Origin of the sequence: Jeotgalibacillus proteolyticus (assembly GCF_002926065.1) — a bacterium.
GTDB lineage: Bacteria > Bacillota > Bacilli > Bacillales > Jeotgalibacillaceae > Jeotgalibacillus > Jeotgalibacillus proteolyticus.
On the sequence record NZ_PREZ01000002.1, the window covers coordinates 575,697 to 633,367 of the forward strand.

At 41.5% G+C, this 57,671-nt stretch carries 54 protein-coding genes, 1 pseudogene, 1 riboswitch and 1 other annotated feature (2 of these 57 cut by a window edge); of the genes and pseudogenes, 20 read left to right on the plus strand and 35 right to left on the minus strand.

Going from position 1 to position 57,671, the window contains the following annotated elements; all coding sequences use genetic code 11:
* The 5 genes from C4B60_RS06565 to C4B60_RS06585 all read right to left on the minus strand — a co-directional run.
* A protein-coding gene (locus tag C4B60_RS06565) for an ABC transporter permease (RefSeq protein WP_104057199.1) crosses the window boundary here: on the minus strand, nucleotides 1-417 show its 5' end (the start). The gene continues 588 nt to the left of window position 1, outside the view; the window shows 417 of its 1,005 coding nt (coding positions 1-417); the start codon lies at nucleotides 415-417; its stop codon lies beyond the left edge, outside the window.
* A 226-nt stretch (nucleotides 418-643) separates the two neighbouring features.
* A complete protein-coding gene (locus tag C4B60_RS06570) occupies nucleotides 644-1,975 on the minus strand; it encodes an ABC transporter substrate-binding protein (protein ID WP_104057200.1) in 1,332 nt (443 codons plus the stop codon).
* Nucleotides 1,976-1,987: 12 nt separating this feature from the next.
* Nucleotides 1,988-3,595, minus strand: coding sequence for a response regulator (locus C4B60_RS06575; protein WP_104057282.1), 1,608 nt, complete (start codon nucleotides 3,593-3,595; stop codon nucleotides 1,988-1,990).
* A complete protein-coding gene (locus tag C4B60_RS06580; RefSeq protein WP_104057201.1) occupies nucleotides 3,576-5,366 on the minus strand; it encodes a cache domain-containing sensor histidine kinase in 1,791 nt (596 codons plus the stop codon). Before C4B60_RS06580 ends, C4B60_RS06575 begins: the two co-directional genes overlap by 20 nt.
* 173 nt (nucleotides 5,367-5,539) lie before the next feature.
* On the minus strand, nucleotides 5,540-5,839 hold the full coding sequence (locus C4B60_RS06585) for a hypothetical protein (protein ID WP_104057202.1): 300 nt from the start codon (nucleotides 5,837-5,839) through the stop codon (nucleotides 5,540-5,542).
* 186 nt (nucleotides 5,840-6,025) lie between these two features.
* Here C4B60_RS06585 and C4B60_RS06590 point away from each other — a divergent pair, with 186 nt between their 5' ends.
* On the plus strand, nucleotides 6,026-7,483 hold the full coding sequence (locus C4B60_RS06590; RefSeq protein ID WP_104057203.1) for a DUF2254 domain-containing protein: 1,458 nt from the start codon (nucleotides 6,026-6,028) through the stop codon (nucleotides 7,481-7,483).
* 75 nt (nucleotides 7,484-7,558) lie between these two features.
* Here C4B60_RS06590 and C4B60_RS06595 read toward each other — a convergent pair whose 3' ends face one another.
* The 5 genes and pseudogenes from C4B60_RS06595 to C4B60_RS06615 all read right to left on the minus strand — a co-directional run bounded on the left by C4B60_RS06595 (nucleotide 7,559) and on the right by C4B60_RS06615 (nucleotide 14,611).
* Complete coding sequence (locus C4B60_RS06595) at nucleotides 7,559-8,983, minus strand: SLC13 family permease (protein WP_245153890.1); 1,425 nt, start codon at nucleotides 8,981-8,983, stop codon at nucleotides 7,559-7,561.
* 162 nt (nucleotides 8,984-9,145) lie between these two features.
* Nucleotides 9,146-10,019: pseudogene (locus C4B60_RS06600) on the minus strand (FAD-binding protein).
* Nucleotides 10,020-10,231: 212 nt separating this feature from the next.
* The gene (locus tag C4B60_RS06605; protein ID WP_104057205.1) at nucleotides 10,232-10,546 is read right to left on the minus strand and encodes a rhodanese-like domain-containing protein; all 315 of its coding nucleotides are present in this window, start codon (nucleotides 10,544-10,546) and stop codon (nucleotides 10,232-10,234) included.
* Nucleotides 10,547-10,642: 96 nt separating this feature from the next.
* A complete protein-coding gene (gene leuS / locus C4B60_RS06610; RefSeq protein ID WP_104057206.1) occupies nucleotides 10,643-13,054 on the minus strand; it encodes a leucine--tRNA ligase in 2,412 nt (803 codons plus the stop codon).
* A gap of 62 nt (nucleotides 13,055-13,116) precedes the next feature.
* Nucleotides 13,117-13,340 (minus strand) — a binding site (T-box leader).
* An 83-nt stretch (nucleotides 13,341-13,423) separates the two neighbouring features.
* Nucleotides 13,424-14,611 (minus strand): MDR family MFS transporter, encoded by a 1,188-nt coding sequence (locus tag C4B60_RS06615; RefSeq protein ID WP_104057207.1) that lies wholly within the window; start codon nucleotides 14,609-14,611, stop codon nucleotides 13,424-13,426.
* A gap of 290 nt (nucleotides 14,612-14,901) precedes the next feature.
* Here C4B60_RS06615 and mnmL point away from each other — a divergent pair, with 290 nt between their 5' ends.
* The 4 genes from mnmL (at nucleotide 14,902) to C4B60_RS06635 (ending at nucleotide 18,182) form a co-directional block, all read left to right on the plus strand.
* Nucleotides 14,902-15,864, plus strand: a complete 963-nt coding sequence (gene mnmL / locus C4B60_RS06620; protein WP_104057208.1) for a tRNA modification radical SAM protein MnmL/YtqA — start codon at nucleotides 14,902-14,904, stop codon at nucleotides 15,862-15,864.
* On the plus strand, nucleotides 15,861-16,445 hold the full coding sequence (gene mnmM, locus C4B60_RS06625) for a tRNA 5-(aminomethyl)-2-thiouridylate-methyltransferase MnmM (protein ID WP_104057209.1): 585 nt from the start codon (nucleotides 15,861-15,863) through the stop codon (nucleotides 16,443-16,445). Before mnmL ends, mnmM begins: the two co-directional genes overlap by 4 nt.
* A 610-nt stretch (nucleotides 16,446-17,055) precedes the next feature.
* A complete protein-coding gene (locus C4B60_RS06630; protein ID WP_342365029.1) occupies nucleotides 17,056-17,493 on the plus strand; it encodes a MarR family winged helix-turn-helix transcriptional regulator in 438 nt (145 codons plus the stop codon).
* A 62-nt stretch (nucleotides 17,494-17,555) separates the two neighbouring features.
* A complete protein-coding gene (locus C4B60_RS06635; protein WP_104057211.1) occupies nucleotides 17,556-18,182 on the plus strand; it encodes an FMN-dependent NADH-azoreductase in 627 nt (208 codons plus the stop codon).
* A 61-nt stretch (nucleotides 18,183-18,243) separates the two neighbouring features.
* On the opposite strand, the gene C4B60_RS06640 is transcribed toward C4B60_RS06635, so the two are convergent.
* The 5 genes from C4B60_RS06640 to C4B60_RS06660 all read right to left on the minus strand — a co-directional run bounded on the left by C4B60_RS06640 (nucleotide 18,244) and on the right by C4B60_RS06660 (nucleotide 22,203).
* A complete protein-coding gene (locus tag C4B60_RS06640; protein WP_104057212.1) occupies nucleotides 18,244-19,104 on the minus strand; it encodes a pirin family protein in 861 nt (286 codons plus the stop codon).
* Nucleotides 19,105-19,194: 90 nt separating this feature from the next.
* Complete coding sequence (locus tag C4B60_RS06645; RefSeq protein ID WP_104057213.1) at nucleotides 19,195-19,968, minus strand: class I SAM-dependent methyltransferase; 774 nt, start codon at nucleotides 19,966-19,968, stop codon at nucleotides 19,195-19,197.
* A 37-nt stretch (nucleotides 19,969-20,005) separates the two neighbouring features.
* Nucleotides 20,006-20,374, minus strand: a complete 369-nt coding sequence (locus C4B60_RS06650) for a VOC family protein (protein WP_104057214.1) — start codon at nucleotides 20,372-20,374, stop codon at nucleotides 20,006-20,008.
* 370 nt (nucleotides 20,375-20,744) lie between these two features.
* On the minus strand, nucleotides 20,745-21,218 hold the full coding sequence (locus C4B60_RS06655; RefSeq protein WP_104057215.1) for a GNAT family N-acetyltransferase: 474 nt from the start codon (nucleotides 21,216-21,218) through the stop codon (nucleotides 20,745-20,747).
* Nucleotides 21,219-21,420: 202 nt separating this feature from the next.
* Nucleotides 21,421-22,203 (minus strand): Cof-type HAD-IIB family hydrolase, encoded by a 783-nt coding sequence (locus C4B60_RS06660; protein WP_104057216.1) that lies wholly within the window; start codon nucleotides 22,201-22,203, stop codon nucleotides 21,421-21,423.
* Between the two features lie 335 nt (nucleotides 22,204-22,538).
* Between C4B60_RS06660 and C4B60_RS21595 the strand changes: the two genes are divergently transcribed.
* The 4 genes from C4B60_RS21595 (at nucleotide 22,539) to C4B60_RS06680 (ending at nucleotide 25,661) form a co-directional block, all read left to right on the plus strand.
* Complete coding sequence (locus tag C4B60_RS21595) at nucleotides 22,539-23,159, plus strand: hypothetical protein (protein WP_209020064.1); 621 nt, start codon at nucleotides 22,539-22,541, stop codon at nucleotides 23,157-23,159.
* A gap of 186 nt (nucleotides 23,160-23,345) precedes the next feature.
* Nucleotides 23,346-24,392, plus strand: coding sequence for a YkvI family membrane protein (locus C4B60_RS06670; protein WP_245153891.1), 1,047 nt, complete (start codon nucleotides 23,346-23,348; stop codon nucleotides 24,390-24,392).
* A gap of 147 nt (nucleotides 24,393-24,539) precedes the next feature.
* Nucleotides 24,540-25,136 carry a cell wall hydrolase gene (locus C4B60_RS06675; RefSeq protein WP_104057217.1) on the plus strand — a complete coding sequence of 199 codons (597 nt, stop codon included), beginning with the start codon at nucleotides 24,540-24,542 and terminating at the stop codon, nucleotides 25,134-25,136.
* 111 nt (nucleotides 25,137-25,247) lie between these two features.
* The gene (locus C4B60_RS06680; protein ID WP_104057218.1) at nucleotides 25,248-25,661 is read left to right on the plus strand and encodes a VOC family protein; all 414 of its coding nucleotides are present in this window, start codon (nucleotides 25,248-25,250) and stop codon (nucleotides 25,659-25,661) included.
* Nucleotides 25,662-25,727: 66 nt separating this feature from the next.
* Here C4B60_RS06680 and C4B60_RS06685 read toward each other — a convergent pair whose 3' ends face one another.
* From C4B60_RS06685 to htpX, 5 genes are all read right to left on the minus strand, one after another.
* On the minus strand, nucleotides 25,728-27,374 hold the full coding sequence (locus C4B60_RS06685) for a glycoside hydrolase family 13 protein (protein WP_104057219.1): 1,647 nt from the start codon (nucleotides 27,372-27,374) through the stop codon (nucleotides 25,728-25,730).
* A 126-nt stretch (nucleotides 27,375-27,500) separates the two neighbouring features.
* Complete coding sequence (locus C4B60_RS06690) at nucleotides 27,501-28,076, minus strand: hypothetical protein (protein ID WP_104057220.1); 576 nt, start codon at nucleotides 28,074-28,076, stop codon at nucleotides 27,501-27,503.
* A gap of 157 nt (nucleotides 28,077-28,233) precedes the next feature.
* Entirely contained in the window at nucleotides 28,234-29,709 is a 1,476-nt protein-coding gene (locus tag C4B60_RS06695) for a protein adenylyltransferase SelO (protein ID WP_104057221.1), read from the minus strand.
* Between the two features lie 190 nt (nucleotides 29,710-29,899).
* Nucleotides 29,900-30,901 carry an LLM class flavin-dependent oxidoreductase gene (locus C4B60_RS06700; RefSeq protein WP_104057222.1) on the minus strand — a complete coding sequence of 334 codons (1,002 nt, stop codon included), beginning with the start codon at nucleotides 30,899-30,901 and terminating at the stop codon, nucleotides 29,900-29,902.
* A 137-nt stretch (nucleotides 30,902-31,038) separates the two neighbouring features.
* Nucleotides 31,039-31,950 (minus strand): protease HtpX, encoded by a 912-nt coding sequence (htpX, locus tag C4B60_RS06705; protein ID WP_104057223.1) that lies wholly within the window; start codon nucleotides 31,948-31,950, stop codon nucleotides 31,039-31,041.
* 319 nt (nucleotides 31,951-32,269) lie between these two features.
* On the opposite strand from htpX, the gene C4B60_RS06710 reads away from it, so the two are divergent.
* Nucleotides 32,270-32,863 (plus strand): hypothetical protein, encoded by a 594-nt coding sequence (locus C4B60_RS06710; protein WP_104057224.1) that lies wholly within the window; start codon nucleotides 32,270-32,272, stop codon nucleotides 32,861-32,863.
* 55 nt (nucleotides 32,864-32,918) lie between these two features.
* Here the strand turns inward: C4B60_RS06710 and C4B60_RS06715 are convergent, their stop codons facing one another.
* Both C4B60_RS06715 and C4B60_RS06720 read right to left on the minus strand, forming a co-directional pair.
* The gene (locus tag C4B60_RS06715) at nucleotides 32,919-33,980 is read right to left on the minus strand and encodes a tetraprenyl-beta-curcumene synthase family protein (protein WP_280632256.1); all 1,062 of its coding nucleotides are present in this window, start codon (nucleotides 33,978-33,980) and stop codon (nucleotides 32,919-32,921) included.
* A gap of 45 nt (nucleotides 33,981-34,025) precedes the next feature.
* Complete coding sequence (locus C4B60_RS06720) at nucleotides 34,026-34,829, minus strand: alpha/beta fold hydrolase (RefSeq protein ID WP_104057226.1); 804 nt, start codon at nucleotides 34,827-34,829, stop codon at nucleotides 34,026-34,028.
* 167 nt (nucleotides 34,830-34,996) lie between these two features.
* Between C4B60_RS06720 and C4B60_RS06725 the strand changes: the two genes are divergently transcribed.
* On the plus strand, nucleotides 34,997-35,527 hold the full coding sequence (locus C4B60_RS06725) for a gamma carbonic anhydrase (RefSeq protein WP_104057284.1): 531 nt from the start codon (nucleotides 34,997-34,999) through the stop codon (nucleotides 35,525-35,527).
* A gap of 21 nt (nucleotides 35,528-35,548) precedes the next feature.
* Nucleotides 35,549-37,036, plus strand: coding sequence for a potassium/proton antiporter (locus C4B60_RS06730; RefSeq protein ID WP_209020065.1), 1,488 nt, complete (start codon nucleotides 35,549-35,551; stop codon nucleotides 37,034-37,036).
* A gap of 16 nt (nucleotides 37,037-37,052) precedes the next feature.
* Here C4B60_RS06730 and C4B60_RS06735 read toward each other — a convergent pair whose 3' ends face one another.
* Together C4B60_RS06735 and metK are read right to left on the minus strand one after the other, a co-directional pair.
* Nucleotides 37,053-39,188: a type IA DNA topoisomerase gene (locus C4B60_RS06735; protein ID WP_104057227.1), complete on the minus strand. Its 2,136-nt coding sequence runs from the start codon at nucleotides 39,186-39,188 to the stop codon at nucleotides 37,053-37,055.
* A gap of 461 nt (nucleotides 39,189-39,649) precedes the next feature.
* Nucleotides 39,650-40,849 (minus strand): methionine adenosyltransferase, encoded by a 1,200-nt coding sequence (gene metK, locus C4B60_RS06740; RefSeq protein WP_104057228.1) that lies wholly within the window; start codon nucleotides 40,847-40,849, stop codon nucleotides 39,650-39,652.
* 158 nt (nucleotides 40,850-41,007) lie between these two features.
* Nucleotides 41,008-41,150, minus strand: a riboswitch (SAM riboswitch).
* 185 nt (nucleotides 41,151-41,335) lie between these two features.
* Here metK and pckA point away from each other — a divergent pair.
* On the plus strand, nucleotides 41,336-42,928 hold the full coding sequence (pckA, locus tag C4B60_RS06745) for a phosphoenolpyruvate carboxykinase (ATP) (RefSeq protein ID WP_104057286.1): 1,593 nt from the start codon (nucleotides 41,336-41,338) through the stop codon (nucleotides 42,926-42,928).
* 41 nt (nucleotides 42,929-42,969) lie between these two features.
* Here the strand turns inward: pckA and C4B60_RS06750 are convergent, their stop codons facing one another.
* The 3 genes from C4B60_RS06750 to ytkD are packed head-to-tail and all read right to left on the minus strand — an operon-like array spanning nucleotide 42,970 to nucleotide 44,510.
* Nucleotides 42,970-43,212, minus strand: a complete 243-nt coding sequence (locus C4B60_RS06750) for a DUF2584 domain-containing protein (protein WP_104057229.1) — start codon at nucleotides 43,210-43,212, stop codon at nucleotides 42,970-42,972.
* 16 nt (nucleotides 43,213-43,228) lie between these two features.
* Nucleotides 43,229-44,029, minus strand: coding sequence for an alpha/beta hydrolase family protein (locus C4B60_RS06755; protein WP_104057230.1), 801 nt, complete (start codon nucleotides 44,027-44,029; stop codon nucleotides 43,229-43,231).
* A gap of 4 nt (nucleotides 44,030-44,033) precedes the next feature.
* Nucleotides 44,034-44,510 carry an RNA deprotection pyrophosphohydrolase gene (gene ytkD / locus C4B60_RS06760; RefSeq protein ID WP_104057231.1) on the minus strand — a complete coding sequence of 159 codons (477 nt, stop codon included), beginning with the start codon at nucleotides 44,508-44,510 and terminating at the stop codon, nucleotides 44,034-44,036.
* Between the two features lie 137 nt (nucleotides 44,511-44,647).
* Here ytkD and C4B60_RS06765 point away from each other — a divergent pair, with 137 nt between their 5' ends.
* Nucleotides 44,648-45,529, plus strand: coding sequence for a DUF6612 family protein (locus tag C4B60_RS06765; protein WP_104057232.1), 882 nt, complete (start codon nucleotides 44,648-44,650; stop codon nucleotides 45,527-45,529).
* A gap of 36 nt (nucleotides 45,530-45,565) precedes the next feature.
* Here C4B60_RS06765 and C4B60_RS06770 read toward each other — a convergent pair whose 3' ends face one another.
* Nucleotides 45,566-45,949 carry a hydrolase gene (locus tag C4B60_RS06770; RefSeq protein WP_104057233.1) on the minus strand — a complete coding sequence of 128 codons (384 nt, stop codon included), beginning with the start codon at nucleotides 45,947-45,949 and terminating at the stop codon, nucleotides 45,566-45,568.
* 151 nt (nucleotides 45,950-46,100) lie between these two features.
* On the opposite strand from C4B60_RS06770, the gene C4B60_RS06775 reads away from it, so the two are divergent.
* Entirely contained in the window at nucleotides 46,101-46,355 is a 255-nt protein-coding gene (locus tag C4B60_RS06775; protein ID WP_245153892.1) for a DUF6154 family protein, read from the plus strand.
* Between the two features lie 166 nt (nucleotides 46,356-46,521).
* Here the strand turns inward: C4B60_RS06775 and C4B60_RS06780 are convergent, their stop codons facing one another.
* Nucleotides 46,522-46,965, minus strand: coding sequence for a Dps family protein (locus C4B60_RS06780; RefSeq protein ID WP_104057235.1), 444 nt, complete (start codon nucleotides 46,963-46,965; stop codon nucleotides 46,522-46,524).
* 146 nt (nucleotides 46,966-47,111) lie between these two features.
* Between C4B60_RS06780 and ytzI the strand changes: the two genes are divergently transcribed.
* The 3 genes from ytzI to C4B60_RS06795 all read left to right on the plus strand — a co-directional run bounded on the left by ytzI (nucleotide 47,112) and on the right by C4B60_RS06795 (nucleotide 48,762).
* Nucleotides 47,112-47,282, plus strand: a complete 171-nt coding sequence (gene ytzI / locus C4B60_RS06785; RefSeq protein WP_104057236.1) for a YtzI protein — start codon at nucleotides 47,112-47,114, stop codon at nucleotides 47,280-47,282.
* 24 nt (nucleotides 47,283-47,306) lie between these two features.
* Nucleotides 47,307-47,528 (plus strand): membrane protein insertion efficiency factor YidD, encoded by a 222-nt coding sequence (gene yidD / locus C4B60_RS06790; RefSeq protein ID WP_104057287.1) that lies wholly within the window; start codon nucleotides 47,307-47,309, stop codon nucleotides 47,526-47,528.
* Between the two features lie 103 nt (nucleotides 47,529-47,631).
* The gene (locus C4B60_RS06795; RefSeq protein WP_104057237.1) at nucleotides 47,632-48,762 is read left to right on the plus strand and encodes a metal ABC transporter solute-binding protein, Zn/Mn family; all 1,131 of its coding nucleotides are present in this window, start codon (nucleotides 47,632-47,634) and stop codon (nucleotides 48,760-48,762) included.
* 34 nt (nucleotides 48,763-48,796) lie between these two features.
* Here C4B60_RS06795 and menC read toward each other — a convergent pair whose 3' ends face one another.
* The 6 genes from menC to C4B60_RS06825 all read right to left on the minus strand — a co-directional run bounded on the left by menC (nucleotide 48,797) and on the right by C4B60_RS06825 (nucleotide 56,226).
* Nucleotides 48,797-49,897: an o-succinylbenzoate synthase gene (menC, locus tag C4B60_RS06800; RefSeq protein ID WP_104057238.1), complete on the minus strand. Its 1,101-nt coding sequence runs from the start codon at nucleotides 49,895-49,897 to the stop codon at nucleotides 48,797-48,799.
* Nucleotides 49,894-51,354 carry an o-succinylbenzoate--CoA ligase gene (locus C4B60_RS06805; protein ID WP_104057239.1) on the minus strand — a complete coding sequence of 487 codons (1,461 nt, stop codon included), beginning with the start codon at nucleotides 51,352-51,354 and terminating at the stop codon, nucleotides 49,894-49,896. Before C4B60_RS06805 ends, menC begins: the two co-directional genes overlap by 4 nt.
* A 76-nt stretch (nucleotides 51,355-51,430) precedes the next feature.
* Nucleotides 51,431-52,249, minus strand: a complete 819-nt coding sequence (gene menB, locus C4B60_RS06810) for a 1,4-dihydroxy-2-naphthoyl-CoA synthase (protein ID WP_104057240.1) — start codon at nucleotides 52,247-52,249, stop codon at nucleotides 51,431-51,433.
* Between the two features lie 34 nt (nucleotides 52,250-52,283).
* Nucleotides 52,284-53,099, minus strand: coding sequence for a 2-succinyl-6-hydroxy-2,4-cyclohexadiene-1-carboxylate synthase (gene menH / locus C4B60_RS06815; protein WP_104057241.1), 816 nt, complete (start codon nucleotides 53,097-53,099; stop codon nucleotides 52,284-52,286).
* Nucleotides 53,096-54,826, minus strand: coding sequence for a 2-succinyl-5-enolpyruvyl-6-hydroxy-3-cyclohexene-1-carboxylic-acid synthase (gene menD / locus C4B60_RS06820; RefSeq protein ID WP_104057242.1), 1,731 nt, complete (start codon nucleotides 54,824-54,826; stop codon nucleotides 53,096-53,098). The genes menH and menD overlap by 4 nt, the downstream gene beginning before the upstream one ends.
* On the minus strand, nucleotides 54,823-56,226 hold the full coding sequence (locus C4B60_RS06825) for an isochorismate synthase (RefSeq protein ID WP_245153893.1): 1,404 nt from the start codon (nucleotides 56,224-56,226) through the stop codon (nucleotides 54,823-54,825). Before C4B60_RS06825 ends, menD begins: the two co-directional genes overlap by 4 nt.
* Before the next feature lie 298 nt (nucleotides 56,227-56,524).
* On the opposite strand from C4B60_RS06825, the gene C4B60_RS06830 reads away from it, so the two are divergent.
* Complete coding sequence (locus C4B60_RS06830) at nucleotides 56,525-57,439, plus strand: 1,4-dihydroxy-2-naphthoate polyprenyltransferase (protein ID WP_104057244.1); 915 nt, start codon at nucleotides 56,525-56,527, stop codon at nucleotides 57,437-57,439.
* 144 nt (nucleotides 57,440-57,583) lie between these two features.
* Nucleotides 57,584-57,671, plus strand: the 5' end (the start) of a protein-coding gene (locus tag C4B60_RS06835) for a TraR/DksA C4-type zinc finger protein (RefSeq protein WP_104057245.1). It continues 530 nt past the right edge of the window; the window shows 88 of its 618 coding nt (coding positions 1-88); the start codon lies at nucleotides 57,584-57,586; its stop codon lies off the right edge, out of view.

The following is a 57,671-nucleotide window of genomic DNA, read 5'->3' on the forward strand; positions in this document are numbered from 1 at the left end:
CGCTTTTGCCCTTCTAATCTGATTAAGCATAAGTGCGAGAATTATAGGAATCGGAAACCCCAGCAGCAGTTCGAATGAACTTAATTTCAGCGTGTTCATAAAGATTGCAAGGAAATTTGGTGAAGTTAAGAAAGCTGTAAAATGCTTTAATCCAACCCATTCGCTTCCCAGAATCCCCTTCATAGGACTAAAATCTTTAAAAGCAATAAGTGCGCCATACATTGGGATGTACTTAAAAATAATGGTAAGTATAATCGCCGGCAAAATTAACAAATAGAGAATATAGTTATTTTTAATGTATTTGAGCTGCTGCTTAATTTTTGATTTCTTTTCTTTCTTTGGCGGCTGTTTATTTTGCTGTGCCGCGTAAAGTTGATTTTCTTCAAATTCTTTTTGAGGCTTTACTAAATTCTGCATAACCTTCCCCCTCCTTTTGTACTCACTTTTATGCTCCAAGAAAGCGTTTTCTTTTTCTTAAATTCACTATAGCAGAGCATTTGAAATGAACAGTTTAAAATCTTTGGTTGCATGCATCTAATATTTTCGGCATTCAAAACTATTACAATAAAAAAACACTTCCTTTTTATAGAGGAAGTGTTTAAATGGTCTTTACAATTAATATGGATTTTAAAAAATGTTTTCATTATTCATTGCTTAGATTTTCAATTCCATTATCGATCGTTCTTACTGCTCTATCAGCTGATTCTTTTACATCTTGATTTCTGATTCCTATGTCTTCAAATAAGGTTTTTATAGTGCTGCTGACAATAGGATACGCAGGTGTAACAGGGCGATTCTTTGAAACTGACTTTTCCTGCTCGAGAAATATATTTTTTGGATACCTATAAAATTCCGGAAAAGCGGCGGCAACTGAATGCCTGGCTGGAATATCACCTGTCAGCTCTACATACGTTTCCATTCCCTCAAAGCTCGATATATACTCGATAAAAGCCCAGGCTTCATCAGGATGAGCAGATTTTGAAGAAATGCCAAGCGACCATCCGCCGTTAGGGACAACCTGAAACTCTCCTTTAGGAAGCGCTGCAACACCAAAATCTTCCCCCAGCTTAAAATGCTGACTTGAATTGCCCAGGTTTTCAAGAGCCCAGGAGCCTAAGATGGTCATACCGAGCAGACCTCTTTCGAAGGCTTCATAGGGCATTTCAATAGCGGCTACTTTCTCTTTATGATAAAGATTCTGATAAAATTGAAGCGCTTCAATTGCCTTTGGTGAATTTAAATAGCCGTCAGCTGTCTTGCCATCCGGACTTAATACATCTGCACCAAACTGCCAGAGGATTGGAAGTTTAAAATAAGCAGCTGATTCGCCGCCGCTAAACCCCTCCGCAGGGTCAATTCCTATAATTCCTTCCTCAGGGTCGTTTATCTTCTTAGCTGCTTCAACCACCTCCTCCCAGGTTATGGGATCACTCGGATCCGCGGAAGGATATGGCAGGTTTGCTTCTTTAAATAAATGTTTATTATAAAATAAGGCTGTACCTGAAGACACAACGGGTGAAAGAAATACCTCTCCATTATACGTTAACCCTTGAAGCACACTTTCGGGGAGATCATCATAAACCCCATCTTGTTTCATATAGGAATTTAAGGACCTGATCGCATCGGTTCTTGCATACAAAGCAAGATTCGGACTGTCTATTGACATGATGTCAGGCGGCTTTCCAGCAGCTATCTCTGTACGCAGACGCAATTCATAATCTCCATACTCAATAGAATTCATCTCTATTTTTATTGAAGGATTTTCTTTTTCAAAGGTTTGTACGAGCTTTTCATACGCAAGATTTTCTGCCGGATTTCCATAGTTTCTCCAAAATGTCAAAACCACCTGATTTTCCGTGGTTAGCTCAGTTAGCTCCACTCTTTCTCGTGAAGCAGTAACAGAAAGAATAAATCCCAAGCCGATACTGCCAATTAAAATGACGATTAAAAGAGTGACAATAGATCGATTATTCATATTCCCACTCCCCTATTTTGAATGCACTTTCTTTTCCTTCGTTTCAATTGTCCTGCGATACTCAACTGGAGTCTGCTTCACATGCTTTTTAAATACCGTGCTGAAGTAGCCCGAACTTGAAAATCCAACCAGATTAGCTACATCAATGATCTTGAGATCAGTATCCTTTAGAAGAACCTCCGCTTTTTCCATTCTCACTTTTACAAGATAGTCACTAAAATTAGTCCCTATCTGACTCTTGAATGTTTCTGAAAGATGGGCTCCATTAATATGGAATAACTCAGATAAAGACGTGAGAGAGATTTCATCTGCGTAATGAATATCTATATAATTTTTTATAGATTCAATCAGTTTTGCATTTGAAAAGCGGGTGGTGTGCACCATTTCTACAATTAAACGTGCAAAGTCTAATAGGGAGTCTATTACTTTTTCCCGGGCATTAAGCTCCCAAATATATTGCTGGCAATTCCATAGATTCTTTTTGGTTTCTTCTGTTTCAAGGTCGTATTTACTGATTGTTGAACTGAGCAGAAACAAAATGTGATTAGCAATAATTGAAAAAGATAAAACAGAATGAGTGTGTATGACGTTTAATTCTTTTTCCACTGTTTCTTTAAATATGGAATAATTCGTATTTTCTATAGCATTTAAAAGCTTTCGTTCAAAATCTGCAGAGAATTCAAATATTCTATTATTTTCGCTTGAACCATAAATAATTTGTGATTTGGGTCCACCTTCACTTTGACTCCAGGAAAGCAGACTTGAAATATATCCTTTTTTAAACTCCTCAATTCCGTATATAACATCCCCGGCACCAATAACTGTCTCAAGGTTTAAGTATTTTTTTGTTTTTTGCTGCAGAACTTTAATGAACTCGACGGCAGGTATTTTTGTCGGTTTATTTATACAAAAAAAATGAACCATGTTCTTATAATTTGGATTGTAGAAAGAGTATATACTAGAAAATTCTTTTACAATCTCCTTGATTAAAAGCTGAAAAGGAAGCCAATATTCATGTAATTTCTCAGTGTTTTTCTCCTGTTCTCTTATTTCTACAGTAAAAAATCTTCCATTTAAATCGTCTTGAGCAAGCTCTTTTAACTGCAGTTGTTTAAGTCTTTCTTTCACATCGTGGATTCTTAAATATTCGTCTTTCACTAAAAACAGTAAATACCTTTCCTGTTCCTCCTGTATATGTGATTGAATAAGGTTATTCATTCGAACTGCTTCTGCCCGTTTTGCCCTATCCTCTTGGATCTCTTTTCGAACCTTGTGCATCACTTCTCTAAGCTCATCCGGTGCAACGGGCTTTAGAAGATAATCTCTTACCCCTTCTTTCATCGAATTTCTCACATATTCAAAATCAGAATACCCTGATAAAACGATGACTTTTATTTCTGGAAAATCCCTCTGACAACGTTTTGCAAATTCGATTCCATTCATAATAGGCATTCTCATGTCAGTGATGACGATATCCGCCTGGATCAGATGCAGCTTATCCAAAGCTTCCTGGCCGTTTGAGGCTTCTTCTACAATCTCAAACCCCTCCGTTTCCCAGTCGATCTTCATCTTAAGACCTTTTCGAATTTGCACCTCATCGTCAGTTATCATAACTTTCATCATGCAATCCCTCCTCAAGCTCTCTCATGCACAATGTAATCTTTGTTCCTTTACGTTTTTCAGACTTTATTTCATAGAAGAAATCTTCACCGTAATAAAGCTTTAATCGTCCGAGAACATTTTTTAATCCAATGCTGTAACCGTTACTCTGGAGAACCGCATTTTCCTCAAATTCCAGGAGCTGGCTGACCTCTTCCTCTGACATTCCAGCTCCTTTGTCTTCTATTGTTATCACAAGCCAACCATCCGCTTGCTTTGTATTTAGTAAGATATCTGCAGACTCTTTATGTGAAAAACTATATTTCACTGCATTCTCTACTAAGGGCTGCAGAATAAATTTTACGATGAAAATGTTCTTTGTTTGAGGATCTTCTTTTATCTGAATAGATAAGCTGTCTTCGTACCGTAATTTTAGTATTTCGGTGTAGCTGCGAATATAGGCCATCTCCTCACTTAATCTGACAACACTATTTTTAGTTTGCAAGGAATAACGCAGCATTCTCCCAAGATAGACACTCACATTCATTACTTCTTCATTTTTACCCTGGGCAGCTAATCCGCCTATTATTTCTAATGTGTTATTCATAAAATGAGGGTTTATTTGGAGTAACAATGCTTTGTATTCAGCATCTTTTCTCCGGATATTTGCTTCATACTCTGTTTCAATTTTATTTTTTAATTGTTCAATTGTATGATTTACTACGTTAACTAAATAATCAACTTCGTAATTTCTCGATTTTATTGTAGGCATGAATTTTTTTGCGCCGACAAAATCCCCTCGTTCAATATATCCCATTGCTTTTGCCAATTTTCCTATAGGCTGAACGATCGTTGATGAAAGAACAAACGAAGCAATAATGGTAAGTAAAAAAATGATAGTACTTAAAATCAATAATGTTTTTTGAAGTTCCTGAGATTGGGAAAAAAGGTTGGATTCGGTGACTTCATTTAGTAATATCCAGTCACCAACAGGTAATTTTTGATAAAATACAAAGTAATTTTCTCCTCCGTATTCCAGCTCTAACAGTCCCTTTTCTACTGAAGACTTTTTTATCGTACTAACGCTTTGTTCCAACAGCCTTTGTGGAGTTTGAATTTTTCCTCCCAGAACATTTGAAGCCTGATCAGTAAGTAGATAAGTATGTGAGTTTTTGTTGGCAGAATGGTTCATTAATGCTTCTTCAAGCAATGCTGCAGGGAAATTCACTTTAATTAACCCGCTTGCACTCAATGTATTCATATCAACAAGAGGAACTACATAGCTATTTACCTTCTGCAGCCTCATAGTTTCTGACTGCTGATAGGGATCTGAATGGGCTGTGATAAAGTTTTTCTCCTTCTCAGTAAAATCAAGATACCACTCTAATTCCTGCAAATCAGCATCTTCTCCCCATGTATTTGAGCCATCGTTTAAATAAATTGAAATGGACATCGAGTGCGAGTTATTAATCATTACAGAGGATAACATCGCCTGAATCTGACTTTTCATTACAAAAGCTTCTCCCTGTGTCTCCAGCTCTTCCTTTTCCATTTGAATCAGCTGTTGTGTTGTTTGATTGAGGAGTACTTGTTTTCCAATGTCCTCTGCTTGAGTGGTGATAGAATCAATATACAAGGCATACTGGTCCATCATTTCTACGGTTAAATCCTGTGTTTGCTCTTTTATTACCGCAGTCAGCCAGTTTGGAATTATAATGGACAAAATGATAAGAGGAACGGTCAATAAAAAAGTGAAGATTATAAACAATCGGTTTCGTAGCGAAAAAAACATAGCCGGCCCTCCGTGGGTAAATAAAGAAATAACCACTTTGTTTTATTTTCAATTTTCACATTATTATTGAACTTAGCACATCCTTTTTAATATGGTTATATGTTCTTTTCTTTTTTGGAGAGTATTTCAGACGTGAAAGTCCCATCTTTTGCTTAAGTAAGAACCAAGAAACTTTATTCGTCTTCATCTGCCTTCCTCTTATTTATTCCCTTTTCCAAAACCTCTTTTGCTTCCTCACTTATCAAACTACTTTCATAAAGCTTTACAATCGCTTTTACCATATCCTTTTCATTAAAAGCAGGTGCATTGTTGATGGTGTTGCCATTCTTGGTATATCTCATCAGAAGCTGCTCCTGTTCTTTTGGCACTCCATTCACAATAGGTGTACATCTGTCAAAAATGATGCTGTACTCATCATTTACATAGTGAGAAATGCGGTCATGCCGCTTATACTTTACCGTAGCTTTATTCATTGCTTTTGCCTCCTGCTATAATCAATTTTTCAGCGCTCCCTGACTTACCTCCCTTAAGGATCAAATAATTCGACAGCATTTTCAACTAATTTAGTATAAAACGCACTAAGTTTTTCCTCTTCGGGTATGGTGAACTATGCAGTTTGACTTCTGTATGATTCAAAACAGGTAAAAGGAAGTGTCTGGATGAAACCAACGATTGCAGAAAAAATAAAATGGTACAAGCGCATGTCAAAGGAGGAAAAGTGGCTATATAAATATTCCAATCTGTGGATGACTCCCTTGTTATTTGCCTTAATGTCATTACTTTTATTTCTGGCAACGGTCTGGGCTGATTTATGGATGGACTTTGGGCAGTTGATGCCTCTGATTCAACCGGATTATGAGCTGACAATGAATATTTTAAGCGCGTTAACAACCGGGCTGTTATCTCTCACTTCCTTTACTTTTTATGGAGTTCTCACAGCACTGACCACCTTTTCCAATATGTTCTCTCCTAGAATTTTAAGGAATTTTATGATCACGAAAAAAACGCAGCGGACATTAGGAATTTTTATCGGAAGCTTTTTGTACGTCATTCTCTGTCTGCTTTTTCTAACGGAGGAATCTGAGTACTTTTTCATCCCTACTACTGCCACTCTGCTCTCAGTAATTTCGCTTGGAGCATTTGTTGTATTCATAAACCATATTATCAATTGGCTCCAGGTAACGAATATGACCCTTGATATGAAAAATGAATCACTGAATATTATCGGACGTTCTCCTATAAATGAACTGGAACTGACCCAGTTGGAAAATCGCAGTTCAGTGAAAAATCAAATTCCGCAAACGGAAGGCCATCACATTTTCATGAAGGAGTCAGGCTACTTGCAGACAATTTATTTTAAAGAACTGATGGAGGAAGCAATAAAAGATAATATTGTTATCCGGCTGGAGCACAAAGTAGATAACTTTGTATTTGGCTCCACCCCAATCGCTACCTACTGGAAAATGGATAACAGTGGTGAGGAAATTGATGAGGAAAAGTTTAGTAAGATGTTTCATCTTGGAAGAAAACAGCGGGAGCTTCATGATATAGAGTACAGTTTAAATAAATTTGTTGAAATCGCTATTCGGGCACTTGGCAATAATGATCCGATCACCGCATCAGGTACAATTCACCAAATCGGTGATCTTTTAATTAACATCTCTCAAAAGGAATCGTTTACTTCCTTTCTTGCAGATGAAGATCAGAAACTTAGAATTATCCTAAAAAGTCTGGATTTTGATGAATACCTTTATATCAGTTTTGCCTCTATCCGCCATTATACCGGGCAAAATACCGTTGTGACGATGGAGATGCTAAAAGTGCTCCATAGTGTATCCCAGGGAGTAAAAGAACGGGATCATGAGTCTGTGTGGAATTTTGTTGATTATATGATCAAGGGCTTTGAAGCTAACTATCTTCACCGTCTGGACCGCCGCAGATTTTATGTTCTGATTTGGGAGATCGCCTGTCTCACAGGCCATGCTTCAAGCTTTGAAAAACTGGCAAACAAAACTTTATCAAAAATAGAAGATGAGGAGGAGCAGGAGGAGGCGAGAAAATATATTAAAGTAATCTCTAGCTCTTTACCGGCGAACGTAATTAAAAAAAGGACGTGACTTTCTGAGTGCAATTAAAGAGGAATTGGCTGAGACGTCGTTTGCCCCGGCTAATTCCTCTTTCACTCTGGTATTCTATGTTAATACGATCGGCTGCCAGAAATAAACAAAGAGAACGATGACTAAAATGGCCATGATATTCATCCAAAAGCCGGCCTTAACCATATCCTCAATTGTTAAATAATCAGAGCTGAAAACAGCTGCATTAGGAGGGGTTGAAATCGGCAGCATAAATGCGCATGAAGCTGTCAATGCCACAATTCCCATGATGGAGTAAGGATCTACCCCAATCCCCAGCGCAAGACCGATACTCACCGGGATAAGCATATTTGAAACTGCGGTGTTGGACATGATTTCTGTCATAAATAGCACAATTGCAGCAAGAGCGATTAAAATGACGATAAAAGGCAGTACTTCAAGCCCCTGTAGTAATTCCCCAAACCATTCAGTCAAATTTGATGACTCAAATGCCGCTGCAAGTGACAGACCTCCTCCAAACAAAAGGAGAATTCCCCATGGAAGATTCCGCATATCCTTCCAAATCATCAGTCCCCCTTTTTCCTTTCTCGCAGGGAAAAGGAACATTGAAGTAGCTCCAATCATGGATATAGAGGTATCAGATAGCGTATAGGCCTCAGGCAAAAAGCCGCTAGACATCCATAGCAGACCAACTACTGAGAAAACCGTTAACACTGCTTTTTCCTCGTAGGACATCGGACCAAGCTTTTCAAGCTGCTTTCTCGCAAAATCAGAGGATATTTCCTTTTGATCCTTCACTTTAAATTGAATTTTTGTTATGTAAAAATACATTCCCGTAAGTAAAAGAATGGTTAGTGGAAAACCAAATAAAAACCAATCGAAAAATGTAACAGTCCGGTCCAGGCTGTTAGCGGCTACCGCAACAAATACCGCATTTGGAACCGAGCCGATAATTGTAGCCAGGCCGCCGATCGAGGCAGCATAGGCAACCGTTAAAAGAAGGCTTTTTGCAAAACGGTGAAGAGAAGCTTCATCAAAAAACTCTTTTTCTTTTATTTCTTCAATTAAAGCTAGAGCAATCGGAAGCATCATAAGAGCAGTTGCAGCATTAGAGATCCACATAGATAATCCTGCTGTAGCAATAATAACCCCTAAAATAATCCGCTGACTTCCCGTCCCGACGTAGGATAAAATAAACATGGCAATTCTTTTATGTAAGTTCCATTTTTGAATAGCAAGCGCAATTGTAAAGCCACCCATATACATAAATACAATCGGGTCTGCATACGCCATCGTCGCTGTTCTTTCGTCAGTGCCTCCGGCGATGGGAAGCAAAAAGATTGGCATTAGTGATGTTGCCGGTATCGGCATCGCTTCTGTAACCCACCACGCAGCTACCCACAACGTAACGGCCAATACAGCTCTTGGTGCATCCCCCAATCCTGTTATTGCCGGAAAAAAATAAATAACCGCAAATAGTAACGGTCCCAGAATTAAACCAATTTTTTGTCTAGTATTCACATAACCTGCCTCCCTGCATTGTTGTAAACGTTTGCGAAAAACTAAAGGTATCATGTGATTCCCAAAATGTAAATATCAGATCCTTCCAGAAAGCAGTTGATATTAGTCCCTTCAGAAACATGAAATTGCGAACAGCAGTAATTTAAAATCGTTTCTTCCTTCTTACTCCTTACCCTCAGCCTCTAGTGCCATCGCTCTTCCCGCTGTTCTTCCTGAAAATAAACAGCCTCCTAAAAAAGTTCCTTCTAATGCCCGGTACCCATGAAGTCCCCCGCCTCCAAAGCCGGAAGCCTCTCCTGCTGCATAAAGTCCTTTAATCACTTCTCCAGAATCATTCAATACACGTGCTGATAAATCGGTTTGAAGTCCTCCTAATGTTTTTCGGCTGACAATATGAAGACGTACAGCAATTAAAGGACCATTTTTAGGATCAAGTACTTTATGAGGCGGTGCTACACGAATTAATTTATCACCAGCATAATTTCGTGCTCCTCTTATAGCAGTAATCTGAAGATCCTTTGAGAACGGATGATCGATTTCCCGATCGCGTGCCTTAATTTGCTGTTCAATATCGTAGAAATCTAAAAGACTTTCTCCCGTTAGTCTGTTCATTCCTTTTACGGGGGACAGAATTTCCATGGCCGTCTGCCAGGTACCCGCCTCTTTCTGCCCAGCCGACCACCGGAAAAAATCGAACACCCATTTTATGAAGCCAATCCCGCTTTTCCCCTGAGGCAAACTTAATATAAGCTTCTGCCCAATTTTCACCCCAATAATCTTCATCCTCTTCTCTGTCAAATCCTGCAGAACCAAGCCAGTCCTGCCAGGCCAACTCCTTGGAATCCTTGATGCCCATTCTTCTCTGTTCAGGAGAATCAATTAAAAATAGACCGCCAAAGGACCACCAGGCCTGTCCTCCAAGGGAAGCTTCAGGCTCCTGATCCACAATGAGCACTTTTTTTTTGGCATCCCCAAGTTCCGCTGCTGCTGTTAACCCTGCAAGACCTGCACCAACTACTATTGCATCATAATTCATGTATGCACTCTCCGATCTTTTGATTGTCTACTCTCTTAATATATCAAACTATTCAGTATTTTAACTTTAAATAGATTTTCCATATCGTAGAAGGGAAACGCTCTCGAACATAAAAGTATCGATTTAAAGCTTTTCCCTTAAAAACAATCTATCTCTTTTTATTTTTGGAAATCAAAAAAAGCCATTCTCTAAAAGAGAATGACTTTGTCTTTTTATGCTTTTGGTTTTGTTTCTCCTTGATAATCAAGCATGCCGCCTGTCATATTGACTACTTTAAAGCCGTGATCATGAAGGAACCAGCCTACATTTTCACTGCGTTTACCTGAGCGGCAGATAAGGATGTATTCATTTTCTTCATTTAGATCATCTAAATGCATGGCAACATCTCCCATTGGAATATGAGACGCTTCAGGAATCATGCCTTCAGCCACTTCATCTTCCTCACGTACGTCGATCAGATGAAGCGTTTCTCCTGCTTCAAGCTTTTGCTGCACCTCTTGCGCTGTAATCGTTTTTAATTCAGACATATAATCCTTCCTTTCACTTCTTGACTAGTTTTTAGTATACCAAAAAACAATGCCGGAGACGCTCCCAAAAGACGGAGAGTCATCCGGCAGGTACATTTAATTCGCTACGATATTAACAAGCTTACCCGGTACTGCAATAACCTTGCGAACTGTTTTTCCTTCAATCGCGTCCTTGATGGCTTCCTCGTTTGTTGCTAACTCTTCCATATGTTCACGGCTAGCATCACGTGAAATCATCATTTTTATTTTCATCTTGCCGTTAACCTGTACAACGATTTCCACTTCATTATCCACAAGCTTTGATTCATCAAATGAAGGCCAATCAGCATAAGCAAGATTTGCTTCACCAAGCTTTTCCCAAAGCTCTTCTGCTAAGTGAGGAGCAAACGGGGAAAGAAGCTTTACAAAGCCTTTTGCATACTCATTCGGGATGACATCTGCTTTATAAGCGTCATTCACAAACACCATCATTTGAGAAATCGCTGTATTAAAACGGATTCCTTCGATATTCTCAGAAACCTTTTTCACTGACTGGTGGTACACCTTTTCAAGTGATTCATTTGATTGATTTTTAACTTTATGTGTCAGCTTTCCTTCATCTGTAACAAACAGACGCCAGATCCGGTCGAGGAACCGACGGGAGCCGTCAAGACCATTTTCTGACCAGGCAATAGATGCATCAAGCGGTCCCATGAACATTTCATATACGCGAAGTGTGTCAGCACCGTGCGTTCTAACGATTTCATCAGGATTAACCACATTGCCCTTTGACTTACTCATTTTTTCGTTGTTTTCACCAAGAATCATTCCCTGGTTAAATAACTTTTGGAACGGCTCTTTTGTTGGAACAACACCAAGATCGTAGAGCACCTTATGCCAGAAGCGGGCATAAAGAAGGTGAAGTACGGCGTGCTCAGCACCGCCGATATAAATATCTACAGGCAGCCAATGCTTAATTTTTTCAGGGTCGGCAATTGCATTCTCATTGGTTGGATCAATGTAGCGAAGATAATACCAGCAGCTGCCCGCCCATTGAGGCATCGTGTTGGTTTCTCGTTTACCTTTTTTTCCTGTCTCAGGATCGGTTACATTTACCCACTCTTCAATATTGGCAAGGGGTGATTCACCAGTGCCTGACGGTTTAATATTTTTTGTTTTAGGAAGCTCAAGCGGCAGCTCCTCAAATGGAACGCCGGTTGTGGTGCCATCCTCCCAGTGAATAATTGGAATCGGCTCTCCCCAGTAGCGCTGGCGGCTGAATAGCCAGTCGCGAAGACGGTAGGTTGTTTTCTTTGTGCCAAGTCCTTTTTCTTCTAACCAGGAAATTGCCTTGCTAATGCTCTTTTCTTTTCCTAAACCGTTTAAGAAGTCAGAATTAATATGAGCGCCATCACCAGTGTAGGCTTCCTTTGCGATGTCTCCGCCTTCTACGACTTCAACGATTGGAAGATTAAATTCTGTCGCAAATTCATAATCACGTTCATCGTGTGCAGGAACAGCCATAATGGCGCCGCTGCCATAGCTCATCAATACATAATCAGCAATCCAGATCGGCATTTTTTCGTTATTTACGGGGTTGATGGCATAAGCACCAGTGAAGACACCAGTCTTTTCTTTTGCCAGATCCGTACGCTCAAGATCACTTTTAGATTTCACTTTATCAATGTAGGCTGCCACTGCTTCTTTTTGCTCCTCAGCAGTTACCTTATCCACTAAAGGATGCTCAGGAGCAAGAACTGCGTATGTGGCACCAAATAATGTATCAGGACGGGTCGTAAATACCTCGAAGGATTCATTCGTATCAGCGATTTCGAAACGGATTTCAGCGCCTTCCGATTTCCCTACCCAGTTGCGCTGCATTTCTTTAATGCTCTCAGGCCAGTCAAGCTCCTCCAGGTCATCAATTAAGCGGTCAGCGTAGGCTGTGATTTTCAGTACCCACTGTCTCATTGGACGGCGCTCTACCGGGTGACCTCCTCGTTCACTTTTCCCATCAATAATTTCTTCATTTGCTAAAACAGTGCCAAGTGCCGGGCACCAGTTCACTGCTACTTCATCAACATAGGCAAGACCCATTTCATGAAGCTTTAGGAAAATCCATTGCGTCCATTTATAGTAGCTTGGGTCAGTTGTGCTGATTTCGCGGTCCCAGTCATAGGAAAAACCAAGCTCCTGGATCTGACGGCGGAAGGTATCGATATTTTTTTTCGTAAACTCCGCAGGATCATTCCCTGTGTCAAGGGCATATTGCTCAGCAGGAAGACCAAATGCATCCCAGCCCATCGGATGAAGAACATTGTAGCCATTCATTCTTTTATAACGGGAAAGAATATCTGTCGCCGTCATACCCTCAGGGTGACCTACGTGAAGGCCGGCGCCAGATGGATACGGAAACATATCCAGTGCGTAAAATTTCTTTTTGCCAATATCATCCGATGTTTTAAATGTTTTGTTTTCAGCCCAGTATTGCTGCCATTTCTTTTCGATTTTCTTATGGTTAAAGCTCATCCTGATTCCTCCTAGTATCTAATGCGAAAATTCAAAAAAAACACAAAAAGCTCCCGTCCCTATCATGGGACGAGAGCCTGGTTATAAGTCTCCCGCGGTACCACCCAAATTCGTGTACACGCACTTTTAAAAAGTTAATCCTTATCGCGGAATACGGATTGTACTAATACGTTTCGTACAATCGACTCTGAGGCGAGTTCACGATTCATCCGGCTGACTTCCACCACCCGTCAGCTCTCTACTGGCTCGAAATGAAATCCCTACTAATCCTCTTCTACGTCTGAATATTGAATTCTCTCTTATTGTAATGCAATCCAACGCCGTCATGCAAGCTTTTCTTATCTGCATTATAGACAATGTTCCTTCTTTTTAGCCATTTACTGATAATTGCTTTTTCTCTTCACGCATGGGACGATCATAGAGTAACGTTACTGCTATAGCAGCGAAGAGCAGGAAGATTAAAAAGATGAAAAGAACAGACATACCATAAAAATCAACCAGGACGCCTCCTAAAAAAGGTCCGATCATTCGGCCGCCCGTGGCAGTTGAGTTTACTACTCCCTGGTAGAACCCTTCCCTTCCCTTTGGAGCAAGCTGATTGGCAATTGTCGGCACTGCCGGCCAAATGAGCATTTCACCAATAGTTAAAATAATCATTGCGGCTAGAAATCCCTGGAATGATCCGGCATAAGCTGTGAATGCAAATGAAATCATGAAAATGACAATGCCAATAATCATCTGCTTTTTCAAGTTTTCTTCAAACCGCTTAACAATTGGTTTGATCAACGGCTGCCCAAGTACAATGATAGCACCATTAACCGTCCAAAGAATGCTGTATTGAGTAAGCGTAATATTAATCTGCTGAGTATAGGTCGCGATCGTTGACTGCCACTGCACATAGCCGACCCAGCAAAGAAGATAACCCGTACACAGGATTAATAGAGCTGTGAAGGCATGTTTATTTTTAATCCGGCTTGATTGCTGCAGGACGCTCGTTTGAATATTCGGCTGAATTGAAATGCCTTTATACGTAATGAGTGCAAGAAAAAAGAAAGCGACATACATTAAAAAGTTCGCAAGAAAAATATAATTAAAGGATACTGAAGCGACGATGCCTCCTAATGCCGCTCCAACTGCCACACCAATATTTTGCGCAAGATAAATCGCATTAAATGATTTTCTTCCCCCTTCAGGCCAAACAGAGCCTGCCATTGCATACATCGATGGAAAAACAATGCCGGACCCAAAACCGATAATAATTAAGAAAAATAAATAAAAGGGCCAATCATGCCAAAGCGTTAACCCAAGCAAGCCAGCAAGTGAAATTACAATTCCGATCATGATTGAACGGTAGCCTCCCACTTTATCAAAAAGCACACCCCCAAGCAGATTACCAATGACACTCGCTGCAGCATTTGCCATCAGGACAAGTCCAGCTACAGCTAAGGATTTACCTAGATAGTCATGTATATAAATAGTGTTTAGCGGCCACAAAAAAGAAGCCCCCGTCACATTGATCATCATTCCGATCACCAGCATCCAAAGTGCTCGCGGCATTTCTCTTCCTCATTTCTCTCTATCTATTTCGAGTACCAAATTAGTTTAGCTTTGATTTCAAAAATCTTCAAGCCTGAACGGTCTCTTTCTTATATACTTTAATTTGGGAGTTAAAATTTTTTTGAGTTACTACTAAGTATAAGTAATAACTGCATTAATAAAATTTCACTCCATTCGTGTCAATTTTGGGATTTAATCTTTTTGACATTGGTTTAAGCAGCGTGAACATGATAGAATGCGCTATAGACGAACCTAGTCAGTTCAGACATAGCAAAGGAGGGTCTTACCCTTTGGAACAAATAAATCCATTTAACTATTCAGCTGATCAAAAGCGATATCATACATGGAACTACCATTTAAGAAATCATTTCGGCCATAAAGTTTTTAAGGTGGCACTTGATGGCGGCTTTGACTGCCCTAACCGTGACGGCACTGTCGCGCATGGCGGCTGTACCTTCTGCAGTGTTGCCGGCTCAGGAGATTTTGCCGGAAACCGCGTGGATCCTTTGGAAAAGCAATTTAATGAAATAAAAGACCGCATGCATCTAAAATGGAAAAACGGCAAATACATGGCGTATTTTCAGGCCTTTACAAATACACACGCACCAGTAGAAGTGCTGCGCGAAAAATATGAAACCGTACTCCGCATGGATGATGTAGTAGCGCTGTCTATCGCTACCCGTCCCGATTGTCTTCCAGATGATGTGGTTGAGTATTTAGCAGAGCTTAATGAGCGCACTTACCTTTGGGTCGAGCTTGGTCTGCAGACTGTTCATGAATCAACTGCAACGATGATCAATCGTGCCCATGATTTTGAATGCTACAAAGAAGGCGTTAAAAAACTTAGAGCCCGGGGCATCCGCGTTTGTTCCCATATCATCAACGGACTTCCGCAGGAGGACTACGGAATGATGATGGAGACAGCTAAGGCTGTTGCAGAGCTGGATGTGCAGGGCATAAAAATTCATTTGCTTCATTTATTAAAAGGTACGCCGATGATAAAGCAATATGAAAAAGGCGTCCTGGAATTTTTATCACAGGAAGATTACGTAAATCTTGTATGTGACCAGCTTGAAATTCTCCCGCCAGAAATGATTATTCACCGCATTACCGGCGATGGTCCAATTGAAATGATGATTGGTCCGATGTGGAGCGTTGATAAATGGTCAGTACTGAATGCTATTGATGAAGAATTAATTAGACGTGAATCCTATCAGGGGAAATTTTATAAAGAGGTGAGCCCGCAGCGATGAAACTGGACCGCATATTGCCTTATGCACGGCAGCTGCTTGAACGGGCTGTGACAAAGGGTGATGTCGTCGTTGATGCCACAGTCGGAAACGGCCACGATACCTTATATTTGTCTCAGCTTGTCGGCGAGCACGGACGTGTGTACGGCTTTGATATACAGAAGGAAGCGATTGAGGAAACGGCTACTAAATTAGAGGAACATCAGCTTAGAAATCGTGTCATGTTATTTCAGGAAGGGCATGAAATGGTGGAAGAGGCGATTCCGCCTGTTCACCACGGAGCGATTGCAGGAGCTGTTTTTAATCTAGGATATTTGCCTGGCGGTGATGAAACGATTGTTACCCGGCCCAGAACGACAATTACAGCTGTTAAGAAGCTGCTTGAGATGCTGAAGCCCGGGGGTATTATTGTGTTGGTGATTTATCATGGCCATCCTGAGGGGGCTGTTGAGCGGGATTATTTGCTGCGGTTTGTGCAGACGATTGACGGTGAGACTGCTCATGTTTTGAGGTATCAATTTATGAATACGCAGACTCCTTCGCCATTTGTGATTGCGATTGAGAAGCGAGAAAGCAGAAGCTAGCCTGTATAGGGCTGGCTTTTTTGTTTGAACTTAACCTAGGTGTTAAGTGGAAATATTTTTTTAATGGGTCGTGTTAATTTACGCTGCAGGCTGCGCCTTGCCGGCGAAACTCATAAGGTCCGACAGATTAGTTAAGGGAGTGAACAGATTAATGCGGATTTCGGATAGATTATCGGAGAAGTGGACAGATTAATGCGTGAGCCGGACAGATTATCAGATCAAGCGGACAGTTCAACGTTTAGCTGCAAAAGTGAACTGAACTACACTGAATAAATTAGAGCAACAGGATATCAATGATTGATCCTAGGTGCTCTTTGGCTATTTTATTTAAAAATGCAGATGTGAATGGCTTCAAAAATCATAAAATTCTCAGCCTCCCCGCTTTTTTCGTCTGATTCACTTCATTCCACTTCTATCAACTCCCTGGGGAGTAAATTTACTACTTTGAACCTTTTTTCAAAATAATAAGTACACATAGGATAAATAAACTGATTTTTAAAGGTTTTAAAGAAAATAATCTCGGTTCAGGTAGGCAATCCAATTTGTTGACATACATCTGCAGAATCTTTATACTCTATAATTAGTTTGTGTAGCAACTAATTTGAGGTGAATGCTTTTGAAACTCAGTTTTCAGGATTATATCAGCATTAAAATTCATAAGACCGATCTCCTCCTGACAGGCTTTATTAAGTCGAGGCTTGAGCCGTACAATCTGGCACCTGAACAGAATCTGATCATGATGCTGCTTTGGGAGAGGGACGGGCTTACACAGAATCAAATGGTTCAAATGCTGAATAAGGACAAAACAAATATTGCAAGGATGGCTTCTAATCTGGAGAAAAAAGGATTCATTAAACGAAGCCAAAGCGAAGAGGATAAACGTGTCATCCAAATCTTTCTCACTTCTGAAGGGAAAAAGCTTGGTGACAAAATTATCCCGATTGCAGAGCAGTTTAATGAGCTCGTCTGTAAAGGGCTCTCTGAAGAAGAATTGACCGAGCTTGAAAGACTGCTTTCTAAAATGAGCAGCAATATCCAATCTGAATAAACAACGTCCTTTGCCTATCCGGTTGCTATCGAAACTTATATTATAAATTGGAGGTTTTACCATTGTCTAAAGTACTATTTGTAAAAGCAAACTCAAGACCAATCGATCAATCCGTAAGTGTTAAGCTTTACCACCAATTCCTTGAAGAATATAAAGCCGCTCATCCTGAAGATGTTATTACGGAGCTGGATTTATTTGAGGAAGAGCTTCCTTATTACAATACAGAAATGATCAACGGCATGTTCAAGCTTTCAAAAGATGTTGAGCTTACAGATGAAGAAGCAGAAGCAACGACTGTTGTGACAAAATATCTGGATCAGTTTCTTGATGCGGAAAAAGTAGTTTTTGCTTTCCCTCTATGGAACTTCACAGTGCCTGCAGTGCTGCACACCTATTTAGATTATCTTGCTCAGGCAGGAAGAACTTTCCGTTATACTGCTGAAGGTCCAGTAGGTCTTCTTCAAGACAAAAAGGTTGCCCTGCTTAATGCACGAGGCGGCGTTTATTCAGAAGGCCCTGCAGCTTCAGCTGAAATGGCTGTAAACTATGTAGAAAATATGCTTAATTTCTGGGGGGTTCAGGATATTACATCCATCATTATTGAAGGACATAACCAGTTCCCGGATAAAGCTGAAGAAATTATTGAAGAAGGACTTCAAAAAGCAACAGCAGCAGCTGGCGCATTTTAAAACTTAAGCCGAATAAAAAGCACAGAGATCAAAACGATCTCTGTGCTTTTTTATAGTTATTTTAACGGGCAGCAGGACCAAATTTTCCTTCATGATAATCCCGGTACGCTTGTTTAATTTCTTCCATAGAGTTCATCACAAATGGACCATAAGGAACGATTTCCTCTTTTATTGGAACGCCTGAGTAAATCAGAATTTTACTTCGTCTGGTTTTCGCTTTTAGATGAAATTCACTCCCCTTTTTGGCATCACCATTTTCTTTAAAGCTTAAAAGAGCTGTCCCGTGTTTCGAGAGCTGCACGTGATTTTCACCCATCTCTAGTTCTCCTGATAAAACGTACACAAAAGCATTATGGTTTTCTGGAATTACATGAACATAGGAAGCTCCTTCATCGAGTGAAACCTCGGTCAGTGTAATAGGAACGACCGATTGCAGCGGTCCTTTGGCGCCTGCGATATCCCCTGAAAACACCTTAACCTTTCCACATTCAATCGCAACTTCAGGAGCCTCCTCACTGTATACATTCTGATAGGAGTTATCCGTGTTTTTCAATTCCTTTGGCAGGTTCAGCCACAGCTGAAGGGTATGGGCGATGTCATCCTCCACCCCTTCCTCGGCATGCCTTGCACCAGAGCCGGCGTTCATATATTGCACATCACCCGGTTGGAGGATGTCTCTTCCTCCCCCATTGTCGATATGCTCAAGTCTTCCATCAATGACATAGGTAATTGTCTGGAAGCCTCTGTGCGGGTGATCAGCGAATGCTCCCTTTTTAAACCAGTCCTCAGCCATGATAATAAAAGGGTCAAACTCCTTCCAGCGGTCCATCGGCAAAACCCAACCCTTTTGAATAAAAGGAAAAGAAGCCTCTTCATATTGCACGTACCAGTGATCCTTAACTTCTCTTTTCAATAAGTCCATTTTAATCTCTCCTTTCTGGATATATAACGAATAGTTGCTATACCAACTATTATAAATCAACGCTTAGCTATATCCAAGAAAAGTGCATTATTACTCTTTAACTGCCTTCCAGATTGTCCATCTGTCTTTTTCTATAATTTCCCCATCCGGCAGCTTGGCATCCAGAAATTGAACCAGGGTTGTCAGCTTCTGATCATCTATTTCATGCAGAATACTTCTACCAATTTTATCGCTGATATCCTGTAACAGCTGCTCCTTTTTTTCATAAATCTTTCTGGTCTCCCAAAGCTTTACTTCCTCTACATGAGTAAACCCGGCATCTTTTAGAGCTTCTTTTACCGCTTGGCTGCCATGTCTCCTGTTTCTTTCTTTTTCAATTAACTCAGGAAATTGAGAAAAGATATAGCCTCTAATATGATGATCATTTCCTTCAAGCAGACAATCTTCCAGGGTGCGGTCTTGTACGATAAAAATTCCATTTTTCTCAAGCACACGGCAGGCTTCCTCAAAGCATTTAGTTAAGTCGTCCAGATGATGAATTAACGCTCTTTCAAGCACTACCTGATAACTCCCGCTTTGCTGACCAGTTTCATAGGCAGAGCCATGCTCAAAAGAAGTATTTTTATACTCATGACAGTTTTCACGTGCCGCTTTAATTGCAGCCTTGGAAAAATCAATACCAACTACCTCTGAAGCGCCGAGGAGGGATAAAGCTTTTGTGTAAATGCCTCCGCCGCAGCCTACATCAAGAATTTTAATTCCTTTTAGCGGTACGAGCTTTTTTACTGCTTCCCTCCATGACTCATCTGCTGTTCTAGTTGTATAAGAGTAACTGTTTTTTGAACTGTGAAAATCAATCCCCACACTTCATCCCTCCAGTATTGATCTTTTTTTAACCAGTTCAGTCCCACTCCAAAAGCTCAATTCTGTTTCCGAATGGATCACTTAGATAGATCCGGTTTGCCCCTGGAAGATTAGGATCATCTATAAATTTCACGTGATTAGCAGCTAAATGCCTCTTCAATTCCTCGAGGTTCTGCACTTCAAAGGCTGGATGTGCTTTTTTAGCGGCTTGAAAGGGTTCTTCAATTCCGATATGCAGCTGGGACGTTCCAAAGGTAAACCACACACCTCCGCGTTTTTTCAGTTCAGCCGGTTTTTCAATTTCCTTGAATCCTAAAACATCTGCGAAAAATTTTATTGCCTCCTCCTCTGATCCCTTAGGTGCAGCTAATTGAACATGATCGATCCCCTTAAATGAAAAAAGCATTATGATTCCTCCTTTTATTTCTCTCTATTTTTAACAATAGAGGAATTTGTTTGATAAGTAAATTACATAAAATGAAGAATTAGTGATAACTTTTACTTATCAATAGACTTCTCCCTCTAAATAGGGCATTTTGATTTCCACTTCAGGGGAACGCTTTTCGGGGGGCGGGGCGGGGCTGAGCTAACTTGCTGCGCAAGTGGATCTCAGCCTCCCCGCTTCTCTCCCCTCGGAGTCGTCCCCTTCCGTTCCAATCAACCTTAAATTCCTAATCTTGTTCTTCGAAGTTTGAGTGTTTTGAATTCGCTTTCACGGCCATAGTAAAAAACCCGCTGCATCGTACATGCAGCGGGTCTACAGAAATTGTTTATTCTCAGTCACTGGCGGTTTGAACGACTAGATAAAGAATGCTTTCTTCCCCTTTCATTTCTCCTGAAGGGACAAAGCCAAAGTTTTTATATAATTCATATGCTGATTCGTTATCTGTTGAAACAGCTGCACGAATCTCCGAGCAATTTCGGAAATTCTCGCTGATCCAATCAATCAATTTTTTTAACCCCGCACGGCCGTAGCCCTTTCCCTGGTACTTCTCGTCTATAATCATTCCTTCAATCCAGTAATTATTTGTCGTTTCATCTTCATACGTGTACAGCATAAATCCAACGACTGTTTCATCATCATAAATAGCAAAAGGAATATATTCTGAGTGATCTTCTTCAGATTTGGTTTCAATTTTCTCAAGAGATTCCGCTACCGTTCTTGTGCAATCCCGCTGTTCTTCTTTCCCATGCAGCTTTACAACCTCTTCTTTATTTTCTTCTGTTACCCGCTTTAACTGAACTTCCATGCTATTCCCTCATTTCTTAAAAAGGATACTATTTTACTTCTATATCCTTTTACAATGAAAGTTAATCATTGTCTCTCCTCTTTTCTTTCTCTTATCGGCAAAAAAAGGGGTTGAGACAGATGTGTGTCTCAAACCCTCGCCCGGTTCACTGCGCTTCTTAAATAACTATTAGTCATGTCCCAAGCTCTTAATAAGTTATTTTTTATTTCAACAGACCCACCATTTCCAAGCCTGCTAAGATACCGTCCTGATCTACCGGCTTAGTCGTGTATGCTGCTGCATCTTTTGCTTCCTGGCAGCCATTGCCCATTGCAACTCCATGCCCGACTGCTGAAAGCATTTCGATGTCATTTAAGCCGTCGCCGAACGCGTAAACATTCTCCATCTTAATAGACAGGATTTGAATGACCTGTTCGATTCCCTTTGCTTTAGAACCGCCGGCAGGAATCACGTCAACCGATTGAGGATGCCATCTGATAAAGTCAAAATCACTAAATTCCTTTTCGTAAAATGTTTCTTCGTCGCCCTCACAGAAAAGCAGGGTTTGATAAATTTTTTCCATATGAAAATACTCAGGATCGTGCGTCGGGAAGGATTTAATTTTTAAAGAATTAAAGCTTTCCACGATGTTTTCGTGCTCCTCGACATTGGCCTTCATTTCCCCCTGCCCCATATATACAAGCGGATGATTTCTTGTCGCCGCAACTTCCGTCAGCTGCTTCAGGCTTTCATAATTTAGTGGATTGCTTACGACTACTTCCCCTTTATGCTCCACGTACTGACCGTTGTAGCTGACAAAGGTGTCAATGTTCAGTTCTCTCCGAAGATCTTCAAACATAAATGGAGCCCTTCCAGTAGCAATGGCCACTTCATGACCATCCATTTTAAGTGCTTCTATCGCTTTTTTAGTTGAAGTAGGGAGTTTCTTATCGTGATCTAAAAGCGTGCCGTCAATGTCAAAAAAAATAATCTTTGTGCTAGTCATGCTTGTCACCTCTATGTATTTATTGAGTGCAATATAAAATTACTTCTTCTATCGTAACAGAAAATGAACTGTGAGCGAACTCAGGACGACTATCTGCAATAAATATCTTACTCTAATGCAGTAAATATACCCATAAGAAAACGCTTATATTTAAAGGAAATACTCCTGTTTTCATGAGATAGAATCGAAATTAGTAGGAGAGGAGATGTTGATTTTAGTTAAATTGACTGAATTTTTCATCTATTTGTTTTTTGTGGTAAGTGCTGGGTATATAGAGAACGCCTGGCAGAAGAATCATCGAGTACCTATAAAAAACCTATTAGGAGGCTATAAAAATGAACTTCAAAAAATTCTCTTTTGCATTAACGATCGCGATTATTGGTGCCTTGCTTCTCGCTCCATTAAGTACAATGGCAGCATCGTCAAACACTGGTTCAAAAATGCTCAAAAATGTAAAAGTTACTGGTGTCCTTGAAGATGGTGGAACATTTGATGGAATGATGACCATCGAAAACCTTTCTTATGATGAAGCAAAGGGTCTGGTCATGAGCGGTACAGTTAAAGGAAAGGCTACACAAGCGAACGGAGAAAGAAATAATGTCAACGAAGCATTTGAAAATGTTCCAGCATCTATAAATCAAGCAGGCACAGGAGCCCAGGCAGCTTCTGCATCGACTATTCAACAAGCAGAGACAATGGCTGCAACACAGGCTGCGTGTGATCTTTTAAATCTTGATTTGGGACCTATTTTTCTTGATTTACTTGGACTTCAGCTCGACCTGTCTGAGATTAACCTTGATCTGACTGCAGTTCCTGGTGCAGGAAACCTACTTGGAAACCTTCTATGCGGAGTTGCTGGTCTACTTGATGGAAACGGATTTTTAAGCGGTATTTTTGATCAACTGTCCGGCTTACTGAATTCTTTACTAGGTGGCATTAATTCTCTACTGGGATAAATGAACACAACTACTGCCAGGTTACTTCTTTATATTAGATAGGCTGCCTGAGGGATGCATATAGGATGCATCCCTTCATTCATATCTAACCCCACTTTCCCTGTAGCGTTCAAATCGCCCTCCTTCTATAAATCTTCTGCATGACATACTTTAATGTATCAATTAAATTTAATGCGGGGTATTGCCGTGAAACCATGGAACAAGGCCTTTCAGGTAGCAGCTGTTTATGTTGGAACAATAGTTGGAACTGGATTTGCTACAGGTAAAGAAATCGTTGAGTTCTTCACACAATTTGGTTTTATGGGATTTTTTACGATCTTAATCAGCGGTTATTTTTTTATATCCTTAGGGACAAGCCTGATGATAAAGGCCATTGATTTACAGGCTCATTCTTATGAGGAGCTCAATCGTTACTTGTTCGGGAACCGTCTTTCAAAGGGCGTAAATTTTTTGATGATGGCAATGCTTTTAGGCTTCTGTATTGTAATGCTTTCCGGTGCAGGGGCTGTGTTTGAAGAACAGCTTAAGCAGCCGAAAATCGCAGGTGTTCTTCTAACAGTTTTTCTTCTGTTCGGGGTTTTACTTATGGGTTCAAAAGGACTGCTTGCGGTAAATTCCTTTATGGTTCCGCTTATGATTCTCTTCAACCTTCTACTGCTTATTCACACCGTTTCCGGGGAGGAAATAACGAATCGTTTTTTTTTCATGCCGGAAAAATTATCGTATTGGAAGCCTATATTGTACGCATTCATTTATCCTGCTATGAATCTGGCAATGGCCCAGGCGGTATTGGTTCCTCTTGCCTCTGAAATAAAGGATAAAGTCGTCATCCGTTTAGGCGGAATGCTTGGCGGTCTTATTTTGACGCTACTCTTACTTTCAAGCCACCTGACTCTTATCACACTACCTGAGGTGGCAGGATATGCCATCCCAATGGCGGTTGTGATGAAGGGAATGCTTCTTCCATTATTTTGGATTTATGTAATCGTCATTTATGGAGAGATCTTTACCTCTATTCTTGGGAATATGTATGGCCTTGAAAAACAACTAAAAACCTATACTCGAATAAAGAGTCCGTTTATCTTTACGGGAATTATCTTGTTCGTTCTTTGTTTCAGTTTTCTGGATTACAGCATGCTTCTTCGTGTCTTATATCCTTTGTTCGGCTATATAAGCTTCGTCTTCTTTGTTCTGCTCTGGGTAAAAGCGAACAAACAGCCAGTGGAAAGATAATATTTTTATCTAAGAAAAGATTCCGCATGTACCTGCAAAAAATTCCTTTGTTGCTAACAACGTACTAATGAAATGGGGTTTACATTCACGTTACCATACTATTTGTTGAGTTATTCAACAGATATTTTTAAGGAGGTAAATGTGAAGATGAAGAAATGGATTATTTCAGGAGCTATTGCATTTTCTGCGATGTTCTTCCCCTCTCAAACAGATGCAACATCCCAACAATATACAGTAAAAAGCGGTGATTCCTTATGGAAGATCAGCCAGCGCTATGGTACGAATGTTAATTCACTTAAAGCAGCTAATGGTCTTTCAGGATCACTTATTTATCCAGGACAGACACTGACAATCGGGGAGTCAGCAGTTAATGAAGAAGAACTTGATCTGCTTTCACGGCTTGTCCACGCAGAAGCACGTGGAGAGTCCTATAAAGGTAAAGCAGCTGTAGCAGGTGTTATTTTAAACCGTGTTAAAAGTAATGAGTTCCCTGACACAATTGAGGAAGTTATTTATGAAACGCATGGCAATGGTGGGATTTATGCATTTGAGCCTGTTCAAAATGGTGAAATTACACGTCATGCGGATAACGAATCCGTTAAAGCGGCACGTGATGCCATGAATGGCTATGACCCGTCCAATGGTGCATTATTCTTCTTTAACCCTGATACGGCTACTTCAAAATGGGTACAACGTTTAACAATAGAATCTAAAATTGGGAATCATGTTTTTGCAACTAATTAAGGATGAAGCAGCCGGAAATAAATTCTCCGGCTGCTTTTTTTCAGCTTTTTAAATGACAGTTTCCTGCTATAATGAAAATGAATACAATACATCAATTTAGGAGTGAACAAATTGCCAATCCATGCTTACCTGACCTTTAATGGAAATTGCCGTGAAGCCGTCCAGTTTTATGCCGATGTATTTGATACAGAGACGAACTACATAATGACAATGGGAGAAATGCCTGAAAACCCTGAGTATCCATTAACAGATGAAGCAAAAAACCTGGTGATGCACACACATCTCTTGATTGATGGTAGCAATATTATGTTCTCAGATACCTTCCCTGGAATGCCGTTTGAACAGGGCGGTACGATTACCCTGGCTCTGGTAAGTTCAGATATGGACAAGATTAAATCATGCTTTAATAGGCTGCAGGATGGCGGACGGGTAAACCTGGAGCTTCAGGAAACTTCCTGGAGTAAACTCTACGGGCAGGTTACCGATAAATTTGGGGTCAGCTGGCAGTTTAATTACGAAGAATAGAACTGCTTTTATATTCACTTAAAAGGTAACACCTCTTTGCCGGTAGATGACAAAGAGGTGTTTTGTTTAATTCGTCCATTCGTATACCCGTGCTTCATGTGGTTTTAAAGAAAAAGAAGATGGCAGTATAATCTTTCCTTCTTCAGCTCTTTCATAATTTGTAATGACACAGTGAGCTTTTCTTCCAATTATCCATTCCTCCGACTTAAAAACCTGCGCCTCATCCGAATGATTTAAAAGGATAAGCCAGGTCTTATCTTCATACGTCCGTGTATACACATAAAGATTTTCATCATCCTGTGAAAGATCCTCGTAATCGCCATAAATCATGATCGGATTTTCTTTTCTGAATGAAATTAACAGCTTGTAATAATGAAAGACAGAGACTGGATCGTTTAAGGACTGCTTTACATTGATTTCCTTATAGTTTGGATTTACCTTTATCCAGGGCTCTCCTGAGGTAAAGCCAGCTTGATGGTCATCACTCCACTGCATAGGGGTTCTTGAGTTATCCCGGCTTAGTAAAAGCAGATCTTCAAAAACCTCTTTCGGATCTTTTCCCTTCTCTACTTCTTCCTTGTACTTATTTTTCATGGCAATATCATTGTAGTCATCAATTGAGTCAAAACGAACCCCGGTCATTCCGATTTCCTCTCCCTGATAGACATAAGGCATGCCAGGAAGTGTGTGAAGCATTGTAGCTAAAAGCTTTGCAGACTCCACACGGTATTCACCATCATTTCCATAACGTGTCACTTGTCTTGTATGGTCATGATTATTCAAAAACTGCGAATTCCAGCCTTTTCCCCAAAGAGCATTATACCAATTCCTTTGGATCTCTTTGTACGCTCGAAGGTTCATTACTGGCATTTCATCAGCTACCTGAAAGTGGAATAGTGTATTTAGCTCATTTCTGTTCTCATCAACATATAAAAGTCCTGTTTCCGGTGTAACAAATGGAATTTCTCCAACCGTCATACAATCATATTGCTGCAGGACTTCCCGGTTCATTTCCTGCAGATAGTCATGGATCCCCGGATTATCCGCCAGGTAGCTGATGACCTCAGGGTTTTTCGCATCAGGAAATCCTTCCTGCTTGGCAAGTAAATTAATCACGTCCATTCGAAAACCGTCAATTCCTTTATCAAGCCAGGAACGCATCATACGGTAAATCTCCTGCCTTAACTCTTCATTTTTCCAATTAAGATCAGGTTGTTCGACTGCGAATGAATGAAAATAATAATCCTCTGTTTCTTCGTTAAAGGTCCAGGGAGAGGGTTCAAAATAAGAACGCCAGTTGTTAGGTTTTCCGCCATTCTTCGGTTTCTTCCAAATGTACCAATCCCGCTTTGAATTATCTTTTGAGGATTTTGATTCTAAAAACCAGGGATGCTGATCAGATGTATGATTGACCACCAAATCCATAATGACCTTCATCCCCCGTTCATGGATTTCCTCAACCAGCCGTTCAAAATCCTTCATATCTCCAGCCTTTTTCATGATTCCTTCGTAGTTTGAAATATCATACCCATTATCCCGATCAGGTGATTCGTAAAAAGGATTCAGCCAGATCACATCTGCCCCTAGCTCCTGTATGTAATCAAGCTTTTCTATCACACCTTGAAGATCGCCAATCCCGTCTCCGTTGCTATCATAAAAGCTGCGCCAGTACACCTGGTACACAACAGCTTCCTTCCACCATATTTTTTTCAAAACGCATCCTCCTTTCTAAAGTTACATTATATCAAAGAGGCTATCCGAACCCCTTCCGCTATTGGTATTTAATGATTGATCAAACTGCTTCCTATTAAAATGGCTGGAGGCTATAAAGTGATTAGGTTATGGAGTTTCTTCCGTCTGAAGAATCTCAACATCAATATTGTTGTCACTTAACAAGGTGTAAACAACTGGAGCAACTTCATAAAATTTCGGGTTTACGATATAGGATAATTCCGTACCGTCATGAAAGAGCAGGTTCACACGCTCAATAGGCGGCGTATCTGTATTTCTTTCTCTTACTGCTTCTTTCACATCACTCCATTCATAGGCTTTTGACTGAAGCGAGGTAATAGGGTTGTAAATAATTTTATCTACGTAAAGAGCTGAATAATTCGTCAGCCAGCCAGGTATGATCACAGCAGCTGCCAAAAAAAATGGAATGGATGCCATAATCGTTTTCCTGTCAGCCCTGCTTGCAAGAAAGAACGCAATAGCAAGGAGCACCGAAAATACACCAAATAGAATATTAGCAAGAAAAGGGGTTGATATATAAAGGGAAGAACCAGTATACAATAAAGTTAAATGAACCAGATTTGGGAGGAATAAAGCAGAAAATAAACCTCCGATAAACGTTATAATAGCTAAGGATAACAGGACAATATTCCCTTCTGTATAGTCCTGAAAATTTTCTTTCATAAACTTTTTGCTCCTTTCACTTTGATATGTCTAGCAAAATTCCAGCTATGTTTCTACCATTATATAGTATTTTAGTTAAAATTACTTTTAGAATTGTCAGAATTATGATGGTTGAATGCAAAAAAGCCAAGGTCAATGACCTTGGCTTTCAGATTTATCAGGTGCCGCAATACGTACGGTAATCACAGCTTGCCGGTCCTCCCGGCGCTGTGTAGTGTATATTTTCAGGTGACTCTTCATAAGGAGCTGAAAGCACCTTAAGCAGGCGATTCATTACACTATAATCATCGTGCTCCACTGCAGCCTTTAATGCTTCCTCCACCTTATGATTACGGGGAATAACTGTAGGGTTTGATTTTTTCATGAGAGCAAACGAAGCCTCCTTGGATTCCTGCTGACGATCTCGTCTTTGCTCCCATTTTGATTGCCAGTCAGTAAAATCCTTGCTGTTCATGAAAGGAAGGTCAGCTGCTGTTTCATACGTGAGAGCACGGAAGGTATTGGTGAAATCCGCTTCATGCTTATGCATAATGCTCAGCAAATCCTGTATGAGCGCTTCATCTTCAGACTCTGTACCCATTATGCCGAGCTTAGCCCTCATGCCATTAAGCCAGTGCTCCTGAAATAACGCGGTATAATTTGTTATCTCCGTTTGAGCCATTTCAACAGCCTTGTCCTGATCTTCATCAAGTAAAGGCAGCAGCGCTTCTGCAAACCTGGCAAGATTCCATCCGCCTATAGTGGGCTGCTTGCCATACGCATATCTTCCCTGAATATCTATGGAACTGAATACAGTGGCAGGATCATATTCATCCATAAAAGCACAAGGGCCATAATCAATGGTTTCCCCGCTTACAGCCATATTATCCGTGTTCATGACCCCGTGAATAAAGCCGGTCAGCTGCCATTTGACAATTAGCTCAACCTGACTTTGTATCATACTTTGCAAAAACGACAGGTAAGGATTCTCAGCATTTTCCGCCTCCGGAAAATGCCGTTTAATTGCAAAGTCAGCGAGAGCTTTCAGCTCCTCTGTTTTCCCGAGGGCTGCAGCGTACTGAAAGGTCCCTACTCTTAAATGACTGGAAGCCACACGGGTTAAAACAGCTCCTGGAAGGCCTCTCTCTCGCAGAACGGTTTCTCCTGTAGTCGCAACTGCCAGGCTTCTGGTAGTAGGGATACCAAGAGCATGCATGGCTTCACTCATGATATATTCCCTCAGCATTGGACCAAGTGCTGCCCTGCCGTCCCCTCCGCGTGAGTATGGCGTCCGTCCTGAGCCTTTAAGCTGCAGATCAACCCGATGACCTGACGGGGTCAGCTGCTCTCCAATCAAAAGCGCCCGTCCATCCCCAAGCATCGTAAGGTTGCCGAATTGATGACCGGCATATGCTTGAGCTAAGGGCAAAGATCCTTCAGGCATCCGGTTCCCTGCAAGTATTGCTGCCCCGTCTTCACTAGTTAACGATTGAGAATTTAATCCCAGTTCATAAGCCAGTGAATCGTTAAATACAGCGATCTTTGGCGTACTAACCGGGGATGGATCAATAGTGGCGAAAAATGCTTTTGGCAGCTGGGAATAACTATTTTCCAGGTTCCAGCCTGCAGCTGCCTCTGTTTTATGGTTTGCCATATTATCACCTTTATTTTTGACGTTTAGTAATTCATATTCTTCTGTTACATGCCACTTGACTGAATTTAGTTTCTGCTCCTTACTTTTTTCTATACCCTTTCCGATTAATATAAAGCTCTAAAACCCCCTAATAATTCCAGTTTTTAAGAAGAAATCATACAAAACAACTAATTGTGTACCAGCTTGCCTTTCACAGCATTCTTTTTGCAATTCTTTCAAACGATTTCTTTTTATCCTCAAAATCGTAGGCAATTGTCGTGAGCATTATTTCATTTGTTTGGTATTCCTCACTTAGTCTGTATAATTGCTGTTCAATATGATCAATGTCCCCTACAATCATTCGCTGGCGATTTTGCAGCACTCTTGCTTTTTCAAAGGAACTGAATTCATAGCTCATCGCTTTTTCCGGACTAGGTGTGCCGTTTGATGGCATGCCCTGCTCAAGCATAATCATTGAAAGGTCAAGACTTGAGACGATTCTTTCCGCATCCTCCATCGTGTCACCGCAAATAGCAAATACAGCTACATTTGTTTGAGGTTTCTGGTAGTAGGAGGACGGTTTAAAATTAGAAAGGTAATGGTTCATATAAGAGGGACCGCCCTCTCCATTTATAAATAAAGCAAATGTATAAGGAAGACCCTTTTGGGCAGCTGTTAAAGCAGATGAGGGGCTTGAGCCCAGTACCCAGACATCCGGCGCTGTTTGTGTAACCGGTGTAGCCTTAAGCCCGTAATATGGATGCTCTTTTGGGAGATCATCATGAAGATAATTCAAAAGCTCATCAATTTGCTCAGGGTAGCGGTGCACATCCCTAGGCTTCCCTTCACCCAGTGCGTAGGAAGCTCTTGGCATACCGCCGGGAGCCCTTCCAATTCCAACGTCGATTCTTCCGGGGGTGAGGCCTTCCAGCACTTTAAAGTTTTCTGCTACTTTATAAGCGCTGTAGTGCGGGAGCATCACGCCGCCGGACCCGACTCTGATTGTATTTGTTTTAGAAGCCAGATGAGAAATCAGAACTTCAGGAGATGATCCTGCAAGCGTTGTGGCATCGTGGTGCTCTGAAACCCAGAAACGGTGATAGCCCCACTCCTCAGCTAGTTTTGCAAGCTCCACAGTCTGCCGCAGCCCTTCCTCAGCTGTACTTCCTTCCGCAATAGCTGACTGATCTAATATGCTTAAGGTTAAATCCATTTTCGCTTCACTCCTTATCCTCTTATTATTCTAAAGGAGCTCACAAAAGTCTACCAATCCGCCTGATCGTACAAACAGGCCGCAGCGTGTCATAAAAAAAACAGCTGAACCTTTAAAAGGTTCAGCTGTCATCTCATTTATCGTCTTTCCAAGCGTGCAATTCTTTCATCTAAATCAGGGTGCGTCGAGAACAGCTTAGCCATTCCACCCTTCCCGTTAATTTTCATCGTTTGTACAGCTGAATCATCTGTTTGATCCTTGACCTGGGCACGGCTCGCATAAGCTTTTAGTGATCGCAGTGCATGAGCCATTTTATCATTACCCGCTAAGTCTCCACCGCCTCTGTCTGCATGGAACTCACGGTGACGGGAGTACGCACTTACAACGAGACTTCCAAGAATTGAAAATAAAATCTGGAAAATAATAATTGCTGCAAACTGTACAATCCACTGCAGCTCTGACCGCACGAGGCGGGATACAAGAATAGCTACGATTCTTGAAAAGAAAACGACGAATGTATTGACTACACCCTGAAGCAGCGTCATCGTTACCATATCTCCATTTGATACGTGAGCAACCTCGTGCGCGATAACGCCTTCTACTGCATCATCATCCATATTATTTAATAAGCCTTGTGATACAGCGACTAATGAACGCTTTTTAGATGGACCGGTTGCAAAAGCATTTACTTCTGCAGAAGGATATATTCCAACCTCCGGCATATGGGTTAATCCGGCAGCACGGGACATACGGTGAACTTTTTCAACCACAGCACGCTCCTGGGCAGAAAGCTGACCATCCGGATTTAGTACTTTTACCTTCATCATCATTTTCGCAACCCAGCGGGACATCCCTAACGATATAAATGACCCTAAAAAGCCAACGAGTAAACTGAATACGCCAAGTGATACAAAATCAATCCCCAGACCGGCTCCGCCGGTTTGAAACGTACCAAGATTAGTAAACCTGGTAATTACTGACCATACAATAACAATGGTGGTCATTACTAGAATATTTGTTACAAGCAGCAGCATTAATCTTTTTCCCATTTATACGCCTCCAATAGTTAAGTTTCTATTCATAGTTTACCATAATCTTATGCATAAGGTAGAGCATAAAGAATGCTTAAATATTTAAAATATGTCTGAATTAAGGCGGTTTATTTTATAAATTTATACAGCCATAATTATTTTCCCCAGGGGCATTTACTACAATCATTTTCACTTCTATCAGCATTAACTAGTAAAAGGAGTGACAAAAAATCTAGCAATCTCAAAAAAGTAATCACTCCATAAAAAATTGATTCTACAGATATAAACGCTCCGTGCTGCGCCGGGTTAATCTGTGAACTAAAATGGAGGAAGATCGTTGAAGTATCGAAGTTTTAATTTTCAAGACTATTATGACCAAAGCCCGGAATTGATGATCCTGAAACAAACGGGGGAAAAAATAATGGATAACAAGGGTGACGCCAAAAAAACTGAACTGACATTTTGTCACGCAATTAATGATAATAAGGTTTTTGCATCCTGCACAGCTGTGCTTCCTGCAGGCTTTGACGGTATAGTAAATCCTAAAGTCATCTTCAGTCCGGTTATACTTTCCTGTTGTACAGAGAATTATACACTTTTGGACGCTTCCTTAGAAACGCCGGACGGACACCTTACATGCGATGTAAATGTAAGTAAAGTCCTGGCGAAGGGCTGTATTAACTTTGTCGTCTCAAATGAAATTTCCAGTACCATCTGCCCTTACCAGCTTAATCGCGCCCACTTTAGCTGCCACGGGACAGCCTGTGTAAACCATTTGGTCGGTTTTTCAAGCGATGCATCTATTTGTCCGGACTTCTGCTCCATTAGAGCACAGGTTTTTGTCGATGATGTGATTTTTTCCGACTACAGCGATGATATTACCGTTATATTTGGCGTTGTATTTTCTCTTCCGCCGCTTAAAGAAAAATAGACTCTATAGGTTACAGGAACCAATCTAATGTAAAGAAACCTGAATTATAGAGTTGCTATGAGCGCTTAATAGCTAAACGGCGCGGAATCCATTTTTGGATTGAACGGTACATACGTCCGTTTAAATAGAAGAAGTAACTTACACCCCCGCTTGAGCGGATCATTTTTCTGGCAAGCTGTCGGACATGTTTTTGTCTGCTTACTTTTTCATCTGATAAATACACGCCTAAAAGCCCTCTATTAATTAATTTATGGAATTGTCTGTGCGGAAGCTTGCTTGTATGCCGGTCTGCTTCTTCCACAAAGTGCTGAAGTCGTTTAAACAGCAATTCATGTGTTGGATAGTAAAAACAAAAGTTCAAATCTCCTTCTTCAAGATCTTCCTCCTGATCAATCAAATAATCCAGCAGAATATGAAGTCCTTGAATATAAGGAAAATACCCATTTCGAATCACAGCTGAGAAGGATGGCTTAAAATCTTTTCTGAAGGCATACGACACGAGACAAAAAATACCAAGTGTAGAGCCAGTACAAGCGGAAAATTCATACCATTCCATTTCAGGAAAGCGCTCATGATGGTCTTTGAACCATATCTGCAGCCTTTTTTCCCGCTCATCCTCATGTACATGCTTATGTATTTGCAGGTCACAATAGTATCTGGAAAGCATGAGCAGATCCTGTTTAATCGATGGATACGTATCCAGTCCTTCAAGAACTTCCTGACATGTCAGCACCAGTGCTCCAAGGTACCCCCCGTCATTTTGCTCAGTTCTGCAGCGGTAATAATTTCTCAGGGGCGCCCCCACAGTCAATGCGTCTTCCATCGCCTCATGAAGACATGAGAAATCCTTTGGATCAAGGGATGTGCTTCGGTCACAGAGATTATCCAGATAATCGCTGATCGTCTGATAGGCAACAATAAAACGGATAGCTTCCTTTTTGTCTTCAAGTGCAAGAAGCCCCATAATACCGCCGCCCTCACAGTGAAACGCCTTTTGGTTTACACTTGTAAGCGCCTGAGTTCTAAGCTCTTGATCCGGAATTTTACCCGCCTGCTCCCGCCAGACGGCAAGCTCAGTATGGACAACTGGAAAAACTTTACGATATACCTGATTCATCAGAAAAAACGGTTCTGTTGGGACCATTCTTTTCATCCCCTCTTCTTATACATCATAGCCAATATTGCGCAGCCGATTTCGTGTAAAGGATTCAGTGAAAGCAAAGATTTCATCTCGTTCAGGTTCATTAAAAAGCTCATGGTAGCATTGAGGCCACTCCTTGTAATGCATCTCAAGCAGATCCAGATCGCGAAACCACTTTTTCCCGACAGCTGTTTCTACCAGATAGTCCTCTCCTCCCTGCATGAGAAGCACTGGAATTTGAGGGAAGTTTTTATTTTCAAGAGGCACCTGCTTCATCGCCATCAGAATTTCGCGGTACCAGCGTACCGATACCCTATGTACATAGATAGAGTCTTCCTTATCCAGGTCTATTATTTCTTTATTTCTAGTAGCGTGTTCAATAGGAAAGTCAAAATTAAACTTGTGCTCCGGGGCGAATTTATTTAGTCCGCCTGATAGAACATGACTTACTTTTGAAGGTGTAAAACGCAGAGCAAATGTTGGTGAAGATAGGATCAGACCTGCTATTTCAAGACGCATCTGCTGAAGCATACGTACAGCAATGAGTCCTCCCATACCATGACCGAGAATAAAAACCGGCAGATCAAACTGATAGCTGGCTTCCACCCATTTTTGCACTTCTTCTATATATTGTTCAAACGAGTCAATATGTCCTCGTGATGTCCGTTTTGCCATTCCTTGACCAGGAAGGTCTCCCATGATGACATGGTAGCCTTTTGATCGCCACATTTCAATGAGCCAGCCGTATCTTGCATGATGCTCAAGCTCTCCATGAATGATGACGATGACGCCCTGAGCTGTTTGGTCTGTTTCCCATTTCCACAAAATGAATACCCCCTAACATCCGTAGCTACCCTGTACTATATCTTTAATTTTACTGTACAAGCAGGATTTTAACTAAAATGATCATTAAGTCTCTGACCAACATCCAAAAAAAAAGTATGGTAAAATACACTATATCACATTTTAAATTAGATAAAGGAGCAATAACCATGATACTGTCTTATAAAAATCATTATCCGATCATAGATACGACAGCTTACATTGCCCATAATGCGACTGTGTCAGGTGATGTGAAAATAGGAGCTCACTCAAGTGTCTGGTACGGGACCACCATACGCGGGGATGTGTCTCCAACGATTATCGGAGAAAAAGTTAACATACAGGACCATTCTATTCTCCATCAAAGCCCGAACACCCCCCTTATCCTTGAAGACGAAGTTACAATCGGTCATCAGGTTATCCTACATAGCTGTACAATTAAAAAGAAAGCTCTTATTGGAATGGGATCAATTATATTAGACGGTGCTGAAATTGGCGAAGGTGCATTTATTGGAGCAGGCAGCCTCGTATCTCAAGGCAAAAAAATCCCTCCCAACACGCTTGCCTTCGGACGTCCGGCTAAAGTAATCCGCACCCTTACTCAGGAAGACATTGCAGATATGGAACGCATCAGCCGGGAATACGCTGAAAAGGCCGTATTGTATAAAAAGGAAGAAGAAAATCAGATAAATAAAAAATAGAACTTATATAGGGGGACACAAATGTTTATAGAGACATTTGGAATTGATGCATTTGTTTTACTTGGGGGACTTCTGCTTATATGCGGGGTAATTGTAGCAAAGTTCTCTAACCGCCTGGGTCTGCCATCCCTTGTTCTGTTTATCCTTGTCGGAATGATTATTGGAAGCGACGGCCTCGGCATCGTTTATTTTGATAGTGTAAATACTGCCCAATTAATAGGTATTGTTGCTTTAGTCATTATTTTATTTGAAGGAGGTATGCAGACTAAATGGGCAACAGTTCGCTCAGTCGCTATGCCCTCCCTTTCACTCGCAACTCTCGGGGTCCTTTTTACCTCAGGAATTGTCGGGTATACTGCTTACCTGATTTTTGATGTGACGCTTCTTGAAGGGCTGCTGTTTGGAGCGATCGTAGGCTCTACAGACGCTGCGGCCGTTTTTGCCGTATTAAAAGAAAGAAACATAAAAGCAAAAATGGGTGCAACATTAGAAGCAGAATCAGGCACGAATGATCCTATGGCAGTGTTTTTGACCTTATCCTTTATCGAATTAATTTCTATTGATAACAGCACCATTTGGAGCCTGGTTCCTTCATTTTTCTTGCAGATGAGCCTTGGACTTGTTTTAGGACTTGTAATCGGTAAATTTGCCTCATTTGCCCTAAACAGAATAAAGCTTGAATCGAGTGGATTATACCCTATTTTCTCGTTAGCTTTTGCAATGCTTGCATATAGTGTAACGGCTTTTACAGGAGGAAGCGGATTCCTTGCTGTATACGTTGCAGCACTTGTCATTGGAAACAGTGAATTGACTTACCGCTATTCCATCTTTCAATTTAACGAAGGGTTCGCCTGGATGGCCCAGATCCTTATGTTCATGATTCTTGGTCTTCTCGTTTTTCCTGCACAATTATTCACTAGTCAGATCATTATAAGCGGTCTGGTATTATCAGTTGTGTTAATTTTTGTAGCACGTCCTGCTGCTGTTTATTTATCTACGATTGGCATGAAGTATACGAATAAAGAAAAGCTGTTTGTTTCATGGGCGGGGCTTCGCGGAGCTGTCCCAATCGTTCTTGCGACCTTCCCGATAGTGGCAAATCTGGAAAATGGGCAACTGTTTTTTAACGTAGTTTTCTTCATTGTCCTGACATCAACGCTGCTGCAGGGTTCCACCATTTCTTCTGTAGCTAGAATGCTTAATTTAACCGGTCCTAAAAAAGACACTCCTCACCATTCCATTGAGCTCATCTCAATCGGGAAAGCCAATGCGGAGATGGTTCAATTCCAAACGAACAAAGACCTTGCACTTGTCGGCAAAAAACTTCACGAGCTAAATCTGCCAAATGAAGTAACTATTAGTGCGATTGTACGAGATGAAGAACTCATCACCCCATATGGAGAAACAGAAATAAAAGCCGGTGACTTTCTTTATATTCTCGTTGCCACTAAGCATAAAGAAAAAGTCAGAAAAATTATTGAAGCAAAAAAACAGCCTGAGGTCGTCTAATACGACCAGGCTGTTTTTATTTTGCTTTAGGAAAATCAAATTCAAGCTTGCCTTCTTTAAAAAGCAGTGCAGCACTGAAGCGTTTGCCTGCTTTACTTTTAAATCCCTTTATGAGGGCCGTTCTTCCTTTTTGGCACAACGATTTTATCTGGCTTGGCGTTAGCCTTTTGCCTAAAAACACTTTTGGAAAGGTCTGTTTACAGCCGGAAGCATAGTCAGTGCAGCCATAAAATTTTCCTCTGTCAATAATATGTCCTTTTTTACAAGCAGGACAAAGCACCACTGCTTCTTGTGCACCCATTTTCTTTTCCGTTCTCTGTAATGGGGTATTATCAATTTTTTGAGGAGCAGCTTCTAAAAGGTGGGTAATGAACTTCTGGATATTTTGAATAAATGCCTCCTGGCTTCCCTGCTCCGTCCCGATTTTTTTCAGGTAAGCTTCCCATTTAGCTGTCATTTCAGGACTGCTTAAAAGTGTTCCCTCAATTACCTGACATAAAGTAATACCCTTTTGGGTCACACTGACGATATTTTTAGATATCGTAATGTACTCCTGTTTTTTTAAGGTTTCAATAATGGCTGCACGGGTTGCTTCAGTTCCGATTCCTTCTGTTTCCTTTAATATCGCCTGTGCTTTTTCATCCTCGACTGTTTTTCCTGCTGTTTTCATCATCGTAATTAAATTTCCTTCAGTATAGGGCTTAGGAGGTTTTGTTATTCCTTCCTTTATGTCTACACTGGATTGGATTGATTGCCCTGTTTGGACAAGAGGAAGGGCTTGTTCATCTTTATCTTTAGTCTTCTTCTCTTCACTAAAAAGGGATTTCCAGCCCTTTTTTATCTCGACCTTTCCGCCCGCTTTAAAAATCAACCCGTTAACAGATACTTCAATTTTTGTTTCTTCAAAATGATAGTCATCATGAAACATAGCAAGCACACTTCTCAGGATCTCAAGATAAATATTCCGCTCCTTAGGCGCAAGAGCTTTCACCTGCTCAGGCTTCAGCACTTTTTTAGTGGGAATAATCGCGTAGTGCTCCTGCACTTTGCTATCTTGAACATATTTAGGGCGCGGCCGGCTGTAGTAAGTTTCAAATTCCACACCGGCTCCTGACTTCATCTTATCCAGCTGATTACTCAAATAATTAAATTCATTTCTTGTTATAAAGGTACAATCCGTTCTTGGATAGGAAACAAGCTTCTTCTCATATAAATCCTGCACGGTTTTCAACACTGCTGAAGGGCTGTATTTAAATCTCCTGTTCAAATTTGCCTGCAGGGAAGAAAGGGAGTGCAGACTCGGAGCCTGTGTTTTCTTTTTCTTTTTTTCAGCTTTTGTAATTACACCCTCTGTAAGTCTAGTTGGCTCTATACGATGCTTATTTAGCGTTTCAAGTGCTTTCTCCTTACTTGGAAAGCGTTTATCATGCTTAGCGATAAAGCTCCCATTATCCGCCTTGACGTCTGCCTCTAAATCAAAATAAGGCTCAGGCTTAAAGTGCTCAATTTCGTGATGCCGCTGCCAGATCATATAAAGCGTGGGCGTTTGAACTCTCCCAACGCTAAATGGACCATCCACTCCTTTTTTCTGGAGAAGCAGCGTATAAAGTCTTGATAAATTCATTCCAACAAGCCAATCGCTCATCTGCCGGGTTTGCGCTTCCTTATACAAAGGAATATAACCGCTGCCTTCTCTTAAAGATTCAAAGCCTTTTCTGATTGCATCTTTTTCAAGCGAGTTTATCCAAAGCCGCTGCGAGGGCTTATGAGACATTCCTGCATGAGAAATAATTGAACGGGCAATATTCTCCCCTTCTCTGTCACTGTCTGTTGCGACAATAATGGTGCTTGCTTCTTTAAGAAGCCTGCTGACTATACCAAACTGCTGCCGCTTATCGTAAGGAACTGTAAACCGGAATGAATCAGGAATGATCGGCAGCACGTCAAGCTTCCATTTTTTCCATTCAGGCTTATAGGCGTGCGGTTCCTGGAGGGTAACCAAATGGCCAAAGCCCCATGTAATAACGGCTCTGCTTGTAAAAAGCGAATCTTCTATTTCAAAATAACCATCTTGTTTTTTTGCTTTTGAAAAAGCATCAGCATAGCTTTTGGCCTGGGAGGGCTTCTCGGCCAGGATTACAACAAGCGACATAACAAACGTCGACCTCCTATTTCTCAGTTTCATAGCATTGTATTTTATAAGATCAAATTTAACTTAATATGCATTAAATGAAGGAAGGAGGAATTACAGTAGAAATTTAAAAATGGAGAACGAATAATAAACAAATGAGGAAGCAAAAGCGAATATACATTCGCTTTTACAAGTATATCATTTTTGGTACCTGCCTGCTATAAAAGAATCAACCAGAAAGATGTACTCTATACACCATGTATGGGCAAGGGAAATTCATTCATATAATCAAGTGTCGAAGAACAAAACAAATTACCAAAGAGTTGATTGCAGTGTAAGGGGCTGACTCCCGCCCCGCGGAAAGCATGCCCCTGCAGCGGAAATCAACACGCCCCTTAAGAGGCAGTTATTTATATTCAACAAAAAACCAGCCGGAGAAACCCCCCGGCTGATTTTGTATGCTCTGTATATAGATCAATCTATTATTTTGCTGCCTGTTCTTTAAGAGTCTCAGCTTTATCTGTACGCTCCCAAGGAAGATCCAGATCATTACGGCCAAAATGTCCGTAAGCAGCTGTCTGCTTATAAATCGGACGGCGCAGATCAAGCATGTTAATAATCCCTGCAGGTCGAAGATCAAAATTGCTCCGGACAAGCTCGATCAAAACATCCTCTTCTACTGTTCCTGTCCCGAATGTATCAATCGAAATTGATACCGGCTGTGCTACTCCAATTGCATAAGCAAGCTGAACCTCACACTTATCAGCAAGTCCTGCTGCTACAAGGTTTTTCGCTACATAACGTGCAGCATATGCACCGGAACGGTCAACTTTCGTTGCGTCTTTTCCTGAGAAAGCACCGCCGCCGTGACGGGCATATCCACCGTACGTATCAACAATAATTTTACGGCCCGTTAACCCGGCATCCCCCTGTGGTCCGCCAATGACAAAGCGGCCAGTAGGGTTAATGAAGTATTTTGTATCCTCATCAATCAATTCAGCTGGTACAACCGGCTTAATGACGTGATCTTTTACATTGCGCTGAATTCGTTCAAGGTCCACTTCCGGATGGTGCTGAGTTGAAATAACAATTGTGTCAATGCGAACTGGATTGTTATTTTCATCATATTCTACTGTAACCTGCGTCTTTCCATCCGGACGAAGGTAAGGAAGAATTTCTTCTTTACGCACTTCTGTCAGACGGCGTGAAAGCTTGTGTGCCAAAGAAATTGGAAGCGGCATTAACTCAGTGGTTTCATTGCATGCAAACCCAAACATAAGTCCCTGGTCCCCGGCTCCAATCGATTCGATTTCTTCATCAGACATAGAGCTTTCCCGATCCTCAAGTGCACGGTCAACTCCAGCAGCAATATCTGGCGACTGTTCATCAATAGAAGTCAGTACTGCACATGTTTCAGCATCAAAACCATATTTTGCACGCGTATACCCAATTCCTTTTACCGTTTCACGCACAATTTTAGGAATGTCTACATACGTGGATGTTGAAATTTCTCCCGCAACAAGTACAAGACCTGTTGTAACTGAAGTTTCACATGCTACACGGGCGTTCGGATCATCCTTTAAGATAGCATCCAAAATAGAATCTGAAATTTGATCACAAATTTTGTCCGGATGTCCTTCTGTTACAGACTCAGACGTAAACAAATGACGTTTTGTTGACATAGTGTCTCCTCCTTGTGAAGCGTATATATTGGACGGTACTCATTACCCTTAGAGATCGAACGTTAACCTTCTGTAGATCATCCAAGTCATGGCACGATATAAAAGAAACCCTTCCCCAACGTGCTTGAGGAAAGGTTTTGTGTTAAGCGCGCCTTTCACTCTTATCGTTCAGGGCGTTATAGCCCTGCTACAGGTTAGCACCTTCGCTCCATTTGAGTGAATCGCAAAAGTCAAAGACTTTTTTGCAGAGCAGGTTGCTGGGTTTCATAGGGCCTGTCCCTCCACCAGCTCGGGATAAGAGTATCCGTTCAAAAAACTATCATACGCAAAGGCAGGGGGGATGTCAACCATCCGCTGTATATTTATTATTCCCAAGTGAAAAAAACCTATGAAATCGAATGATTAGTATAGACTATTAATTTAAATGTGTTATACTAATTTGGAGAATTGGTGCATGATATTTTTTATAAAGGGTGGGGAATCTATATGAACATCATACGCAAAACAACCGATTTACAAGAATTATTATCCAAAGAGCATGTCCGCCGAAATCTTTCAGTTCCAGTACTGGTTGAAAAGATTTTGGAGCGCAACGAAGGAACCCTCACTTCATCAGGCGCCGTTAAAGCAGAGACCGGAAAATACACTGGACGGTCGCCAAAAGATAAATACATCGTTGATGAGCCTTCGTCCAGAGATCAGATTGACTGGGGCAGTGTTAACCAGCCAATTTCATCCGATGTGTTTGACCGCCTCTATTCAAAAGTAACGAATCATTTACAGGACGCAGACGAGATCTTTGTTTTTGAAGGATTCGCAGGTGCTGATGAAGCGACGCGGCTTCCAATCCGTGTGGTTAACGAAAGAGCATGGCATAATTTGTTTGCTAAGCAGTTATTTATCCGACCGGCTCAATCAGACGATTGGGAGAACGCGGCGGAAGAGCCTTTTACCATTCTATCCGCACCATCGCTTAAGGCGGATCCTTCAGTTGATGGTACCCGAAGTGAGGCATTTATTATTGTTTCATTCGAGAAAAGAACAATCTTAATTGGCGGAACAGAATACGCAGGCGAAATGAAAAAATCAATCTTTTCAATTATGAATTACTTGCTGCCTCAAAAAGATATTATGCCGATGCATTGCTCTGCCAACGTTGGTTCTGAGGGAGATGTGGCATTATTTTTCGGGCTATCAGGAACCGGAAAAACGACACTTTCTGCCGATGCAGACAGACGTTTAATTGGCGATGATGAGCATGGCTGGTCTGCAAGCGGTGTCTTTAATATTGAAGGCGGATGTTACGCCAAATGCATTCAGCTATCGCGTGAAAAAGAACCGCAAATCTTTGATGCCATCCGTTTTGGTTCTGTTCTTGAAAATGTCGTCCTTGATCCTACTACCAAAGTAGCTGATTACGATGACTCGTCATTAACAGAAAATACGCGTGCGGCATACCCTCTTCAGGCAATGACTAATATTGTGGACCCTAGCATTGCCGGGCATCCGAATACAATTATTTTCCTAACGGCTGACGCATTTGGCGTTTTGCCTCCTATTTCTAAGTTGACAAAGGAACAGGCAATGTATCACTTCCTAAGCGGCTATACCTCAAAGCTTGCGGGAACTGAGCGTGGAATCACTGAGCCTGAAGCAACATTCTCAACCTGCTTCGGTTCTCCATTTCTTCCTCTCCGCCCAACGGTTTATGCAGAAATGCTAGGACGCAAAATGGAAGAGCATGAGGTTGAAGTTTTCCTTGTTAACACTGGTTGGACAGGCGGAGCTTACGGAACAGGAAGCCGTATGAAGCTGTCCTACACACGTGCAATGGTTCGCGCTGCTCTTCACGGAGAGCTGACAAATGCTGAGACGACAAAGAATGGCCTTTTCAATCTTGAAACACCAACGCATATTCCGGGTGTTCCGGATGATGTATTAGTCCCGCGCTTTGCTTGGCCTTCAGAAGAAGCATACGAAGAAAAAGCGCTGGAGCTTGCGAGCAAGTTCAAAGAGAACTTTAAAAAATTCACAAATGTTGATGAGTCCATCATCAAGCTTGGCGGACCAAGCGTTTAATATCAAAAGAGTGCCTGACGTTCAGCTCAGGCACTCTTTTTTTAATTGCTGGATTGCAATGTTAATAATTCGTAGGAAATAATCGTCGAATGATCCCGCCATTCCAGCCGGTGAATTTGCCCGGTTCCACTGAGTTCTCCTTCTTTTGTGCGCTTGACTTCCAACGGAACATGCATCGGGTAAAGCCGGTATCCTTCTTTAATTAACTGAAAGAAGTTCTCCTGCTGACGATGTTCCTTTCCTTTTGTTACGATCATTGTATTAACCTCAAGGGGCATACCCACTTACATCATTCCTCCTCTATTGATTTAACTCAGATTTTTGGTTCTTCATCCAGCCGCTCAGTTCTTTTACCATTTTACGATTTTCAGCAGGTGGAAATACATGATTATACTCGCTGAAATAAAGTGTCTCTACTTTCTTGTCCAATGATTTTAATGTAGTTTCCAATCTTTTTGCATGTTCAAACGTAACATTCGTATCTTTTTCTCCGTGAATAATCAGCACGGGTGCTTTAATTTGATTGAGTTCGTTAAGAGGCGTCCGGTAGTCGTACGCTTGTTTATTTTTATTTGGCGAACCGCCAATCACCCGCTTCATCATTCTTCTAAGGTCTTTTCGCTCCTCATAAGTCAGCGTTAAATCAGATACCCCTCCCCACGTTACAACAGAGGCTATTGAATCAAATTCAACGCCAGCTTGAAGCGCCATTACGCCACCTCTGGAAAAACCGAATACATGAATTTTATCATTATGTACCCGGGCGTGCTTTTGCAAAAGCTTTACGCCTGAAAAAGCATCTTTTCTGTCTTCCCCAGCAAAATCTTCATTGCCCTGTCCTCCTCTATTTCCTCTGTAAAAAGGAGCAAAAACGATAAAGCCCTGCTGAGAAAATTGGGCGATCCTTGCAGGACGTACCATACCCACATTTTTAATCCCGCCCCTTAAATATAAAAAGCCGTCCAGTTTCTCCTCGCCCTCCGGCTCTGCCAACAGCCCCTTCACCTTCAGTCCGGCTGACCACATCGTCACCAAAAATAATTCAACGTTAGGATTTGGGGATGGATAGGGAATTTGTGAAATTATCTCGCCGTCTCTCATGCGTTCAATCCTTTCTGCTTAAATTATTTTTCCAGTAATGCAGCGCATGCTCAAGTACATCGTCCTTCATTAAGAAGCTAAATTCTTTTTGCATTCTCATCTCCATTAGATTGCCTGTAATCATTTGAGGTCCATTCGTTTCATAATAGTGAGTCTTGGGCGAAAGCTTAACAATCTGGGTAAAGTACACCGCTTTAACAAAAGGAGGACTATCATCTACCCTGTACTGTCCAATATAATGAAGCGGCCCTGCCTCAGCCCCAAGCTCTTCACTTATTTCTCTTTTTGCTGCCTGGTCAAGGCTCTCCCCCTGCTCTTTTTTCCCTCCAGGAAACTCAAGACCTCTTTTTTTATGGTCAGTGACTACCCAGTTTTGCTTATACCTTGTTAAAACCCAGACATGCTTAGGTTCTTCCCCAAAAGCATGAGGGTCAAAAGAGAAATATACTCTTTTACCTACAAAATCGTTGAATACGTGCAAAAAAACCCTCCTTAAAGCCCTATAAAATGGTTAATTTTTCTCTTCTAGGTATATTTTTTGATAAAAATGGAACTTTTTTCGTTATAAATCGTATGTAATGGGTAAGTAATACTATAAAATGCTAAAGGAGCGATTTGATGAACAAATGGAAACTCGGAATAGGTGCAGCATCACTGGCTCTTATCCTTGCAGCTTGTCAGGATACTGCACAGCCGGTAGACGGTGAAGAAGGCAACACAGATTCAGATTCAAATTCAGATGAAAGTTCCAATTCAGAGCTGACACTTGAAGAAGTTTTCGCTAAGTCAATTGAGGCAGGCGAAGATGTTAACTCCATGAAAGCTGAAATGACCTTAGACCAGGATATGACAATCCCTAACGAAGATCTCACTGTAACGACAGCCTCGGATATTCAAATGGATATGGTAATGGAGCCGTTAGGTCTTTATCAGGAATCTGTTACCACAAGCGACCAAATGGGTGAAACAGAAGAAATCCAGGCTGAAGTCTACTTTACTGAAGAAGGTTTTTTCATGTATGACACAGCCTCTGATCAATGGATGAAGCTCCCTACTGAAATGTCGGATGAACTTCTTCAAATGTCAGACGCTCAAAGCAATCCAAATGAACAGCTAAGAGACTTGGAACAATTTACGGATGATTTCACTTTTGAACAGGATGATTCTTCTTACATTTTAACCCTGAATGCCTCCGGTGAAAAGTTTAGTGAGTTCTTAAGAGAACAGGCGAAAGAACAGATGCCTGATACAGGAACAGATGAGTCAATGGATGAGCTTTTTTCCGACGTTGATTTTGAGGATGTTATGTACAAAATCTTTATAGACAAAGAAACATTTCTTCCGTCTTCTCTAACGATGGATATGACCATGGTAATGGAGATGGAGGGCGAATCCCTCACACTTGTTCAAAATACAGAAGCAAACTATCTGGAATATAATCATATGGACGAAATTACAATTCCTCAGGAAGTACTCGATACTGCAACTGAAGTCCAATAAAAATCAGCCTCTGCATGGATGCGCAGAGGCTTTTTTCTATTGCAGAGGATCCTCCTCTTTATTCTCATGATCACCTTTAACCTGAATAAAAGGGTGCTCCTTTGTTGGCGGGAGAATAGCCATGCTTTCAATATGCTTAACTGCTTCTTCGTCTCCAATATCATGAATTAAGGAATAGATCTTTACAAGTGTACTATCCTGTTCCTGATTCGGTTCATCATCGTGGTATTGGACATATGGTGTCTGTGCCCGTATTGCACCGCCAAACCCTAAGTCCTGGTTTTGGTCAAATAAGTAACGGAGCTTCGTAATTTCCTCATCTGTTGCGTTAACAACAAATTCATAAGGGGAATATTTGCCGCTCCGGTTTATTTCACCGCGGCCAACAGAAATATAATACGTATTTTTACTTTCCTCCATAGATAGCCCTCCTTTTCCCTGAAGTATGTCCCATTTCCACTCTTTTCAAAGCACATTTTTCATGGTTTAAATAAAGTATTATGGGTATAGTTACATATATACCGATTGCCCCTTATGAATTTTGGCCAGCATGACAAAACGCGAAATGGGGATGAAAAAATTGAAACTCGTTGATGAAATCTTTGAAATGTACCGGGGTAAAATCCGTGGAACACAAGAAGATCTTGATATCATTGCTTTTACCATTCTGGAGCAGCTTAATCGTGAGGAACTCCTTTCAATGGTTAATGATATGTCGGAGGATGAGCTTGCCTATTTCATCAGACTTTACATAGTTGAATCGTTGAAGGGAAAAATGAATCAACACGAGAATTCTGCTTCTGAAAACGAATCAATTTACCATTGATAAACAGGTAAAAAACGAACAAAGACATTCGCATGTGTTTGTTCGTTTTTTTGTGCTGTTAAGGTCCCAAACAAAAAAGAGATTGAGACAAATGAGTATGTCTCAATCTCTTTAGTCCGGTTCACTTCACGTTTATAAATTAACGTTAAATCTTAGACTCCGAATTTTATCTTCCGAGGAATGAGCGCAGCATCCAGGAATGTTTTTCAAGACTTTGATGTACAGACAGAAGCATATCTCCAGTCATTTCATCATTTACTTCCCCTGCGATTTCCATTCCTGATTTTAAATGGTCCATTAACGTTTGAAAGTCGTTATAGAGAGCTTCAACCATTTGGTCCGCCTGTTCATTTCCAGACGCCTCTTCCACTAAAGAAAGCTCGAGTGATTCTCTTAATGTTGCAACCGGTTCCCCCTGAAGTGCCAGTAAGCGTTCAGCAAGCTCGTCAATATGAACTCCTGCTTCATTGTAAAGCTCTTCAAATTTTTCATGTAATGTAAAGAATTGATGTCCCTTTACATACCAATGATAATTATGTAGCTTTGTGTAGAGAACAGTCCAGCTGGCAATTTGTCTGTTTACATTTGAAATTAAGTTATCCTGTGACATTTTTCATCCTCCTAATGGGTAATCTATACATAAGGTTTACCACTTCATATTCAACTTAAACCTTAAAAAACACAGTTGACCGGAGGGCTTCAATCGGGAAAACCCTCTATTTTCATGATAAACTTGGATAGGAAGGAGTTTTTTAAATGTCTTTGACAGGTCTTATGATTTTATCGATTGTGGTCATTATTCTGATTACACTTTTATTTATCATTGCCACAAACCGTGGATACAAATTCCAGCATAAAGTCGACCCTCTTCCTTCAAATAATAAAATGAGCAAAGATCAGCCTTCTAAGGATGACTCATTAAACTAAAGAGGTGTTTTTTTGAAAGCAATTATGCTCTCTGTCATTCGCTTTTACCGTAAGTTTATTTCTCCCATTACCCCCCCAAGCTGCCGCTTTTACCCTACCTGCTCACAGTATGGATTGGAAGCTATTCAAAAGCATGGTGCCTTTAAGGGAGGACTTTTAACCGTAATCCGTTTATCCAAGTGCCATCCTTTTCACCGTGGAGGCATTGACCATGTTCCGGAAAAATGGCCATCAAGAAAATTATGATAGCTTTTTTACTTGCTTTTCTCTAGAAACCATAGTATATTATGCCGTGATGGTTTTTAAATCGTAAAGATTACTATTTAACAAAAGATAAAGAGGTGCAGAAATGAAAAAAACGGTTTGGATTATGCTGATTGCTTCCTTAGCCTGGGTTTTATCAGCATGCAATACGGAATCCGGTTCTACAGATGACAGCCATACCCTTGAGGTGTATACCACAGTTTATCCCCTTCAGGATTTCGCTGAAAAAATCGGCGGTGAATATGTCACAGTTGAAACCGTTTATCCCCCGGGAGCTGATGAACATACCTATGAGCCTTCACAACAGGATATGATTAAATTAGCCGAGGCCGACTTATTCTTCTACATAGGCTTAGGCCTTGAAGGATTTGTAAACAATGCAACGAATGTTCTCCAGAGCCAGGACCTTAAAATGGTAGCGGCTGCTAATTATCTATCTGATGAACAGCTTGCAGGGAGCGCTGAAGATCATCATGATGAGGAACACGCTCACGATGAAGAAGAGCATGCTCACGATGAAGAAGAGCATGCTCACGATGAAGAAGAGCACGCTCACGATGAAGAAGAGCACGCTCACGATGAAGAAGAGCACGCTCACGATGAAGAAGAGCACGCTCACGATGATGAGGAGCACGCTCATGATGAAGAAGAGCATGCTCATGATGGGCATGAAGGACATGATCATGGAGATACAGATCCCCATGTCTGGCTTGATCCTGTTTTTTCACAATCGCTTGCAGAGTCCGTTAAGGATTCATTAATTGAAGCAATGCCGGAACAGGAAGAGTATTTCACAGCTAATTATGAAGAGCTGATCAGTCAATTGGATGAGCTTGATCACAAATTTGAGGAAGTAGCTGAAAACGCACAGCTTAATCAGCTGTTTGTCTCACATGCAGCATACGGTTATTGGGAAAGCCGCTATGGCTTTGAACAAAACGCCATTGCCGGCATCTCCACCTCGGATGAGCCATCTCAGCGTGAATTAACAAAACTTATCGAGCATGCGAAAGAAAACAATGTCGAATATGTATTATTTGAACAAAATGTTTCGTCGAATTTAACCGAGGTAATCCAGCAGGAAATTGGGGCTGAAGCTCTGAAGCTGCACAACCTCTCTGTTTTAACAGAGGAAAATATCGATAACAATGAAGATTATTTTTCATTAATGGAGAAAAATATTGAAACACTACGTACAGCCCTTAAGGCTGAATAGAAAAAATGCCGGTCTCCCAGGAGACCGGCAGTTTTTATTCCAGCAATTCATAGTGTTTACGCACCTGTTCAAGTCTTTTCCGATTAAGGGATACGCCAATTCCAGGACCCTTAAAAGGTGTAATGACTCCATCCTTCACCTTTACATCGGGAAGCGTAATATCCTCCTCCCAGTAGCGTTCAGATGAAGATATATCTCCCGGAATAGTAAATCCCTCGAGCGTTGCTAAAGCCACATTATGAGCACGTGAGATGCCAAATTCAAGCATTCCTCCACACCATACTTGTATCCCATGCTCCAGGCACAAATCATGGATTTTAATGGCTTCCGTAAGACCGCCTACTCTTCCTATTTTAAGATTGATTACACGACAGCTTTTTAACTCAACCGCAGTTTTAGCTGAATGAAAAGAAGTAATACTTTCATCAAGACATATAGGCGTTTTTAAGCGTTTCTGTAGACCCGCATGATCGATAAAATCATCCTGGCTAAGCGGCTGCTCAATCATTTGCAGGCCATAGTCATCAAGAGCTGATAATTCTTTTTCATGATCAATATAGGCTGAATTAGCGTCAGCCAATACTGAGAGCTCCGGAAAAGCCTCTCTTATAGCACGGATTCGGTCCAGATCTCTTCCAGGGGCAATCTTTATTTTTATACGGCTGTAGCCATCCTTTAATGCTGCGTTAGTTTGCTCTAGCAGCTGCTCAACGGTAGAAGCCCCTATTGAGATCCCGGCAAGCACCGTTTTCCTTGTTCCGCCAATTACTAAATGAAGCGGCTTATTGAGCGTTTTCGCATATAGATCCCATACCGCCATATCGATAGCAGCTTTAGCCATTGGGTTTTTCCTGATTTCAGCCATACGCTTATGCAGTTCCTCAGGCCGAGTAAACTGATGATTGATTACTAAGGGAGCAAGAATATCCTTCAGTAGATGAAAGCAGGTTTGGGTCGTTTCTTCTGTGTACCAGGGAGTTGAAAAAGCGACCGCTTCTCCGTATCCCGTTACACCATTTTCATCTGTCGCTTCGATAATGATTCCGCTTCGGTTTCTGACTGTTCCAAGACTAGTAACAAAGGGGGTTTTTAGCGCCATTTCGATCACATGCAGCTCAATTCTAACTATCCTCATGAATCGTTCCCCGCCTTTTTCTTCAGCTCCCGTCTCAGCAGTTTATTAGAAGCGTTTCTCGGAAGCTCATCGATCCAGTAAATTTCACTTGGGACCTTAAAAGCAGCCAGCCGGTCCTGACAATGGGCAATCAGATCATCCGCCAATAAATGCGGATCTGCTTTCACTACGAAGGCTACAGGGACCTCTCCCCATTTTTTATCCTTTCGCCCAATGACTGCAGCTTCCGAGACTTTAGAATGCGAGCTTAAAACAGATTCAATTTGAGCCGGGTAAACATTTTCCCCGCCTGAAATAATTAAATCCGAACGCCGGTCTAATACATATAAAAAACCTTCCTCATCCAAATAGCCTATATCCCCCGTGTGAAACCAGCCTGCCTGAAATGCTTCCGCGTTTGCTTGTGGACGATTGAGGTAGCCTTTTGTCACATTTGGTCCTTTTACAAGAATTTCACCGCTTTCTCCGGGCTTGCAGACTTCATTTTCTTCCTCGACGATCATTAATTCATTCATAAATAACGGCTTGCCTGATGACCCAATCTTTCTTCTACTGTCTTCAGGTGCTAGCGTAGCAAACTGGGAGGAGGTTTCTGTCATGCCGTAGGTTTGAAAAATGGGAATGCCTGCATTAAAGCATTCCTCGACCATATGAACTGGCGCAGGCCCGCCACCAAGCAGCATACAGCGAAACTGTTCATGATAGGATTTATTTCCTCTTATTTTAAGGAGTCTTGTAAGCATCGCTGTAACGACTGAGATCATGGTCCCTTTGCCTGCTTTTAAGTCACGGTCAATCTCCAGCTCGTCAAAATTCTCATACAGTCTGACTGTATTGCCGTATATAGCACTCCTCATTAATATTGAATAGCCGCTGATATGGAAAATCGGAACAGCACAAAGCCAGACATCATCGCTGTGAAGTCCAAGGTTTAAAGCAGAGCCAACTGCGCTTGCAAAATGGTTTCCATACGTTTGCAAAACGCCTTTAGGTTTTCCTGTGGTTCCCGATGTATACATGATTGAACAAATATCACTTCTAACCGGCATGTCTTCCTCTGCTTGAGGCAGTTTATCAAGCTCCGATAAGGAAACCGTCTTTAAAGAAATCTCAGCAAGTTTTACTTTATTTAAAAATGAGTCTTCCACAATAAAAAGCTGAGCTTCACAATCTGACAGCTGATACGTCCACTCCTCTATTGCCAATCGGTTGTTGATCAGTACAGCTGGAACCCCGAGCTTTTGAATGGCATGAATCATTACCACTGCCTTCCCGGTATTTTTGATCATAAGGGCAATCGGTTTTTCATTTAGCTTCAGTGAGCGGAGTCGCTTTGCAGTCTGTGCCGCCTCTTTGTTTAACTCAGCAAAGGTCCATGTTTGGTCCTTCCAGATCAAGGCAGTACGGGAAGGTGAAAGTAAAGCGCGCTTTGACAGCCAATTATTAGCTGGGTGCATGGAAGTAACCTCCTTTTAAAGTGCATGAGCGTTAAAAAGAGCCCGTGAGTTTCCCCACAGGCTTGTCCAATCAGTATTAAGGAAAACGCGGGAACTGACCGAAATCAGGCTTGCGTTTTTCTTTAAAGGCATCGCGTCCTTCTTTTGCTTCATCAGTTGTGTAATACAGAAGTGTTGCATCTCCGGCGAATTGCTGAAGACCAGCGAGTCCATCTGTATCTGCATTCATTGCTGCTTTGATGAAACGGAGGGCGGTTGGGCTCTTCTCAAGCATTTCCTCGCACCATTTCACGGTTTCATCTTCAAGCTGATCTAAAGGAACAACCGTATTTACAAGACCCATATCAAGCGCTTCCTTCGCGTCGTACTGACGGCATAGGAACCAGATCTCTCTTGCTTTCTTATGCCCGATGATACGAGCTAAATACCCTGAGCCATAGCCTGCATCAAACGAACCGACATTAGGTCCTGTTTGACCGAAAATAGCATTGTCAGCTGCAATTGTCAGGTCACAAACTACATGCAGCACATGGCCACCACCGATCGCATAACCTGAAACCATTGCAATAACCGGCTTAGGAATTACACGGATCAAACGCTGCAAATCAAGAACATTTAAGCGCGGGATCTCGTCTTCACCAACGTAGCCTCCGTGACCGCGAACGCTTTGGTCGCCGCCTGAGCAAAATGCTTTTTCGCCGACACCTGCAAGCACGATCACACCGATGCTTGAATCATCACGTGCATAAGCAAAAGCATTAATTAATTCCATAACCGTTTTTGGACGGAATGCATTGCGCTTTTCCGGACGGTTGATGGAGATTTTGGCAATGCCATTATAAGTTTCATACAAAATATCTTCATAGTTTCGTTCCTGTACCCACTCTCGAGTCATGAGAAGAAACCTCCTTAATATGTAATTGGCCAGTTTATATCTGACCTTTTAATAAAAACTCCTTTATTATTGTACCAAACTTTTTTGGTTGTTCCACATGAATTGCATGCCCTGCACCTGAAAAAATGATTTTTTTTGCGTTTGGAAGCTTTTTTTCCATATTCTCAGCGATAATACAAAACTTTTTGTCTTCCTCTCCTACTAAAAGGAGGGTTTCATTTGAAAGGGTTGAAAGCCTATACCACCATGAAGGCTGAGAGCCTGTACCCATCTCCCGGAGGCTTTGGGCTAATTCATTCGGTTTATTCTGCAGACGCTGCTTTCGAATTTCGTTTTGAAGAGGGGCCGGAAGTGTCCGCTGCGAGGCAAATAGAGGAATCGACTCCCATTTGTCAACAAATGCTTTCATTCCCTCAGCTTCAATAAAATCCGCTAACTTATCGTCCTGCTGTTTTCTTGCTTCACGATCTGCCATTTGATCTAATCCAGGCGACGCGCTTTCAAGCACCAGCTTATTCACTCTATTTGGGTATAGACAGGCAAAAGATAGGGCTGCACGCCCTCCCATTGAATATCCGACGACATTAACCTTTTCAAGTTTTAGAGAATCAAGAATTTTAGCAAGATCCCTGCAGGCTTCTTCCATTGAATAACGGCTCGGCATTTCCGGCAGAACGGTTTTTCCATGGCCGGGAAGATCGAGTAATATGATACTTGCTTCCTCTTCAAGCCCTTTCACTGCTTCCTTCCAGGTTTCCCCGCTGCCTGTAAAGCCATGCAAAAATAAAATGGGCTCTCCCTTCCCTTTGCTTTCAAGGTGATAGCTGGCTCCCCTTATATCTAATTTCATGATAAAACTCCGGAGACGGCATTCTGCACTTTTTTCCAAAGCTCACGGTGTACTCTTACATTTTCTTCTCGATTTGTGAGTATTTCTGTCATCGTAACACCTTGCTGATCATGAAGTGATTGAATGCCTGCGGTAACGCCCTCCACGGATTCTATTTTTTGATAATCCAGTGAGTAAAGCTTTGCTGCATGAGTAAAATCAAGTGCTGGCGGGGTCCCAAACAGCGTTTCGAAATGCTTCGGTTCCTGAGCCTGCGGCAGAAAAGAAAAGATTCCGCCTCCATTATTATTAATAACAATGATATGAAGATTAACCGGATACTGCTTTGAAACCAGCAGTCCATTCATATCATGGAACATCGAAAGATCACCAATCAGCAAGTAAACGGGGTCTTTGGTTTCTACAGCTATACCAAGAGCGGTTGATACGACTCCGTCAATGCCGTTAGCTCCCCGGTTAGCCCATACAGTTAACGGGCTTGCTGAACGGGTCAAAAAGGTATCAACATCTCTGATTGGCATACTGTTTCCAACCACCACATGGCTGTTTTCCGGTAGTGCTTGAAGGAGTTGTCCTACAACTGCCCCCTCATCCTTTTCTTCCTGGATGTGCTGAGCAATTTGTTCAATGGCTGCCTGATTCACCCTTTTCCACGACTCTGTCCAATCCTGATTTTCCTTCTCTTTGAGAAACGGCAGCAAGCCTTCAACAAACGAGACTTCTTCACTGTCAATATAATCTGTGACAGATGATAACGGATCACGCCAGTCTGTTCCCTGGTCAATCAGCCAATGTGAAGCTTCTGTGAGCGGGGATAAAAATTGAAGGAGCGGCTTTGAAACCGGCATGCCGCCAAAACGAATAATTAAATCCGGCTGCAGCTTCGCTTTTGCATCTTCACCTTTTAAAAATGCATCATAGCCTTCAATCAGCAAATCCTCTTTAGAAAGCTCTTTCCTTAAATGACTCAGCGGATCTGCTAATACCGGGAAGCCGGAAGCTTTAGCGAATTTTAAAATCGCCTCATTTCCTCTATCATTACTCATGGGACCCACAATGATGATCCCTCTTGAGATTTCATTCACTTTTTTCGACAAAGAGACCGCAGCTGAGTCCGGAAGTTCTTTATTCCCTTTAAAATGAGAAATAGTTTGCGGGACAGCATCCATGCTCCACTGCCCCAAAATTGGTGACAGCGGCTCCCTGAAAGGAAAATTTAAATGCACAGGACCCATTGGAGCCTCAAGGGTCTTTGCAGCCGCTCGTGCAGCTGTTCTCGTTACATGCTTTAAAACTGCAGGACTTTCTTCCGGGAGAGCCATATCAGCAAACCATTTAACATGCCGGCCGAATAAGTGAAGCTGATCGATTGCCTGAGGAGCGCCAACCTCACGCAGCTCATGCGGCCGATCCGCTGTTAATACCAGTAGCGGAACTCTAGCATAGTGTGCCTCTACGACTGCAGGGAAGTAATTTGCTGCCGCGGTTCCCGAGGTGCACACCAAAACAACAGGACGCCCGCTTGCTTTAGCCATCCCGAGCGCATAAAAAGCAGCCGATCGCTCGTCCACATTAACGTGGCAATCAATCAGCGGATGATCCTCCAATAAATAAGCGAGAGGAGTAGACCTGGAGCCGGGACTTATCACGGCCTTGGTCACCCCTCCATTAATAAGCTGCTGAATAAATGCAGATACATAATTCGTTAAAATTTCCTGATGATTCATTGCATTGTTCCTCCTACTGCTCGCAGCATTGGACGGAATTTAATCAGCGTCTCCTGATACTCACTTTCAGCATTTGAATCCTTCACAACACCGCAGCCGGCGTATAAATACGCATGCTGATCATGAAGCAGCCCTGAACGGATGGCAACCGCAAATTCCCCATTGCCTTCTGCATCCATCCAGCCAACAGGTGCTGCGTAAAATCCCCTGTTCATTTTTTCTTCCTCCTGAATAACATCCATCGCTAGATGCGTCGGCGTTCCTCCAAGCGCAGGAGTGGGATGCAGCCGGTTAACAAAATCGACTACTGACATATCTTTTTTTGCGGTTCCTGTTACAGGAGTGTATAAATGCTGTATATCTCTTATCTTCATTAAAGTTGGTTCACTTGGCATTTCAACCTTCTGACAAAGTGCCCGAAGGTTTTCAGAGATCATGTTGACCACTAGCTCATGCTCATGCAGGTTTTTATCATCCTTCAGCAGCGTATCACTTAAAAGCTGATCTTCTTCAAGAGTAGCCCCCCTGCCAATAGAGCCTGCTAGACAAGTGGATAAAATGGAATCCCCCGACTTCTTAACTAATCGCTCAGGTGTAGCCCCAATAAAACAGCTATCGAGTACTTCCAGAGAAAATAGAAAGCTGTCAGCCTGGTCATCCCTCAGTCGTTCAAGAACAGTTTCTGATCTCTTTCTGCCATCAAAATCAACCAGAATTTTTCGTGCAAGCACTACTTTTTCCATTTCCCCATTTTTTAATCGTTCTACTACAGATGAAAGGCTTTGCTTCCATTCCTCAGGTTCAATCTCCGTTACCTGAACCACTTTAACGTCCTTCATTTGGCCTTCTGCAAAACCGAGGAGCTTTTCTTTTTCTTCCTGCATGCGGTCCCATATCTTAGCTAATTCATCAAATTCAGTACAAACAATATTTGTAGTCAGAAAGCATTGACCGTCTGAATCAACCGAAAACATAAATGCCGGCAGCTGAAAATAGGCGTCTGAGAAGTTTGTCCATTCAAGCTCGGCCTCCTGACGGGGATCAAATGAGAAACCTCCAACCAAAATCGGACCTGTCCCTAATTTTTTCTCCCCTACCTGAACGGCAGAAGATAAGAATTCCTGCCACTGATTTTTTATATCAATAAAACGATCATTGCGTTTATTTGAAGTAAAGGTTTGAGCATTTCCAATGCCAACAAGCGTTAATTCCCCGCTTTTATCCTGCCAAAAAGAGCGCTCACCCTGATAAAGCTGATAACCCGCTTCATAAAATTGAAGGGGGTCTACCGGGTCTACCGGTGTCACCTGGCTAAATAGCACTTCCCGCTTGGATTGACGGGCTTGCTCTAATGCACGTTCAAATCCTGCAAATCCATGTGAATGTTGTAAAATTCTCACCATGTTCCCCTCCAAAATCACTGTTACGATCCAATCTCACTCCTTTAAAGATACACCTGTTTTTACAATGATGTCAACGAAACGCCTTTATAAATCGTCCCTAATTTGTATGCTAAATACCATGTGTTTACACCCTGAGCAGTCTTCATTTCTTCGGGCAGAAAATACAGTATAATAAGAGAGAACTTCTTTTGTCGAAATCCGGAAATTTACATTGACATCTGTGCAGGGATTTTCTACACTTTATTATGGATTGCTATGTCACAATTCGTTAACATTTTTTAAGGAGAGAACGATTATGAATACACAGCCTGAACGGGATCACGGCTTTCAAATTTGGTGGCAGCTTACACGCCCCCATACATTAACTGCTGCATTTGTGCCTGTTTTACTTGGTACAGTGCTCGCGCTTGAGTACACGTCATCACTGCATTGGCCATTATTTTTAGCGATGCTGCTTGCAAGCATTCTTATTCAAGCTGCTACTAATATGATTAATGAGTACTATGATTTTAAAAGAGGTCTGGACAATGAGAACTCAGTTGGAATTGGCGGTGCGATTGTCCGTAATGGTGTAAAACCGGAAACGGTAATCCGTCTCGCATTTACCCTGTTTGGAATTGCCCTGCTGCTCGGTATTTATATTTGCATGAACAGTTCATGGTGGATCGCAGTCATCGGACTGATTTGCATGGCAGCTGCATACTTCTATACAGGCGGTCCTATGCCAATTGCCTATACTCCTTTCGGTGAAATCACTGCCGGCTTTTTTATGGGATTTGTTATTATCTTAATTTCATTTTTTATTCAAACCGGTGCAATAAACAATGTCGTTATGCTTGTGTCAATACCGGTATCGATCTTAGTTGGTGCCATTCTGCTGGCTAATAATATTCGCGACCTTGACGGTGACAAGGAAAACGGCAGAAAAACAATTGCGATCTTACTTGGACGTAAAAATGCAATTTATTTTCTAGCTTCTATGTTTGCAGTAGCATACGGGTCCGTTGTTGCTCTTGTACTAATGGGAATCGTATCACCCTGGCTCTTTATTAGCTTTTTAAGTATTCCTAAAGCCGTCAAGGCGACTAACGGCTTTATTGGTAAAACTATGCCAATTCAAATGATGCCGGCTATGAAAGCAACTGCTCAGACCAATACCATCTTCGGCTTTCTATTATCGATTGGACTCCTGATTGGTTATTTTGTTTAAACCCTAATAGTACTCTGACATAACATAAAAAAGACCCGTTTAATGGATAACGGGTCTTTTTTGTATGGGCGTTAAAATGTTTCATTTCCTGTGAGGGGGATAAACTACTCTTATCAGCTGTAAATATCCTAAGGAGTGATACAAATGCTATCAAATGAACAATTAGATAAATTTAAAAGCAAGCTATTGAAACGAAAAGAGGAACTTACCTCAAGAGATACAGATATTGAAG

What these genes read in the sequence shown, in the direction of transcription:
- C4B60_RS06570 (WP_104057200.1), bottom strand. Translation starts at nt 1,975, where the DNA reads ATGAATAATCGATCTATTGTCACTCTTTTAATCGTCATTTTAATTGGC.
- C4B60_RS06575 (WP_104057282.1), bottom strand. Translation starts at nt 3,595, where the DNA reads ATGAAAGTTATGATAACTGACGATGAGGTGCAAATTCGAAAAGGTCTT.
- C4B60_RS06580 (WP_104057201.1), bottom strand. Translation starts at nt 5,366, where the DNA reads ATGTTTTTTTCGCTACGAAACCGATTGTTTATAATCTTCACTTTTTTA.
- C4B60_RS06585 (WP_104057202.1), bottom strand. Translation starts at nt 5,839, where the DNA reads ATGAATAAAGCTACGGTAAAGTATAAGCGGCATGACCGCATTTCTCAC.
- C4B60_RS06590 (WP_104057203.1), top strand. Translation starts at nt 6,026, where the DNA reads ATGAAACCAACGATTGCAGAAAAAATAAAATGGTACAAGCGCATGTCA.
- C4B60_RS06605 (WP_104057205.1), bottom strand. Translation starts at nt 10,546, where the DNA reads ATGTCTGAATTAAAAACGATTACAGCGCAAGAGGTGCAGCAAAAGCTT.
- leuS (WP_104057206.1), bottom strand. Translation starts at nt 13,054, where the DNA reads ATGAGCTTTAACCATAAGAAAATCGAAAAGAAATGGCAGCAATACTGG.
- C4B60_RS06615 (WP_104057207.1), bottom strand. Translation starts at nt 14,611, where the DNA reads ATGCCGCGAGCACTTTGGATGCTGGTGATCGGAATGATGATCAATGTG.
- mnmM (WP_104057209.1), top strand. Translation starts at nt 15,861, where the DNA reads ATGAAACTGGACCGCATATTGCCTTATGCACGGCAGCTGCTTGAACGG.
- C4B60_RS06630 (WP_342365029.1), top strand. Translation starts at nt 17,056, where the DNA reads ATGCTTTTGAAACTCAGTTTTCAGGATTATATCAGCATTAAAATTCAT.
- C4B60_RS06640 (WP_104057212.1), bottom strand. Translation starts at nt 19,104, where the DNA reads ATGGACTTATTGAAAAGAGAAGTTAAGGATCACTGGTACGTGCAATAT.
- C4B60_RS06650 (WP_104057214.1), bottom strand. Translation starts at nt 20,374, where the DNA reads ATGCTTTTTTCATTTAAGGGGATCGATCATGTTCAATTAGCTGCACCT.
- C4B60_RS06655 (WP_104057215.1), bottom strand. Translation starts at nt 21,218, where the DNA reads ATGGAAGTTCAGTTAAAGCGGGTAACAGAAGAAAATAAAGAAGAGGTT.
- C4B60_RS06660 (WP_104057216.1), bottom strand. Translation starts at nt 22,203, where the DNA reads ATGACTAGCACAAAGATTATTTTTTTTGACATTGACGGCACGCTTTTA.
- C4B60_RS21595 (WP_209020064.1), top strand. Translation starts at nt 22,539, where the DNA reads ATGAACTTCAAAAAATTCTCTTTTGCATTAACGATCGCGATTATTGGT.
- C4B60_RS06675 (WP_104057217.1), top strand. Translation starts at nt 24,540, where the DNA reads ATGAAGAAATGGATTATTTCAGGAGCTATTGCATTTTCTGCGATGTTC.
- C4B60_RS06690 (WP_104057220.1), bottom strand. Translation starts at nt 28,076, where the DNA reads ATGAAAGAAAATTTTCAGGACTATACAGAAGGGAATATTGTCCTGTTA.
- C4B60_RS06695 (WP_104057221.1), bottom strand. Translation starts at nt 29,709, where the DNA reads ATGGCAAACCATAAAACAGAGGCAGCTGCAGGCTGGAACCTGGAAAAT.
- C4B60_RS06700 (WP_104057222.1), bottom strand. Translation starts at nt 30,901, where the DNA reads ATGGATTTAACCTTAAGCATATTAGATCAGTCAGCTATTGCGGAAGGA.
- htpX (WP_104057223.1), bottom strand. Translation starts at nt 31,950, where the DNA reads ATGGGAAAAAGATTAATGCTGCTGCTTGTAACAAATATTCTAGTAATG.
- C4B60_RS06715 (WP_280632256.1), bottom strand. Translation starts at nt 33,980, where the DNA reads ATGAATCAGGTATATCGTAAAGTTTTTCCAGTTGTCCATACTGAGCTT.
- C4B60_RS06725 (WP_104057284.1), top strand. Translation starts at nt 34,997, where the DNA reads ATGATACTGTCTTATAAAAATCATTATCCGATCATAGATACGACAGCT.
- C4B60_RS06730 (WP_209020065.1), top strand. Translation starts at nt 35,549, where the DNA reads ATGTTTATAGAGACATTTGGAATTGATGCATTTGTTTTACTTGGGGGA.
- C4B60_RS06735 (WP_104057227.1), bottom strand. Translation starts at nt 39,188, where the DNA reads ATGTCGCTTGTTGTAATCCTGGCCGAGAAGCCCTCCCAGGCCAAAAGC.
- metK (WP_104057228.1), bottom strand. Translation starts at nt 40,849, where the DNA reads ATGTCAACAAAACGTCATTTGTTTACGTCTGAGTCTGTAACAGAAGGA.
- pckA (WP_104057286.1), top strand. Translation starts at nt 41,336, where the DNA reads ATGAACATCATACGCAAAACAACCGATTTACAAGAATTATTATCCAAA.
- C4B60_RS06755 (WP_104057230.1), bottom strand. Translation starts at nt 44,029, where the DNA reads ATGAGAGACGGCGAGATAATTTCACAAATTCCCTATCCATCCCCAAAT.
- C4B60_RS06765 (WP_104057232.1), top strand. Translation starts at nt 44,648, where the DNA reads ATGAACAAATGGAAACTCGGAATAGGTGCAGCATCACTGGCTCTTATC.
- C4B60_RS06770 (WP_104057233.1), bottom strand. Translation starts at nt 45,949, where the DNA reads ATGGAGGAAAGTAAAAATACGTATTATATTTCTGTTGGCCGCGGTGAA.
- C4B60_RS06775 (WP_245153892.1), top strand. Translation starts at nt 46,101, where the DNA reads ATGAAAAAATTGAAACTCGTTGATGAAATCTTTGAAATGTACCGGGGT.
- C4B60_RS06780 (WP_104057235.1), bottom strand. Translation starts at nt 46,965, where the DNA reads ATGTCACAGGATAACTTAATTTCAAATGTAAACAGACAAATTGCCAGC.
- ytzI (WP_104057236.1), top strand. Translation starts at nt 47,112, where the DNA reads ATGTCTTTGACAGGTCTTATGATTTTATCGATTGTGGTCATTATTCTG.
- yidD (WP_104057287.1), top strand. Translation starts at nt 47,307, where the DNA reads ATGCTCTCTGTCATTCGCTTTTACCGTAAGTTTATTTCTCCCATTACC.
- C4B60_RS06795 (WP_104057237.1), top strand. Translation starts at nt 47,632, where the DNA reads ATGAAAAAAACGGTTTGGATTATGCTGATTGCTTCCTTAGCCTGGGTT.
- menC (WP_104057238.1), bottom strand. Translation starts at nt 49,897, where the DNA reads ATGAGGATAGTTAGAATTGAGCTGCATGTGATCGAAATGGCGCTAAAA.
- C4B60_RS06805 (WP_104057239.1), bottom strand. Translation starts at nt 51,354, where the DNA reads ATGCACCCAGCTAATAATTGGCTGTCAAAGCGCGCTTTACTTTCACCT.
- menB (WP_104057240.1), bottom strand. Translation starts at nt 52,249, where the DNA reads ATGACTCGAGAGTGGGTACAGGAACGAAACTATGAAGATATTTTGTAT.
- menH (WP_104057241.1), bottom strand. Translation starts at nt 53,099, where the DNA reads ATGAAATTAGATATAAGGGGAGCCAGCTATCACCTTGAAAGCAAAGGG.
- menD (WP_104057242.1), bottom strand. Translation starts at nt 54,826, where the DNA reads ATGAATCATCAGGAAATTTTAACGAATTATGTATCTGCATTTATTCAG.
- C4B60_RS06830 (WP_104057244.1), top strand. Translation starts at nt 56,525, where the DNA reads ATGAATACACAGCCTGAACGGGATCACGGCTTTCAAATTTGGTGGCAG.